48 protein-coding genes are annotated in these 54,248 nt (G+C 61.8%); 23 read left to right on the top strand and 25 right to left on the bottom strand.

Translation table 11 applies throughout. The features are described 5' to 3' along the window. Positions 1-665: 665 nt before the first annotated feature. From AC3WKX_RS25380 to AC3WKX_RS25370, 3 genes are all read right to left on the bottom strand, one after another. Positions 666-1,565, bottom strand: coding sequence for a hydroxymethylglutaryl-CoA lyase (locus AC3WKX_RS25380; RefSeq protein ID WP_003211808.1), 900 nt, complete (start codon positions 1,563-1,565; stop codon positions 666-668). Positions 1,566-1,577: 12 nt separating this feature from the next. Then, positions 1,578-1,976 (bottom strand): MerR family transcriptional regulator, encoded by a 399-nt coding sequence (locus AC3WKX_RS25375; protein WP_003211806.1) that lies wholly within the window; start codon positions 1,974-1,976, stop codon positions 1,578-1,580. Between the two features lie 67 nt (positions 1,977-2,043). Further along, on the bottom strand, positions 2,044-2,973 hold the full coding sequence (locus AC3WKX_RS25370; protein WP_003211805.1) for a LysR family transcriptional regulator: 930 nt from the start codon (positions 2,971-2,973) through the stop codon (positions 2,044-2,046). A gap of 150 nt (positions 2,974-3,123) precedes the next feature. Between AC3WKX_RS25370 and AC3WKX_RS25365 the strand changes: the two genes are divergently transcribed. Then, positions 3,124-4,353, top strand: a complete 1,230-nt coding sequence (locus tag AC3WKX_RS25365) for an acyl-CoA dehydrogenase (RefSeq protein ID WP_003211803.1) — start codon at positions 3,124-3,126, stop codon at positions 4,351-4,353. 139 nt (positions 4,354-4,492) lie between these two features. Here AC3WKX_RS25365 and AC3WKX_RS25360 read toward each other — a convergent pair whose 3' ends face one another. Continuing rightward, on the bottom strand, positions 4,493-5,833 hold the full coding sequence (locus AC3WKX_RS25360; protein ID WP_102605508.1) for a substrate-binding domain-containing protein: 1,341 nt from the start codon (positions 5,831-5,833) through the stop codon (positions 4,493-4,495). Between the two features lie 201 nt (positions 5,834-6,034). Then, positions 6,035-6,847, bottom strand: a complete 813-nt coding sequence (gene xthA / locus AC3WKX_RS25355) for an exodeoxyribonuclease III (protein ID WP_003211800.1) — start codon at positions 6,845-6,847, stop codon at positions 6,035-6,037. A 203-nt stretch (positions 6,848-7,050) separates the two neighbouring features. Here xthA and AC3WKX_RS25350 point away from each other — a divergent pair, with 203 nt between their 5' ends. From AC3WKX_RS25350 to AC3WKX_RS25320, 7 genes are all read left to right on the top strand, one after another. Next, on the top strand, positions 7,051-7,701 hold the full coding sequence (locus AC3WKX_RS25350) for a GNAT family N-acetyltransferase (protein ID WP_003211798.1): 651 nt from the start codon (positions 7,051-7,053) through the stop codon (positions 7,699-7,701). A gap of 64 nt (positions 7,702-7,765) precedes the next feature. After that, positions 7,766-9,493 (top strand): autotransporter assembly complex protein TamA, encoded by a 1,728-nt coding sequence (locus AC3WKX_RS25345; protein ID WP_102605509.1) that lies wholly within the window; start codon positions 7,766-7,768, stop codon positions 9,491-9,493. Further along, positions 9,493-13,176 (top strand): translocation/assembly module TamB domain-containing protein, encoded by a 3,684-nt coding sequence (locus AC3WKX_RS25340; protein WP_102605510.1) that lies wholly within the window; start codon positions 9,493-9,495, stop codon positions 13,174-13,176. Before AC3WKX_RS25345 ends, AC3WKX_RS25340 begins: the two co-directional genes overlap by 1 nt. Before the next feature lie 145 nt (positions 13,177-13,321). Further along, entirely contained in the window at positions 13,322-13,795 is a 474-nt protein-coding gene (locus AC3WKX_RS25335) for a MarR family winged helix-turn-helix transcriptional regulator (protein ID WP_003211792.1), read from the top strand. Next, on the top strand, positions 13,792-15,255 hold the full coding sequence (locus AC3WKX_RS25330) for an efflux transporter outer membrane subunit (protein WP_102605511.1): 1,464 nt from the start codon (positions 13,792-13,794) through the stop codon (positions 15,253-15,255). Before AC3WKX_RS25335 ends, AC3WKX_RS25330 begins: the two co-directional genes overlap by 4 nt. Positions 15,256-15,270: 15 nt before the next feature. Continuing rightward, on the top strand, positions 15,271-16,488 hold the full coding sequence (locus tag AC3WKX_RS25325) for an HlyD family secretion protein (RefSeq protein WP_102605512.1): 1,218 nt from the start codon (positions 15,271-15,273) through the stop codon (positions 16,486-16,488). 64 nt (positions 16,489-16,552) lie between these two features. Beyond that, entirely contained in the window at positions 16,553-18,085 is a 1,533-nt protein-coding gene (locus AC3WKX_RS25320; protein WP_003211786.1) for a DHA2 family efflux MFS transporter permease subunit, read from the top strand. 130 nt (positions 18,086-18,215) lie between these two features. Here AC3WKX_RS25320 and lpxH read toward each other — a convergent pair whose 3' ends face one another. Together lpxH and AC3WKX_RS25310 are read right to left on the bottom strand one after the other, a co-directional pair. Beyond that, positions 18,216-18,965 carry a UDP-2,3-diacylglucosamine diphosphatase gene (lpxH, locus tag AC3WKX_RS25315; protein ID WP_102605513.1) on the bottom strand — a complete coding sequence of 250 codons (750 nt, stop codon included), beginning with the start codon at positions 18,963-18,965 and terminating at the stop codon, positions 18,216-18,218. Continuing rightward, complete coding sequence (locus AC3WKX_RS25310; RefSeq protein ID WP_003211783.1) at positions 18,962-19,465, bottom strand: peptidylprolyl isomerase; 504 nt, start codon at positions 19,463-19,465, stop codon at positions 18,962-18,964. Before AC3WKX_RS25310 ends, lpxH begins: the two co-directional genes overlap by 4 nt. Positions 19,466-19,711: 246 nt before the next feature. On the opposite strand from AC3WKX_RS25310, the gene AC3WKX_RS25305 reads away from it, so the two are divergent. Both AC3WKX_RS25305 and cysS read left to right on the top strand, forming a co-directional pair. Further along, positions 19,712-21,412: a glutamine--tRNA ligase/YqeY domain fusion protein gene (locus AC3WKX_RS25305; RefSeq protein WP_008432425.1), complete on the top strand. Its 1,701-nt coding sequence runs from the start codon at positions 19,712-19,714 to the stop codon at positions 21,410-21,412. A 20-nt stretch (positions 21,413-21,432) separates the two neighbouring features. Then, positions 21,433-22,821 carry a cysteine--tRNA ligase gene (cysS, locus tag AC3WKX_RS25300; protein WP_008432427.1) on the top strand — a complete coding sequence of 463 codons (1,389 nt, stop codon included), beginning with the start codon at positions 21,433-21,435 and terminating at the stop codon, positions 22,819-22,821. Between the two features lie 256 nt (positions 22,822-23,077). Here the strand turns inward: cysS and AC3WKX_RS25295 are convergent, their stop codons facing one another. Further along, positions 23,078-23,629 carry a dihydrofolate reductase family protein gene (locus tag AC3WKX_RS25295; RefSeq protein WP_102605514.1) on the bottom strand — a complete coding sequence of 184 codons (552 nt, stop codon included), beginning with the start codon at positions 23,627-23,629 and terminating at the stop codon, positions 23,078-23,080. Positions 23,630-23,789: 160 nt separating this feature from the next. On the opposite strand from AC3WKX_RS25295, the gene lepB reads away from it, so the two are divergent. Then, positions 23,790-24,458 (top strand): signal peptidase I, encoded by a 669-nt coding sequence (gene lepB, locus AC3WKX_RS25290; protein WP_003211763.1) that lies wholly within the window; start codon positions 23,790-23,792, stop codon positions 24,456-24,458. A gap of 8 nt (positions 24,459-24,466) precedes the next feature. Here lepB and AC3WKX_RS25285 read toward each other — a convergent pair whose 3' ends face one another. The 10 genes from AC3WKX_RS25285 to AC3WKX_RS25240 form a co-directional block, all read right to left on the bottom strand. Then, entirely contained in the window at positions 24,467-25,054 is a 588-nt protein-coding gene (locus AC3WKX_RS25285) for a TetR/AcrR family transcriptional regulator (RefSeq protein ID WP_102369509.1), read from the bottom strand. 31 nt (positions 25,055-25,085) lie between these two features. Then, positions 25,086-25,838: a 3-oxoacyl-ACP reductase family protein gene (locus AC3WKX_RS25280; RefSeq protein ID WP_102605515.1), complete on the bottom strand. Its 753-nt coding sequence runs from the start codon at positions 25,836-25,838 to the stop codon at positions 25,086-25,088. Between the two features lie 134 nt (positions 25,839-25,972). After that, positions 25,973-26,902 (bottom strand): SEL1-like repeat protein, encoded by a 930-nt coding sequence (locus tag AC3WKX_RS25275; protein ID WP_173883042.1) that lies wholly within the window; start codon positions 26,900-26,902, stop codon positions 25,973-25,975. 115 nt (positions 26,903-27,017) lie between these two features. Beyond that, entirely contained in the window at positions 27,018-27,953 is a 936-nt protein-coding gene (locus tag AC3WKX_RS25270; protein WP_003211755.1) for an alpha/beta hydrolase, read from the bottom strand. A 106-nt stretch (positions 27,954-28,059) separates the two neighbouring features. Then, entirely contained in the window at positions 28,060-28,428 is a 369-nt protein-coding gene (locus AC3WKX_RS25265; protein ID WP_003211753.1) for a Na+/H+ antiporter subunit G, read from the bottom strand. Then, complete coding sequence (locus AC3WKX_RS25260; RefSeq protein ID WP_003211751.1) at positions 28,425-28,703, bottom strand: K+/H+ antiporter subunit F; 279 nt, start codon at positions 28,701-28,703, stop codon at positions 28,425-28,427. The genes AC3WKX_RS25265 and AC3WKX_RS25260 overlap by 4 nt, the downstream gene beginning before the upstream one ends. After that, a complete protein-coding gene (locus AC3WKX_RS25255) occupies positions 28,700-29,188 on the bottom strand; it encodes a Na+/H+ antiporter subunit E (protein ID WP_003211750.1) in 489 nt (162 codons plus the stop codon). The genes AC3WKX_RS25260 and AC3WKX_RS25255 overlap by 4 nt, the downstream gene beginning before the upstream one ends. Continuing rightward, positions 29,185-30,867, bottom strand: a complete 1,683-nt coding sequence (locus AC3WKX_RS25250; RefSeq protein WP_003211748.1) for a monovalent cation/H+ antiporter subunit D — start codon at positions 30,865-30,867, stop codon at positions 29,185-29,187. Before AC3WKX_RS25250 ends, AC3WKX_RS25255 begins: the two co-directional genes overlap by 4 nt. Then, on the bottom strand, positions 30,864-31,208 hold the full coding sequence (locus AC3WKX_RS25245) for a Na+/H+ antiporter subunit C (protein WP_003192163.1): 345 nt from the start codon (positions 31,206-31,208) through the stop codon (positions 30,864-30,866). Before AC3WKX_RS25245 ends, AC3WKX_RS25250 begins: the two co-directional genes overlap by 4 nt. Beyond that, complete coding sequence (locus tag AC3WKX_RS25240) at positions 31,208-34,129, bottom strand: monovalent cation/H+ antiporter subunit A (RefSeq protein ID WP_003211746.1); 2,922 nt, start codon at positions 34,127-34,129, stop codon at positions 31,208-31,210. The genes AC3WKX_RS25245 and AC3WKX_RS25240 overlap by 1 nt, the downstream gene beginning before the upstream one ends. Positions 34,130-34,315: 186 nt before the next feature. Between AC3WKX_RS25240 and AC3WKX_RS25235 the strand changes: the two genes are divergently transcribed. Beyond that, positions 34,316-35,893, top strand: a complete 1,578-nt coding sequence (locus AC3WKX_RS25235) for an ATP-binding cassette domain-containing protein (RefSeq protein ID WP_102605517.1) — start codon at positions 34,316-34,318, stop codon at positions 35,891-35,893. Between the two features lie 6 nt (positions 35,894-35,899). Here the strand turns inward: AC3WKX_RS25235 and AC3WKX_RS25230 are convergent, their stop codons facing one another. Next, positions 35,900-36,820 carry a DMT family transporter gene (locus tag AC3WKX_RS25230; RefSeq protein WP_008432448.1) on the bottom strand — a complete coding sequence of 307 codons (921 nt, stop codon included), beginning with the start codon at positions 36,818-36,820 and terminating at the stop codon, positions 35,900-35,902. A 92-nt stretch (positions 36,821-36,912) separates the two neighbouring features. On the opposite strand from AC3WKX_RS25230, the gene AC3WKX_RS25225 reads away from it, so the two are divergent. From AC3WKX_RS25225 to AC3WKX_RS25195, 7 genes are all read left to right on the top strand, one after another. Then, entirely contained in the window at positions 36,913-37,476 is a 564-nt protein-coding gene (locus tag AC3WKX_RS25225) for a helix-turn-helix domain-containing protein (RefSeq protein ID WP_003211741.1), read from the top strand. A 152-nt stretch (positions 37,477-37,628) separates the two neighbouring features. Next, entirely contained in the window at positions 37,629-37,994 is a 366-nt protein-coding gene (locus tag AC3WKX_RS25220) for a hypothetical protein (protein ID WP_102605518.1), read from the top strand. A 237-nt stretch (positions 37,995-38,231) separates the two neighbouring features. Next, positions 38,232-39,428, top strand: coding sequence for an SfnB family sulfur acquisition oxidoreductase (locus AC3WKX_RS25215; protein ID WP_102605519.1), 1,197 nt, complete (start codon positions 38,232-38,234; stop codon positions 39,426-39,428). Positions 39,429-39,440: 12 nt separating this feature from the next. Further along, positions 39,441-39,782 (top strand): acyl-CoA dehydrogenase, encoded by a 342-nt coding sequence (locus AC3WKX_RS25210; RefSeq protein ID WP_003211737.1) that lies wholly within the window; start codon positions 39,441-39,443, stop codon positions 39,780-39,782. After that, positions 39,782-41,197, top strand: a complete 1,416-nt coding sequence (locus tag AC3WKX_RS25205; RefSeq protein WP_102605520.1) for an LLM class flavin-dependent oxidoreductase — start codon at positions 39,782-39,784, stop codon at positions 41,195-41,197. Before AC3WKX_RS25210 ends, AC3WKX_RS25205 begins: the two co-directional genes overlap by 1 nt. Before the next feature lie 124 nt (positions 41,198-41,321). Then, positions 41,322-41,909, top strand: coding sequence for an AMP-binding protein (locus tag AC3WKX_RS25200; RefSeq protein WP_102605521.1), 588 nt, complete (start codon positions 41,322-41,324; stop codon positions 41,907-41,909). Positions 41,910-41,995: 86 nt separating this feature from the next. Next, a complete protein-coding gene (locus tag AC3WKX_RS25195) occupies positions 41,996-43,414 on the top strand; it encodes an FAD/NAD(P)-binding protein (RefSeq protein ID WP_102605522.1) in 1,419 nt (472 codons plus the stop codon). 103 nt (positions 43,415-43,517) lie between these two features. Here AC3WKX_RS25195 and AC3WKX_RS25190 read toward each other — a convergent pair whose 3' ends face one another. Genes AC3WKX_RS25190 through AC3WKX_RS25175 form a run of 4 tightly spaced genes read right to left on the bottom strand, consistent with a single transcriptional unit; the run spans position 43,518 to position 48,150 of the window. After that, positions 43,518-44,783 (bottom strand): efflux RND transporter periplasmic adaptor subunit, encoded by a 1,266-nt coding sequence (locus tag AC3WKX_RS25190; RefSeq protein ID WP_102605523.1) that lies wholly within the window; start codon positions 44,781-44,783, stop codon positions 43,518-43,520. Further along, complete coding sequence (locus AC3WKX_RS25185; RefSeq protein ID WP_102605524.1) at positions 44,773-46,254, bottom strand: TolC family protein; 1,482 nt, start codon at positions 46,252-46,254, stop codon at positions 44,773-44,775. Before AC3WKX_RS25185 ends, AC3WKX_RS25190 begins: the two co-directional genes overlap by 11 nt. Then, positions 46,247-47,446, bottom strand: coding sequence for an ABC transporter permease (locus AC3WKX_RS25180; protein ID WP_102605525.1), 1,200 nt, complete (start codon positions 47,444-47,446; stop codon positions 46,247-46,249). The genes AC3WKX_RS25185 and AC3WKX_RS25180 overlap by 8 nt, the downstream gene beginning before the upstream one ends. Further along, positions 47,443-48,150: an ABC transporter ATP-binding protein gene (locus tag AC3WKX_RS25175; RefSeq protein WP_023658970.1), complete on the bottom strand. Its 708-nt coding sequence runs from the start codon at positions 48,148-48,150 to the stop codon at positions 47,443-47,445. The genes AC3WKX_RS25180 and AC3WKX_RS25175 overlap by 4 nt, the downstream gene beginning before the upstream one ends. Positions 48,151-48,513: 363 nt before the next feature. Between AC3WKX_RS25175 and AC3WKX_RS25170 the strand changes: the two genes are divergently transcribed. The 3 genes from AC3WKX_RS25170 (at position 48,514) to AC3WKX_RS25160 (ending at position 50,264) form a co-directional block, all read left to right on the top strand. Beyond that, positions 48,514-49,266, top strand: a complete 753-nt coding sequence (locus AC3WKX_RS25170) for a TetR/AcrR family transcriptional regulator (RefSeq protein ID WP_003211721.1) — start codon at positions 48,514-48,516, stop codon at positions 49,264-49,266. Positions 49,267-49,711: 445 nt separating this feature from the next. After that, positions 49,712-50,110 carry a LysR substrate-binding domain-containing protein gene (locus tag AC3WKX_RS25165; RefSeq protein WP_256579821.1) on the top strand — a complete coding sequence of 133 codons (399 nt, stop codon included), beginning with the start codon at positions 49,712-49,714 and terminating at the stop codon, positions 50,108-50,110. Beyond that, a complete protein-coding gene (locus AC3WKX_RS25160) occupies positions 50,013-50,264 on the top strand; it encodes a LysR substrate-binding domain-containing protein (RefSeq protein ID WP_256579820.1) in 252 nt (83 codons plus the stop codon). The genes AC3WKX_RS25165 and AC3WKX_RS25160 overlap by 98 nt, the downstream gene beginning before the upstream one ends. Here AC3WKX_RS25160 and AC3WKX_RS25155 read toward each other — a convergent pair whose 3' ends face one another. After that, entirely contained in the window at positions 50,265-51,326 is a 1,062-nt protein-coding gene (locus AC3WKX_RS25155; RefSeq protein WP_003211716.1) for an FUSC family protein, read from the bottom strand. Positions 51,327-51,480: 154 nt separating this feature from the next. Continuing rightward, a complete protein-coding gene (locus AC3WKX_RS25150; protein WP_102369501.1) occupies positions 51,481-53,106 on the bottom strand; it encodes an NADP-dependent glyceraldehyde-3-phosphate dehydrogenase in 1,626 nt (541 codons plus the stop codon). Positions 53,107-53,265: 159 nt separating this feature from the next. On the opposite strand from AC3WKX_RS25150, the gene AC3WKX_RS25145 reads away from it, so the two are divergent. After that, entirely contained in the window at positions 53,266-54,126 is an 861-nt protein-coding gene (locus tag AC3WKX_RS25145; RefSeq protein WP_102605526.1) for a Dyp-type peroxidase, read from the top strand. Positions 54,127-54,248: the final 122 nt, after the last annotated feature.

The following is a 54,248-nucleotide window of genomic DNA, read 5'->3' as shown; positions in this document are numbered from 1 at the left end:
TGCCGAGTGGTGGGGCAAGAGCGTTTTGCTTACTTTTGCGCTGTTCAAAAGTGAGCCGCTGTAAGAGCGGAACCAATCTCAGCCATCACCCAAAAAACGGATATACACGCAAATCACCTTCCCCGAGAAAGCACAAAGGGGACCCGAAGGTCCCCTTTAATTTGTCGTTGCGTGCTCTTTTTTTATTATTGAGGGGCGGTCTATTGTTGTTTTTGGCAACCGTGGCCCTTTACCGCTGTTTTTGGCGACCCCCATCCGGGGTCAAGAGCAAACGTATTTTTTTGAGCGCTGATCTGCTTCTTCGCACGCGATCCAACCAGTGGGTAGCTACCTTGAGGTAGTTTTTTGTTCTTCTCTATCCGGTTGCGGGTTTCGGCAAGCCGTACCCTGCGAAGCACATCTTCTCCAAAAAAATCTGTTAGCTGCGTCTCTGCCGTGTTGTTTTTGTTATGTCAGAGTCGTTACGTCTTATTTTTATTAGGTTTGGTGCTTTTTATTCTTGTTATGCAATAGAGATAGCAGAAGCCGTGCCAACTTTATAAAGTCCTTTAAAATCAATGCCTTGATTTTTTGGTGAGAAATTTCCTTCAGGAAATGCGACAAAATATGTTCCCGTGTTACCCGGTGTGTAGCCGCGAGGTAACACATCGTCACAAGCGCACTACTCAACCGGCGCTGCGAGCCTTCGCCACGCGCGAACCGGTGGGGCGGCCGAGTACCGTACAAATCTGCTGACCCGCCAGAATCAGCTTGTCCATGTCGATACCCGTCTCGATGCCCAAGCCATTGAGCAGGTACAACACATCTTCAGTGGCAACGTTACCGCTGGCCCCTTTGGCATAGGGGCACCCGCCGAGGCCCGCAATAGAGCTGTCGAACACCTGGATACCTTCCTCAAGGCTGGCGTAGATATTGGCGATGGCCTGGCCATAGGTGTCATGGAAGTGCCCGGCCAGCTTGTCCCGTGGCACCTGCGCGCCGACCACCTCGAACATCCGGCGTGTTGCGCCTGCAGTGCCGGTGCCAATCGTGTCGCCCAGGGACACCTCATAGCAGCCCATGGCGAACAGCTCGCGAGCGACTGCCGCGACCTGTTCCGGCGCGACCTGACCTTCATAAGGGCAACCCAACACACACGACACATAACCCCGCACACTCACACCGTGCTGCCTGGCCGCGTCCATGATCGGCACGAAGCGTTCCAGGCTTTCGCTGATGGAGCAGTTGATATTGCGCTGGGAAAACGCCTCGGAAGCCGCCGCAAATACGGCCACTTCTTTTACGCCCGCCGCCAGTGCATCTTCAAAACCCCGCAGGTTTGGCGCCAGCGCGCCATAGGTCACGCCCGGCTTGCGCTGGATCTGCGCAAACACCTCGGCCGACCCGGCCATCTGCGGTACCCATTTGGGCGACACAAAACTGCCGACTTCGATGTAACCCAGGCCGGCGGCACTCAGGGCGTCCACCAATTGCACCTTGTCGGCGACGCTGATGGGTTGCGCTTCATTCTGCAGGCCGTCGCGGGGGCCCACTTCCACCAGGCGCACATGAGAGGGGAGGGACATGGCAGCTACCTTTTATGAATGGCCAACCTGGCCCTGAATGGTCTGTTCCAGCGCCTGGGTGCAACGCTCTTCGGCGGTGTCCAGTTCGAGCTTCATCTGTTCGATGTCGAGCAACTGTTGTTCCAGCTGCTCGCGGCGCTCGGCGATTTTCGCCAGCATGCTGTGCAGCTGTTTCTGGTTGCCGCTGGTAGGGTCGTAGAGTTCGATCAGTTCCCGGCACTCGGCCAGGGAAAAACCGATGCGCTTGCCCCGCAGGATCAGCTTCAGGCTGACCTTGTCGCGGGGCGAATAAATGCGCTCCTGGCCCCGGCGTTCCGGGGACAGCAGGCCTTGTTCTTCATAGAAGCGAATGGCGCGGGTGGTGATGTCGAGCTCGCGGGCGAGGTCGGAGATGCTGTAGGTCGTGCTCATGAGGGCGCTCAAGGAGTGTCTTGAGCGTTAAGCTAATGGCTGGTTGACGTTAACGTCAAGCTCGCTCCTACAGTTTGTCCAGCTTCTTCTCATGGGCCGTCACCTGCTGGCACAACTCGATCATCTGCTCGCGCATCCAGCGGTTGGCCGGATCCTGGTCGGTGCTTTCATGCCAGTACAGATGGGTTTCCACCATCGGCACATCATTCACCGGCAGGTTGAACCAGTGCAGTTCATGGCGCCGTGCAAAGCGCTCCGGAACGGTCATTACCATGTCGGTCTGTTGCAGCACCTGCGAGGCCATCAGGTAGTGCTGGGAGCGCAGGGCGATCTTGCGTTGCAGGCCCATCTTGCCCAGCGCCAGGTCGACATGGCCCAGGCCGTTGCGCCGGCTGGAGATATGAATGTGGGTCAGCGACAGGTAGTCATCCAGCGTCAGTTTGTCCTTGCCCGCCATCGGATGGCCCTTGCGCATGGCGCACACGTAGCGGTCTTCCATGAGCTTGACGTGGCGCACTTGCGGGTCGGTGTTGAGCGGCGCATCCACGGCAAAGTCCAGGCGACCGGCCGCCAGTTCCTTGGTGGTTTCCCGGCGCTTGGACAGGAAGCTCTCGATTACCACCGTCGGTGCCAGGCGGCGCAGGCGCTGGAACAGCGGCGGCAGAATCACCGCTTCGGTGAGGTCGGTCATGCTGATGCGGTAGGTCTTGGCCGCCTGTTGCGGGTTGAAGATCCGGCTTTCCTGTACCGACACCCGCAGCAGCGACAGCGCATTACGCACCGGGCCAATGATGTTCTGGGCCATGGGTGTGGGCACCATGCCTTGGGCTGTGCGCACGAACAGCGGGTCGTTGAAGGTCTCCCGCAGGCGGGCCAGAGCGTTCGACACCGCAGGTTGGGTAATCCCGACAATCTGCCCGGCGCGGGTCAGGTTGGCTTCGGTGTAGATCGCGTCAAAGACGATGAAGAGGTTGAGGTCGACCTTGCTCAGATTCATTTCGCTGCGCTCTTATTGTTAGGTGTCCATACGCCGATCATATATCGGTGATGAATGTTAATACACGCCGAGAATAGGCTAGGTAAATTATCAGCGCTGTTCTAGCATCGATTCATGACCTCAACAACCTCCATTGAGAAGGTGCTGCCCATGGATTTCGCCTATTCGCCCAAGGTTCAGGAACTGCGTGAACGCGTCACCGCGTTCATGGACGCCTACGTTTATCCGGCCGAGCCTGTGTTCGAACGCCAGGTTGCCGAAGGTGACCGCTGGCAGCCCACCGCCATCATGGAAGAGTTGAAGCTCAAGGCTAAAGCCGAAGGCCTGTGGAATCTGTTCCTGCCGGAATCCGAATTGGGCGCCGGCCTCACCAACCTGGAATACGCACCCCTGGCCGAAATCATGGGCCGCTCCTTGCTGGGGCCGGAGCCGTTCAACTGCTCGGCACCGGATACCGGCAACATGGAAGTGCTGGTGCGCTACGCCAACGAAGAGCAAAAACAGCGCTGGCTCGAACCGCTGCTGCGCGGCGAAATCCGCTCGGCATTTGCCATGACCGAGCCGGACGTGGCTTCCTCCGACGCCACCAACATGGCCGCCCGTGCAGAACGCGACGGCGACGAGTGGGTGATCAACGGTAAAAAATGGTGGACCTCCGGCGCCTGTGACCCGCGCTGCAAGATCCTGATCTTCATGGGCCTGAGCAACCCGGATGCGCCGCGTCACCAGCAGCACTCGATGATCCTGGTACCAGTGGATGCGCCCGGTGTGAAGATCGTGCGCCCGCTGCCGGTGTTCGGCTACGACGACGCACCCCATGGCCACGCCGAAGTGTTGTTTGAAAACGTCCGCGTGCCGTACGAAAACGTCCTGCTGGGCGAAGGCCGGGGCTTTGAAATTGCCCAGGGGCGCCTTGGTCCGGGCCGTATTCACCACTGCATGCGTTCCATCGGCATGGCCGAGCGCGCGCTGGAACTGATGTGCAAGCGTTCCGTCAGCCGTACTGCCTTCGGCAAGCCGCTGGCCCGCCTGGGTGGCAATATCGACAAGATCGCCGACTCGCGGATGGAAATCGACATGGCGCGCCTGCTGACCCTGAAAGCTGCCTACATGATGGACACCGTGGGCAACAAGGTCGCGAAAAGCGAAATCGCCCAGATCAAGGTGGTGGCGCCGAACGTGGCGTTGAGGGTGATCGATCGCGCCATCCAGATCCACGGTGGCGCCGGCGTATCCAATGACTTCCCGCTGGCCTATATGTACGCCATGCAGCGCACCCTGCGCCTGGCCGATGGCCCGGACGAAGTGCACCGCGCAGCAATCGGCAAGTTCGAGATCGGCAAGTATGTGCCGCGGGAAATGATGCGCAGCGGGCAGTAAAACCGAGGTGTCTTCATCGCAGGCAAGCCAGCTCCCACAGGGGAATGCAGCCAACTGTGGGAGCCGGGCTTGCCGCGATGAGGCCAGTTGATCGTTTCCACGCTCTGCGTGGGAATGCTGCCCCGGACGCTCCGCGTCCTCAATACACCCAGACCTCCACCCGCCGGTTCTTGATCCGTCCCTCATCCGCCGTATTTGCCGCCACCGGCATCTCGGCACCGAACCCCTGAATGTCCCTCAGCACCACGCCGCTTTTAACCAGTTCCCGGCGCACCGCCATCGCCCGCAACTTCGACAATAGCGCCGCCCGTTGCGCATCACTCTTGGCATCCCCAAACCCCACCAGCGTCACCTGCTTATCCAGCTTGCCGTGGCTCTTTATATAAGCCACTACCCGCATCAGGTCCTGGCGCGCCTTGTTGTCGAGGCTGGCACTGCCTTCCTCAAACCGGAAATTCACCGTCAGGCGCTGCGCTTGTCGGGCAATCGCCTGGTAATCCCCGGGCATCGGCGCCCGTGGTTCCACCGCCATGGCCTGCACCTGCTGTGCGATAAAACCGTTGGCGGCGACGATCGCCTGGCCCTTGCTGCTTTGTGCAAAGTCCACCAGGGCCTTGGCCCAGGGGTTTTGTGCAACAGGTGGCAGGTAGAAGAACAACCGGCGTGACAGTGGGTAGTCCTCGGTGGCGATCAAGCTGTTCAGCGGCAACATCGGCTGCGAGTCGCCATCGACGATGGCCACCGCCTTGGCCTGGCGCACATAGGGCAATCCGATAAAACCGATGCCCTGGGGGTCATGGCTGACAGCATCCGACAACTGCTCGCTGGATTCGAAGCGCTTGGCGCTGCCATCCAACGACTTGCCGCGCCGGCTGAGCACCAGTTCCTTGAAGGTGTCATAGGTGCCGGATTGATCATCCCGCGCGTACAGGTGAATCTGGCCACCGATGCCGCCCAGTTGTTCCCAGGTCGAGACTTCGCCGCTGAAGATCTGCGCCAGTTGCGCGGTATTCAACGTCCCCAGCGGGTTGCGTGGGTTGAGGATGATCGCCAGCCCGTCAATGGCGATGACCTGTTCGGCGTCGGGGCTTTTCAGGTCGCCGAGGGCTTCGAGGTCCACCAGTTCGCTGTCCTTGATCGGCCGGGAAGACGCCGCGAGGTCGGCGTTGGCGTTTTTCAGGGCTGCGAACCCGGTGCTGGAACCATGGGCCGCCACTTCCACCGTCACCTTCTGGCCCTGGCGAGTCTTGCCGACGATGTGCTGTTCGTTGGCCTGGTCAGATGGCTCGCTGTGCACCGCTTGCAACCCCTGTTGCTCCATCAGCCCCTTGACCAGCGCCGGGCCAAGTGCCGCGCCGATGGTATTGGAACCCTGGATGCGCAAGGCCGGGCCATGTTCGGGGAAGGGCAGAGGGGTGGAAAAAGCGGCGAGGGGAAATGCGCTGAGCAGGGCCAGCAGGGATAGAACGCGCAGCATCATGCCGGCACCTTCTCAAGCCAAAGGGAGTGCCGCGAGATTAAGTCAGAGAGGTTTCAGCAATATGACCGGCATCACGCCGTCAAAAAGTGTGGGAGCGGGCTTGCTCGCGAATACGGTGTGTCAGTCGACGTATCCGGTGACTGACACACCGTATTCGCGAGCAAGCCCGCTCCCACATTTAACGGCGCTGCTGTTAAGAAATCAGCTCAATTCCAGCCATATCGGTGCATGATCGGAGGGTTTTTCCATGCCGCGCAGGTCGTAGTCCACACCGGCATCCTTCACCCGGGGCAACAAGCCTTGGGAAGCCAGGATCACGTCGATTCGCAGCCCGCGCTTTGGCTCGTCTTCAAAACCACGGCTGCGGTAATCGAACCAGCTGAAGCGGTCTGCCACATCCGGGTTGAGGTGGCGGAAGCTGTCCACCAGGCCCCAGTTCTTCAGGCGGGCCATCCACTCGCGTTCTTCCGGCAGGAAGCTGCACTTGCCGGTCTTCAGCCAGCGCTTGGCGTTGTCGGCACCGATGCCGATGTCGCAGTCTTCCGGGGAAATATTCACATCCCCCATCACCACCACGGCCTGGTCATTGCTGAACTGCGACTCCAGGAGGGTTTGCAGGTCCTCGTAGAAGCGCTGTTTGGCCGGGAACTTGGTGGGGTGGTCGCGGCTTTCGCCCTGTGGGAAATAGCCGTTCATGATGGTAATCGGGTTGCCGTTGGCGTCGGCGAAGGTGCCCCAGATAAACCGGCGCTGGGCGTCTTCTTCGTCACTGGCAAAGCCTTTGTGCAGCGCCAGCGGTTCCTGGCGTGAGAGCAGGGCAACACCATAGTGGCCTTTCTGCCCGTGGTAATACACGTGATAGCCGAGGGCCTTGATCTCATCCAGCGGGAACTGGTCGTCGTGGACCTTGGTTTCCTGCAGGCCGATCACGTCCGGCTGGTGTTTCTCGATCAGTGCCGCCAGCTGATGAGGGCGGGCGCGCAGCCCGTTGATATTGAAAGACACGATTTTCATGGTCGGCGGTCCAGTCTGGCAAAAGGGCGATGCTAGCCGACAATGTAGGACGGGAGCCAGCCTTGTAGCAGCTGCCGAGGCACAAGGCTGCGTTGGGCTACGAAACGGCGTCCGGTGGCTACACTGAACGAAACAGTGCCGCAGACGTTCGTAATAACAAGAGCGCGACCTTTTGAGTCAGCGCCCAGGGGAGATTCACTGTTATGCCTGACACCTCGACTGCCATCGCCCAGATCCACATGCTCGACAGCGGCTACTCCCGCGAAGCCCGTTCGCTGTTGTACCAGGCCTATCGCCATGAGCCGACGTTCGCCTACATCTTCGAAGCCGAACGTCCCGGCTACGAACAGCGGGTGCGCGCCACGGTGCGTGAGCTGGTCAAGCAGCACTTCTTCCAGAAACTCCCGGCGATTGGCCTGTTGGTCAACGACCGGCTGATCGGCATCGCCCTGATCGCGCCACCGACCCGCCGCCTGGGCATCACCGAAAGCTGGGCCTGGCAGTTGCGCATGTGGCTGAGTACCGGTGTGCGCGGTACCCGGCGTTACCTGGAATACCATCAGGCAGTGCTGGCGTGCCTGCCCTCGGATTCGGTGCATGTGCTGCCGTTGCTGGGGATTCACCCGCAATTCCAGGGCAAGCACTACGGTGAGCAACTGCTGGAAGCGGTGCACAACTGGTGCGCCGAAGACCCGCATTCCTCGGGCGTGGTGCTGGACACGGGGAATTCTCGCTATCTGGAATTCTATAAGCGCCAGGGCTATGAAGAGATCGGCGAGGTCGCTGTAGGACCGGTACTGGAACACGTGTTCTTTCACGCAAATCCGCAGGTGTTACAGGCTGCAACGGTTTAAGACAGAATTATTCAGACAAATCCGGGTTCTAACTCGCTCCCAAGCTCGTGTAGCATCCCGGCCTATGAAGTTTCCAGGAAGATTTACCAGCGGCTTGATTCTGCTGTTCACGAGCTGCAGCGCCTTGGCGCAAAGCGAATTGGATGTGCGCATCAAGCCTTCAAACGACGCGTTGAAAGCCAACATCGAAGGCTATATCGGCGGGGTCGGCGATCGTGACGAAGAAGCCCTGCTGCGGTTCAGCCGTGGCGCCGAGGAGCAGGCCCGCAAGGCCGCCCAGGCGCTGGGCTACTACCAACCGCAGATTGCCAGCGATGTGAAGGGCGGCAAGAACCCGCGCCTGATCCTCACCATCGACCCCGGCGAACCGGTGCATTTGCGCAATGTGACCATTCGGGTCGACGGCCAGGCCGCCGACCTCAAGGCCTTTCGCGTGCCCGCCAGCGACCAACTCAAATCCGGCGCCGTGCTCAACCACGGCAACTACGAAGACGCCAAGCGCGTCATCCAGAACCAGGCGTCACGCTACGGCTTTTTCAGCGGGCGCTTTACCAGTCAGAAACTCTCGGTCGACCCCAAGGCGGGTGTGGCCGATATCGAACTGATTTATGACAGTGGCCCACGCTACACCTTGGGCAAGGTCAGCTTTGCCGGCGATACGCCGTTTGATGAAGACCTGCTGCAACGCATGGTGCCGTTCAAGAGCGGCGCGCCTTACGACTCCGAACTGATCGCCGAACTCAACCAGAACCTGCAATCCAGCGGCTTTTTCGAAGGCGTGCGCGTGGACGCCGCTCCGGCGGCCTCGACCAATGACGTGATCCCGGTGGCCGTGCAACTTGAAACCCGCAAGCCGCGCACCATGGGCCTGGGCCTCGGTTACTCGACCGACGTCGGCCCGCGGGGCAAGGCCAACTGGACGCGCCACTGGGTCAACCCCCAGGGCCACAGTTATGGCTGGGAAGCCGAGCTTTCCGCGCCTCGGCAGAACGTCGGGTTGTGGTACGACATTCCCATGGACCCGCCACTGACCGACAAACTTCGCTTTGCCGGCGGTTACCAGAATGAAGAAATCGCCAACACCGACACCCTGAGTAAACTGCTCACCCTCGGCCCCGAGTGGCACAGCAAGTTGCCCAGCGGCTGGACGCGGGTGATCTCGCTCAAATGGCAGCGCGAAGAATATCGCCTGGGCAACGACTCGGGCCTGAGTACGCTGCTGATGCCGGGCATCAGTTATTCCTACCTGCGCAGCGACAACCGCATCGACCCGCACAATGGCTATCGCCTGCTGTTCGACGCCAAGGTCGCCAAGGAAGGCCTGGGTTCCGACACCAACCTGCTTTACGGCACGGCGACCATCAAGGGCTTGACCACCCTGTGGGACAACCACCGCTTCCTGGCGAGGGCGCAGTTTGGTGGCAGTGCCACCAACGGCTACAAATCCGTGCCACCGTCGTTGCGCTTTTTTGCCGGTGGCGACCAGAGCGTGCGGGGTTACGAGTACCAGACCCTGTCCCCGGAAAATGATCGCGGCGACCGCATCGGTGGTCGCTACATGGTGGCCCTGAGCGCCGAGTATCAATATTCCATCGCCGAAAAATGGCGGATCGCGACCTTTATCGACCAAGGCAACTCGTTCAACACCCTGGAAATGCCGAGCCTGAAAACCGGCGTGGGTGTGGGTGTGCGCTGGGTGTCGCCGGTTGGCCCGATCCGCCTCGACCTGGCCCATGCCCTCGAAGATCCGGGCGGCATTCGTTTGCACTTTTCCATGGGGCCTGAGCTGTGATGCGTGGTTTGAAAATAGCGGGGCTGGCCATTCTGGCGGTCCTCGCGGTGATAGTGCTGGCACTGTGGACGGTGCTGGGTACCCAAGCCGGCAGCCGGTGGGTGCTGGGCCAGGTGCCGGGTTTGACCGTGGAGAATTTCCAGGGTCGCCTGGGCGGGCAGTGGAGTGCCGACCATCTGTTATGGCAGCAGGACAGCAGCCGCGTGGAGCTTCAGTCGCCAAAGTTCGACTGGTCGCCGGCCTGTTTGATGCGCATGACCTTGTGCATCAACCAACTGGATGTGGAGCAGGTGAGCCTGCAATTTCCACCCGGCACCGAAGAAAGCAGCGGCCCGATTACCCTGCCGGACCTGAAACTGCCGGTCGCCCTTCAGTTGGGTGACATCCGCGTTGGCAGCCTGCTGTTCAATGGCAGCGAAGAGCTCCAGGGCCTGCAGCTGGCGGCGCACTGGACTGCCGCCGGGATGCAGATCGATTCGGTGCACCTGCAACGGGACGGTTTGGTCCTTGACCTGTCCGGCCTGCTGCAACCCACCGGCAACTGGCCGCTGGCCGCCAGCGGCAACCTGAGCCTGCCTTACGCCCCGGGCGGCGCGCCCTGGACACTGGCGCTGAAGGTCGATGGCGATTTGCTCAAGACCCTCAAGCTCGACGCCGACAGCAGCGGCTACCTGCCGGCCAAGCTCAGCGGCGAACTGCAACCGCTGGTGGAAAACCTGCCGGCGCAACTGCGCATCACCGCCGACGGCTTCAAACCCAGCGCCGATTTGCCCGATACCCTGCAACTCAATCAGCTGGACCTGACCGCCAAGGGCGACCTGAGCAACGGTTACCAGTTGCTGGGCAAAGCCGTACTGCCCGCGGAAAAAGGCCCGGTGGACCTGCTGCTGCAAGGCAAGGTCGACGCCAAGGGCGCGCAGATCGCCGGGCTGGATTTGAATGCCGGTGACAAGCAAAGCCTCAAGCTCAGTGCCAACCTGGACTGGCAGCAAGGCTTCAGCGCCGACGCGAAAATCGACTGGCTGGATTTCCCGTGGCATCGCCTGTACCCCGTGATCGACGAACCCCAGGTGGCCTTGCGTACCTTCAATGGTGAAGTTTCCTACAAGGACGGCAACTATCTGGGCAACTTCAAGGCCGACCTCGACGGCCCTGCGGGCAAGTTCAGCCTGGCCAGCCCGTTCAGTGGCGACCTCAAGCAAGTGTTCCTCCCCGAGTTGAAACTCGCGGCTGGTCAGGGCAAGGCCGAAGGCCACCTGAACCTGCAATTTGCCGATGGCATCGCCTGGGACACGGCGCTGGACCTGTCGGCGATCAACCCGGCGTATTGGGTCGCGGAGTTGCCCGGCACCCTCGCGGGCCCTTTGCGCAGCAAGGGCGAAATGAAGAACGAGCAACTCAAGCTCAATGCCGACCTCGACCTCAAGGGCCGTCTGCGTGGCCAACCTGCCGTGCTCCAGGCCAAGGCCGAAGGCGCAGGCGAGCAATGGACCCTCGGCACCCTGGACATTCGCCTCGGCGACAACCGCATCTATGGCAGCGGCAGCCTGCAACAGCGCCTTGCCGGGCAGATCGACATCAAGCTGACGCGCCTCGCCCAGCTCTGGCCGCAACTGCGCGGGCAGATGAATGGTCGCCTCGACGTCGCCGGCACCCTGAAAGCGCCGCAAGGCAAGCTCAACCTGGTTGGCCAGCAACTGGCGTTTGAAGATAACCGCCTGCAAAACCTGACCCTGGACGCGAACCTGGATAATGCCCAGCGCGCCAAAGTCGACCTGAAAGGCAGTGGCATCCAGGCCGGTGAAACCCAGCTCGGCACCTTCAGTGCCAGCGCCCAGGGCGATATCAAAAGCCAGAAAGTCCAGCTCGACCTGGCCGGCCCGTTGCTCAAGCTGGCCCTGGCCCTGGACGGCAACCTCGACAAAGGCAACTGGCGCGGGCGCCTGGCCAGCGGCGATGTGCAAGCCGGTGGCCAGGACTGGAAGCTGCAAGCGCCGGCGAAGATCGAGCGCCTGGCCGATGGCAAGCTGACCTTTGCGGCGCACTGCTGGGTCTCCGGCCCGGCGAGCCTGTGCGGCGAAGACCAGCGCCTGATGCCCGAGCCGAAGCTGCGTTATCACCTCAAGCAGTTCCCAATCGACAGCCTGGCGCAGTGGTTGCCCAAGGATTTCGCCTGGCAGGGCAAGCTCAATGCCGACGTGCAGCTCGACCTGCCGGCCAGCGGCCCCAAAGGCGTGGTCTCGGTGGACGCCAGCGGCGGTACCCTGCGGGTCAAGGACAAGGACCAGTGGCTGGATTTCCCCTACGACACGCTGAAGCTGGAAACCACCCTCAACCCCACGCGCATCGACACCCAGCTCAATTTCCGTGGCGGCAAGCTCGGCGAGTTGCTGTTGCAGGCGCAGCTCAATCCGCTGGCAAAGAACAAGCCGATCACCGGCAACTTCACCCTGACCGGCCTCGACCTCGCGGTGGCCCGCCCCTTTGTACCCATGGTCGAGAAGCTCAACGGCAAGCTCAACGGTAACGGGCGAATTGGCGGCAGCCTGCTGGCGCCTCAGGTCAACGGCAGCATCAACCTGGTGGGGGGTGAAATCTCCGGCCCGGAACTGCCCACCAGCATTGAAGGCCTGAATATCCAGGCGTTGATTGCCGGCGAAAGCGTGCAGCTCAATGGCGGCTGGCGCAGCGGCAAGGCCGGGCAGGGCACTATCAAGGGGCAGATCGACTGGGGCCAGGCCCTGGCGGTGGATATCGCGCTGCAAGGCACGCAACTGCCGGTCACCGTGGAACCGTACGCGGCCCTGGAGGTGGCGCCCGACCTGAAGATCAGCATGAAGAACGACAAGCTGGCGATCTCCGGCAAGGTGCAGATTCCCAAGGGCGAGATCACCGTGCGGGAATTGCCCCCATCGACGGTCAAGGTCTCGGATGACACGGTGATCGTCGGCAGCCAGACCGAAGAGGGCAAGCCGCCGATGGCCATGGCGATGGACATCGATGTGGAGGTAGGCAAGGACAAGCTGAGCTTCGCCGGGTTTGGCCTTACCGCCAACCTGCAAGGCCATGTGCACATCGGCGACAACATGGACACCCGTGGTGAACTGTGGCTCAACGACGGCCGCTACCGGGCCTACGGCCAACGCCTGACTGTGCGCCGCGCGCGATTGTTGTTTGCCGGGCCGATTGACCAGCCGTTCCTGGATATCGAAGCGGTGCGGATCACCACCGAGCCGTCCCGGACCGTCACCGCCGGTATTCGTCTGAGCGGCAGTGCCGAGCAGCCGACTACGCAAATTTTCTCGGAGCCGGCCATGGCCCAAGAGGATGCATTGTCGTACCTGGTGTTGGGGCGTTCGCGCACCACCAACGGTGAGGACAACAACATGCTGGCCGAAGCGGCGCTGGGTCTTGGGTTGATGGGCAGTGCCGGGGTCACGTCGGACATCGCCAAGAACCTGGGCATCCAGGACTTTGAGCTGGACACCCAGGGCAGTGGCAACAACACCGCCGTGGTGGCCAGCGGCAAGATCTCCGAGAAGCTCAGCCTGCGTTATGGCGTGGGGGTGTTCGAGCCGGCCAACACCATCGCCTTGCGCTATTTGCTGAGCAAGAAGGTGTACCTGGAAGTGGCCAGCGGCGTGGCCAGCTCCCTGGATATTTTCTACAAGCGCGATTTCTGATCCGTCCACGGTAATGGTGGGAGCCTGGCTCCCACCATTTATCCGCTAATTAGCAAGCAACCTAACTATTCGTTTGACATTCGCTGCCTAGGCAGTAACATCGTGTCACACATTCACTGCTTAGGCAGTTAATAGGCTGGTCACGATGAAGCACTTCACCCCCGAAAACTTCCACAACTGCCACCTCGGCCTGCTGCTGGGCCGGGCTGCGCTGCTCAAAGACAAGATCATCGACACCCACATGGAACCCCACGGCATCACGGCCGCGCAGTTCAAGGTGTTGATCATCATGGCCCAGTACGGCGTCGACACCCCGGCCGAGCTGTGCCGCAACCTGTCGTTGGACAGCGGCTCCATGACCCGCATGCTCGACCGCCTGGAACAAAAGGACCTGCTGGCGCGCAAGCGTTCCGAGCAGGACCGGCGCCAGGTGCAGTTGGTGCTGACCGCCGAAGGCCAGCGCGTGGCCGACATGCTGCCGCACATCGGTGCCCAGGCCTTGAACCAGTTGGCGGGCGCGCTGGAGCCGGGTGAATTGCAAACCCTGGAAAAAATCCTGAAGAAAATTCTGATAGCTGCGGGTGACCCCATCACCATCCAGCGGGTAGGTAGTGCATGAACAATCGCTCCTTGCGTGCCGGCCTCAGCCTTGTGCTGGTGGCCATGACTATGGCCGGTTGTGCCAATTTCAGCGGCTTGAACACAGAAGGCAAACGCCTCGAAGCCAATAACCTGCAAACCGGCAAATCCCTCAGCGGCGTGACCCTGTCCACCGCCGCCTGGCCCACCGCCGACTGGTGGAAAGGCCTTGGCGATCCACAGCTCGACGGCCTGATCCAGGAAGCCCTGCAGAACAGCCCCGACATGCAAGTGGCCAGCGCCCGCGCCCACCAGGCCGAAGCCGCTGCCTATGCTGCCGACGCCGAGCGCATGCCAACCCTGGATGCCAGCGCCGGTGTCAGCCGTTCGCGCCTGGCCAAGGACCAGGACCCGTTGGGCCAGGGCGATGCCTACGCCACCGTGCGTAACATCGGTGCCAGCTTCAATTACAATTTCGACCTGTGGGGTGGCCAGCGCGCCGCCTGGGAAGCCGCACTGGGCCAGGCCCGCGCGGCCGAAGTCGACCAACAGGCCGCGCGCCTGACCCTGGCGGCCAACGTCGCCAAGGCCTACAGCGACCTGGGCCAGGCCCATATCGTGCGTGACCTGGCCAATGATGACCTCAAGCGCACCCGGCAGATGCTCGACCTGGGCCAGCGTCGCCTGAACTCCGGGATCGACAGCCAGTACCAGTACCAGCAAACCGAAAGCCTGGAAGCCAGCTCCCAGTCGCAACTGATCGATGCGGAAAAACAACTGCAGAGCGCCAAGATCGCCCTCGCGGTGTTGCTCGGCAAAGGCCCGGACCGTGGCAGCGAACTGGTACGCCCCAACGTGCTCAAGCCGAGCGCGGTTGCGGTGCCTTCGGTGTTGCCTGCCGAGCTGGTGGGCCGTCGCCCGGACCTGATCGCCGCACGCTGGCGGGTGGAGGCGGCGAGCAAGAACATCGCGGCCAGCAAGACCCGTTTCTACCCCAACCTCAACCTGAGCGCGAGCGCCGGGGCCGAGTCGTTGCTGGGGGATGCGATGTTTGGTTCGGCCAGCCGCTTCTTCAGCATTGCGCCGACCGTCTCGCTGCCGATCTTCGACGGCGGCCGCCTGCGCGCCGACCTCGACGCTCGCGACGCCGACTACGACCTGGCCGTGGCCCAGTACAACAAAACCCTGGTGCAAGCCTTGGGCGATATCGGCAACACACTCTCGCAATTGCGCGAGACCGGCCGGCAGATCCAGGCCCAGCAACACGCCGCTGACATTGCCCAGCAGTCCTACGACACCGGCGTCCAGCGTTACAGCTCAGGTATCGGCAATTACCTGGACGTGCTCAGCATCGAACAGCAACTGCTCCAGGCCCAGCGTCAGTTGGCCACCCTGAATGCCGAGCAAATCGATCTTTCGATTCAACTGATGCAGGCCCTGGGCGGCGGTTTCCACGCCGATAACGTGGCCTCGACCACCCCAGCCACGCGCACTGAATAATTCAAGGTACTTGTCATGGCCACTGCCGAAACCAGCAACAACGCTCCTGAAACAAACAAGGCTGAACAACCCAACACCAGCAACCCGCGCAAACGCAAAGTCATGCTGTTTGTGCTGGCGCTGATCGTCATCCTCGGCGCCTTGGGCGTGTGGGGTTGGTACGAATTGTATGGTCGCTTCAGCGAAAGCACCGACGACGCCTACGTCAATGGCAACGTGGTGGAAATCACCCCGCTGGTGACCGGCACCGTGGTGAGCATCGGCGCTGACGACGGCGACCTGGTGCATGAAGGCCAGGTGCTGATCAACTTCGACCCCAACGACGCGGCCGTCGGCCTGCAAAGTGCCCAGGCCAACCTGGCCCGCACCGTGCGCCAGGTGCGTGGCTTGTACAGCAACGTCGATGGCATGAAAGCCCAGGTGCTGGCGCAACAAGCCAACGTGCAAAAGGCCCAGGACAACTACAACCGACGCAAGAACCTCGCTGCCGGCGGGGCGATTTCCCAGGAAGAACTGTCCCACGCCCGTGACGACCTGACCTCGGCGCAAAACGCCTTGGCCAACGTGCAGCAACAGTTCAAGACCAGCAGCGCCCTGGTGGATGACACGGTGATTTCGTCCCACCCGGACGTGCAGGCTGCCGCCGCACAGTTGCGCCAGGCTTACCTGACCAACGCCCGCAGCACCCTGATCGCACCGGTGACCGGCTATGTGGCCAAGCGTACCGTGCAATTGGGCCAGCGGGTCCAGCCGGGTACTGCACTGATGGCGGTGATCCCGCTGGATCAACTGTGGATCGACGCCAACTTCAAGGAAACCCAGCTGCGCAATATGCGTATCGGCCAGCCGGTGGATATCGAATCCGATATCTACGGCAGCGACGTGAAATTCAGTGGCACCGTCGACAGCCTCGGCGCGGGCACGGGCAGCGCGTTTGCCTTGCTGCCGGCGCAGAACGCCACCGGTAACTGGATCAAGATCGTGCAACGGGTGCCAGTGCGTATCCATGTGAACGCCGATGAGTTGGCCAAGCACCCGCTGCGCGTGGGCCTGTCCACCGTGGTCGACGTCGACCTGCACGACCAGAGCGGCCCGGTACTGGCCCAGCAGACGCCGCAGAAGGCGTCGTTCACCACCAACGTTTACGACCGCCAGTTGGCCGAAGCCGACGCGATGATCACCCAATTGATCCATGACAACAGCGTCGCCGCTCCCAAGGCTGCCCAGCGCTGATTCGCCAATCCATCAGCTGCGGCCCCGGCGGCCGTAGCGCCAATCATGTTGCACAGGATTCGCGATGAGTAACGCTAACGCCTCCTTCACGCCGCCCAGCTTGCTGATGGCCACCATCGGCCTGTCCCTGGCGACCTTCATGCAGGTGCTCGACACCACCATCGCCAACGTGGCGCTGCCGACGATTTCCGGCAACCTCGGCGTGAGTTCGGAGCAGGGCACCTGGGTCATCACCTCGTTTGCCGTGAGCAACGCCATCGCGCTACCGCTCACCGGTTGGCTGAGCCGTCGCTTCGGCGAGGTGAAGCTGTTTCTGTGGGCCACCATCCTGTTTGTGCTGGCCTCGTTTCTCTGCGGTATTTCCACCTCGATGCCCGAGCTGATCGGCTTTCGGGTATTGCAAGGCCTGGTTGCCGGCCCGTTGTACCCGATGACCCAGACGCTGCTGATCGCGGTCTATCCCCCCGCCAGGCGTGGCATGGCCCTGGCGTTGCTGGCGATGGTCACGGTGGTGGCGCCGATTGCCGGGCCGATCCTCGGCGGCTGGATTACCGACAGCTACAGCTGGCCGTGGATCTTCTTTATCAACGTACCCATCGGCATCTTTGCCGTGATGGTGGTGCGCTCGCAACTGAAGAAACGCCCGGTGGTCACCAGCTACCAGCCGATGGACTACGTCGGCTTGCTCAGCCTGATCGTCGGCGTCGGCGCCTTGCAGATCATCCTCGACAAGGGCAACGACCTGGACTGGTTCGAGTCGAATTTCATCATCATCGGCGCGGTGATCTCGGCTGTCGCCCTGGCGGTGTTCGTGATCTGGGAAATGACCGACGAGCACCCGGTGGTCAACCTGCGGCTGTTCGCCTATCGCAACTTTCGCATCGGCACGATTGTGTTGGTACTCGGGTACGCGGGTTTCTTCGGGATCAACCTGATCCTGCCGCAATGGCTGCAAACCCAGATGGGCTACACCGCCACCTGGGCGGGCCTGGCGGTGGCGCCGATCGGGATTCTGCCGGTGTTGATGTCGCCGTTCGTGGGCAAATATGCGCACAAGTTCGACCTGCGCCTGCTGGCCGGGCTGGCGTTCCTGGCGATTGGCTTGAGTTGCTTCATGCGCGCCGGGTTTACCAATGAAGTGGACTTCACGCACATCGCCCTGGTGCAGTTGTTCATGGGGATCGGCGTAGCGCTGTTCTTCATGCCGACCTTGAGCATCCTGATGTCCGACCTGCCGCCGGCGCAAATCGCCGACGGCGCTGGCCTGGCGACCTTCCTGCGGACCCTGGGCGGCAGCTTTGCGGCCTCGTTGACCACCTGGATCTGGATTCGCCGGGCGGACCAGCACCATGCCTACATGAGCGAAAACATGACCACCTACGACTCGGCCACCCGGGACGCCTTGCAGGCGCTCGGCGGGGCAGGGCACAAGGCGTATGCGCAGTTGGACCAGATACTGACGAGCCAGGCGTACATGATGTCCACCGTGGATTACTTCACGTTGCTGGGGTGGATGTTCATGGCGTTGATCGTGATTGTATGGCTGGCGAAACCGCCGTTTGCAGCGAAGGCGGGGCCGGAGGCTTCGGGCCACTAAGCCTCAATCCATGATCGTTCCCACGCTCTGCGTGGGAATGCCGCTTTGGACGCTCTGCGTCCGCTTTTGAAGGTCGTGACGCAGAGCGTCACAGGATGCATTCCCGCGCAGAGCGTGGGAACGATCTGGGTCAAGCACCGGGCAAGGCCAACTGCGGGTTGACGAAGTCAAACGCCGCCAGTTGAAACCCTTGCTCATCCACCTGCAACGCCCACCCTTGCTTGTCCCAATCCCCCAGCACAATGCGCTTGGCCGCTTGCTCGCCAATCTGCAACTTGTGAATCGCCGGGCGGTGGGTGTGGCCATGCACCAACGTACGCACGCCGAACTGCTGCATCACCCTCGGCACTTCCTCGGGCGTTACATCGACAATGTCGTTGGTCTTCATTCGCGTCTGCGCGCGGCTTTCACTGCGCAGCTTGCGCGCCAGCTTGTGCCGCGTGCGCAAGGGCAGGTGGCGCAGGATGAACAGCGTGATGGGGTTACGCAGGATGCGCCGCAGCTTCATATAGCCAAGGTCGCGGGTACACAGGCTGTCGCCGTGCATCAACAGCACGGGCTCGCCTGCGAGTTGCACCACACTCGGGTCCTTGAGCAAGGTTGCGCCTGCGGCTTTGCAGAACGCCTTGCCGATCAGGAAATCCCGGTTGCCATGCATGATGAAAATCTGGGTGCCGCTGTCGCTCAGCTCGCGCAGGGCCAGGCAAATCGAACGCTGGAAGGGCGTCATCCCATCGTCGCCAATCCAGGCTTCGAAGAAGTCCCCCAGAATGTACAACGCCTGGGCGGAACGGGCGCGGCCGTTCAGTAAATCCAGAAACGCCCGGGTTATGTCCGGGCGCTCCTCTTCCAGATGCAAATCTGAAATCAGCAATATCACTCAACGATCTCGGCTTTCTCGACGATAACGTCTTCTACCGGAACGTCCTGGTGACCTGCCTTGCCGGTGGTTTGCACACCCTTGATCTTGTCGACAACGTCCTGGCCTTCGGTGACTTTACCGAATACCGCGTAGCCCCAGCCCTGCACGTTCTTGCCGCTGTGGTTCAGGAAGGTGTTGTCGGCGACGTTGATGAAGAACTGCGCGGAGGCCGAATGCGGCTCCATGGTACGGGCCATGGCGACGGTGTACTTGTCGTTGGAAAGGCCGTTGTCCGCTTCGTTCTGGATGCTTGGACGCTTGTCTTTCTTTTCTTTCATGCCAGGTTCGAAACCGCCGCCCTGGACCATGAAGTTGCCGATGACACGGTGGAAAACAGTGTTTTCGTAGTGGCCGGCTTTAACGTACTCGATGAAGTTGGCGACGGTGATCGGCGCTTTCTCGGCGTTCAGCTCGATGACGATGTCACCGTGGTTGGTGGTCAGTTTGACTTGAGTCATGTTCACTACTCTTTCAAGGAATTCGTGGGTTTGGGCGTTTTGCGCCTTACCTGCTTGGCAAAAACGGCAGCCAAGGCGCGCAGTTTAGCGTGACCTGCGGGAATTTCGAGGTGGTTTTTTACCGCCCATGCAATAAATGCAGCAGTTTTTGGCCACGCTCTGTCAGGGCCTTGACAGCATCGGCTATGATAAGCCCTTTGTTTGTCGGCCTCACCCGGCCAAGTACTTCGTCTGTTCAAGGATCCTATGAGCAAGCCCACTGTCGACCCTACCTCGAATTCCAAGGCCGGACCTGCCGTCCCGGTCAATTTCCTGCGCCCGATCATCCAGGCGGACCTGGATTCGGGCAAGCACACGCAGATCGTCACCCGCTTCCCGCCTGAGCCCAACGGTTACCTGCACATCGGCCACGCCAAGTCGATCTGTGTGAACTTCGGCCTGGCCCAGGAGTTCGGTGGCGTCACGCACCTGCGTTTCGACGACACCAACCCGGCCAAGGAAGACCAGGAATACATCGACGCCATCGAGAGCGACATCAAGTGGCTGGGCTTCGAATGGTCCGGTGAAGTGCGCTATGCCTCCAAGTATTTCGACCAGTTGTTCGACTGGGCCGTCGAGTTGATCAAGGCCGGCAAGGCCTACGTCGACGACCTGACCCCGGAGCAAGCCAAGGAATACCGTGGCACGCTGACCGAGCCGGGCAAGAACAGCCCGTTCCGCGACCGTTCGGTGGAAGAGAACCTGGACTGGTTCAACCGCATGCGCGCCGGTGAGTTCCCGGACGGCGCCCGTGTACTGCGTGCCAAGATCGACATGGCCTCGCCGAACATGAACCTGCGCGACCCGATCATGTACCGCATCCGCCACGCCCATCACCACCAGACCGGTGACAAGTGGTGCATCTACCCGAACTACGACTTCACCCACGGTCAGTCGGACGCCATCGAAGGCATCACCCACTCCATCTGCACCCTGGAGTTCGAAAGCCACCGTCCTCTGTACGAATGGTTCCTGGACAGCCTGCCGGTACCGGCGCACCCGCGTCAGTACGAGTTCAGCCGCCTGAACCTGAACTACACCATCACCAGCAAGCGCAAGCTCAAGCAACTGGTCGATGAAAAGCACGTGTTTGGCTGGGACGACCCGCGCATGTCGACGCTGTCGGGCTTCCGCCGCCGTGGCTACACCCCGGCATCGATCCGCAATTTCTGCGAGATGGTCGGCACCAACCGCTCCGACGGCGTGGTCGACTACGGCATGCTCGAATTCAGCATCCGTCAGGACCTCGACGCGAACGCCCCGCGCGCCATGTGCGTGCTGCGTCCGTTGAAGGTGGTGATCACCAACTACCCGGAAGGCCAGGTCGAAAACCTCGAACTGCCACGTCATCCGCAGAAAGAAGAACTCGGCGTGCGCAAGCTGCCGTTCGCCCGTGAAATCTACATCGACCGCGATGACTTCATGGAAGAGCCGCCAAAAGGCTACAAGCGCCTGGAGCCGAACGGCGAAGTGCGCCTGCGCGGCAGCTACGTGATCCGTGCCGACGAAGCGATCAAGGACGCCGATGGCAACATCGTCGAACTGCGTTGCTCCTACGACCCGGACACCCTGGGCAAGAACCCGGAAGGCCGCAAGGTCAAAGGTGTGGTGCACTGGGTGCCGGCGGCGGCCAGCGTCGAGTGCGAAGTGCGCCTGTACGATCGCCTGTTCCGCTCGCCGAATCCCGAGAAGGCCGAAGACAGTGCCAGTTTCCTGGACAACATCAACCCTGACTCGCTGCAAGTTCTCACGGGTTGTCGTGCCGAGCCATCGCTTGGCGACGCACAGCCGGAAGACCGTTTCCAGTTCGAGCGCGAAGGTTACTTCTGCGCGGATATCAAGGACTCGAAACCCGGTGCTCCGGTATTCAACCGTACCGTGACCTTGCGTGATTCGTGGGGCCAGTGATTCTGTTTTAAGGAACTGTCGTGCTAACGATCTACAACACACTCAGCAAGACCAAAGAAGTCTTCAAGCCGCTGGATGGCAACAAGGTGCGCATGTACGTGTGCGGCATGACCGTGTACGACTACTGCCACATCGGCCACGGCCGCAGCATGGTTGCCTTCGACCTGGTGACCCGCTGGTTGCGTTTCAGCGGTTATGACCTGACGTATGTGCGCAACATCACCGACATCGACGACAAGATCATCAATCGCGCCAACGAAAACGGCGAGTCGTTCGACGCGCTGACCGAGCGCATGATTGCTGCGATGCACGAGGACGAGGCACGCCTCAACATCCTCAAGCCGGACATGGAACCGCGCGCCACGGACCATATCCCGGGCATGCACGCGATGATCCAGACCCTGATCGACAAGGGTTACGCCTACGCCCCGGGCAATGGCGACGTGTACTACCGCGTCGCCAAGTTCATGGGCTACGGCAAGCTGTCGCGCAAGAAAATCGAAGACCTGCGCATCGGTGCGCGGATCGAAGTCGACGAAGCCAAGCAAGACCCGCTGGACTTCGTGCTGTGGAAAGGCACCAAGCCCGGCGAGCCGAGCTGGGAGTCGCCATGGGGCGCCGGGCGCCCGGGCTGGCACATCGAATGCTCGGTGATGTCCACCTGCTGCCTGGGCGAGACCTTCGACATTCATGGCGGCGGCAGCGACCTTGAGTTCCCGCACCACGAAAACGAAATCGCCCAGAGCGAAGCGGCCACCGGCAAGACCTACGCCAACGCGTGGATGCACTGCGGCATGATTCGCATCAATGGCGAGAAGATGTCCAAGTCCTTGAACAACTTCTTCACCATTCGCGACGTGCTGGAAAAGTACCATCCGGAAGTGGTGCGCTACCTGTTGGTGTCGAGCCATTACCGCAGCGCGATCAACTACTCGGAAGACAACCTCAAGGACGCCAAGGGCGCCCTGGAGCGTTTCTACCACGCGTTGAAAGGCCTGCCCTCCGTGGCGCCTGCGGGCGGCGAAGCGTTTGTCGCGCGGTTCACCGAAGTGATGAACGACGACTTCGGTACGCCTGAAGCCTGCGCGGTGCTGTTTGAAATGGTGCGCGAGATCAACCGCCTGCGCGAGAGCGATCTCGACGCAGCGGCGGGGCTTGCCGCACGTTTGAAAGAGCTGGCGAGCGTGCTGGGTGTATTGCAGATGGAAGCCGATGACTTCCTGCAGGCGGGCGCTGAAGGGCGTGTGGATGCCGCTGAAGTTGATGCGCTGATCCAGGCACGTTTGACTGCCCGGGCCAACAAGGACTGGGCGGAGTCTGACCGTATCCGTGACCAACTGACCGCGATGGGTGTGGTGTTGGAAGACGGGAAGGGCGGGACGACGTGGCGGTTGGCTGATCAGGCTTGATTGGTGATTGCTGAATGAAAAACGCCCCGACTGGTTCGGGGCGTTTTTTTTGGCCTGTCTATCCGTTATTCGGGTATTGGCGGCTATGGCGACCGCGCTTGCAGCGGACCACGGGCCGGACGCCTGTGCGGGGACATAGTTGACACATTCAAGGACAGATCAGGCCGGTTCAGGATCAAGCGCATAGCTGCTTAATGTGGGAGCTGGCTTGCCTGCGATACAGACACCTCGATTTAACCCAATTACTCAATGAGCATCAGCGCTTGCCACCGACCTCATACCGGCTTTGAACAAACCCATTATCCGACGCATACGTGCCGATATGCCGAAGCTCATGCTCGCCACCCAACTGGCTGAACAAGGGGATCCCCTGGCCCAGCACAACCGGAATACGCGTGATGATCATCTCGTCGATCAAACCCGCCTCAAGAAACTGCTGAATCGTCTGGCCGCCGTCGATATACAGGTGTTTCATCCCGCGCTCGGCTAACTCGGCCACGAGGGCGTTCACATCCTGGCTCACGACCTCAACCTTGCCCTTCAAATGTGCAGGTAGCTCAAGCGGCTGATGAGAGAGCGCAAACACCGGAAAACCCTCATAGGGCCACTCCGGAAAGGACAACACTTTTTCCAGGGTCTTGCGGCCCATCACTAGCGCATCCACGGTGGCGATGAAGTGTTCATAGGTCACGCCGTTCAATTCGGCGCCTTCGTACTCAGGGCGATGAAGCCACTCGATATCACCGTCTGGCCGGGCAATAAAGCCGTCGACGCTGGCTGCGATAAAGACCGAACATTTGCTATCCATGGTGCGTGAAACTCCTTTTCCGTGTGCTTGAAAATATCGACTGTCATGGGTCGGCAACGCTAATGTTAATTTAATCTTGCGATGCAATAAGCGAGCATTGCCAAAAATCACCGTGGGTACCCGGCGCAGGCCGGTGTGCCTTTTCGTATTGCGAGGATCTATGCGCCGTTGGTTAATCCGCTACCGTTACGCGATCATTTTCTGGCTGTGCTTCGGGGTTTTCCGCACCTCCCTGGCTGACTGGAATCCCATCCCGTCCGGTTCCATGCGCCCGACGTTGCTTGAGGGCGATGTGGTGCTGGTCAATCGCGTCGCGTACGACCTCAAATTGCCCCTCACCGATATTTCCCTGGCGAGACTGGATAACCCCCAGCGCGGAGATGTCGTCACGTTCTCCTCGCCCAAGGACGGCACGCGCTTGATCAAACGCATTGTCGGTATCCCCGGCGATACCCTGGAAATGCGCGACGAGGTGTTGTGGGTCAACGGTACGCCGGCCACCTACAGTAATGGGCAGGACATCAGCGAGCCCATCGCGCCTGGCCAAACAGTTCCGGGGATCAAGGTGACGGAGCGTGCGAACAGCAGCCAGCGCACGGTGCAGTTCATGCCGACAGTACGGGCGCTGCGCGATTTCGGCCCGGTGGTGGTGCCTGCCGACAGTTACTTCATGCTGGGCGACAATCGCGATAACAGCGATGACTCCCGCTATATCGGGTTTGTGCCGCGTCGGCTGTTGATCGGGCATGCGCACCATATCCTGGCGTCAGCGCAGATCCTGGACCACTGGATGCCACGACTGGACCGATTTGGCGCGCCGATCCTGTAGTGGGCTGATCACGCGTTTGCGCTCAGCGCCCGCAGTGCAAAACCCGCAATGCGCTCCAGCTGCTCAGTGGTGGCGCCGCCCTTGCTGGCGACTTTCATGCCGCTGAGGGTGGCCATCAGAAAATCACACGCGCCCGAGAGATCGGTGCCGACGGTCAATTCGCCTTGTTCCTGCGCACGCTCCAGCGTCTGTTCGAATGCATTGCGCAAGCGTTCGGCGCTGTGGGCGGTGAGTTGATTGATCTCATCATCTTCCAGGCCGAACTCGCAGATGGCATTGACGCCCATGCAACCCGCCGTCCCTTCCCGCAGGGCGCGGGTGGCGAAGGATTGCAGGGTGTCGTGCAGTGCCTGCAGCGGGGTCGGGCCCTGGTTCAGGCGCTCGATCAAGTCGTCGACGCCGGTGCGCTGATACTCGGCCATCGCCAGCAGGTACAACTGACGTTTGTCGCCAAAGGTGTTGTACATGCTCTGGCGGCTCAGTCCCATGGCCTGCATCAGTTCTTCAGTCGAGGCCGCGGCAAAACCCTTGTCGCAGAAAACCCGGATGGCCTCGCGCAGCACCTGGTCGCGGTCGAATGCTCTGGGTCTTGCCATGGTTACCTCGGGGGAAATTGCAGGTGAAGGCTCAGGCCAGGTAGCCGCCATCGATGGTCATGCTTGTGCCGGTGACAAATGCCGCTTCTTCGGACGCAAGATAAGCAACCATGCCGGCAACATCGTCGGCGGTACCTACGCGGCCCAAGGGGATCAGGCTTTTGATCATGTCCGCATGGGGCCCGTCTGCCGGGTTCATGTCGGTGCTGGTCGGGCCCGGCTGCACGTTGTTGACGGTGATGCCGCGCGGCGCGAAATCAATCGCCAGGCCGCGGATCATACCGGCGATCGCCGACTTCGTCATGCTATAGACGCTGGAGCCCGGGAAGCCCGAACGTTGGGCGACCACGCTGCCGACGGTGATTATTCGGTCACCCGTGTGCATCACCGCCGAGCTGGCCTTGGCCGCCGCAAACGTGGCCCGCACATTGACCGCAAACATTCGGTCGAAGTCTTCCAGGCTGAAGGTGTCGACGGTGCCCATCAGCAGGATCCCGGCGTTGTTGACCAGGATATTCAAGGCGCCGAAATGCTCGACAGTGGCCGCGATCGCCCGATCTATTGCCGCCACATCGGCGCTGTCGGCCTGAATCGCCAAGGCTTTTCCGCCCTTGCTTTCGATCAGGCCAACCAGCGCTTGCGCCTTGTCGGCAGAGGAGGAATAGGTAAACGCGACCGCTGCACCTTCAGCTGCAAGCCGGCGGACAATCGCTTCGCCGATACCGCGGGAACCGCCGGTGACCAGGGCGACTTTGTGGTTGAAGCGAGGGGTGTGAGCTGTCATGGGGGAGGCCTGAAGTTTAGTGGATTAAATAATCCACTAAACCGTACCAGCCTGGAAATACTTCGCCAAGCTGTTTTTGGATTAATTAATCCTTAACTGCCGGATGTGCTCTCGAATCCTTCATCAAACGCCGGTCATTTCAGGTCGCTGTAGGTCAACCTGAACTCCGACAGCGCCGGGTGCTCGGTTTTCCACTGGCGGCCATACGCCTTGGCTGTTTCCATTTCTTCGGCAGTCAGCGCGCTGGCCAGTTGTTGCAGGTAGCCTGCGGCATCGGCGTGCCGTGGGTTTTGCCGGGTACTGTCCATGACCAGCCAGTAGAGCCCATAGGCGTGGATTTTGTTCTCGGGGTAGTGATAGCGGTTGGTGCCACTTTCATCGATATCGAACCCGCCGAGCGCACCGGCATAGGTCATGACGCCATCAAGGTCATTCAGCGCCAGCCGTTTTTCCAGGTGTATGCGCTGGTAGGAGAGGTTGCGGTAGTAGGTCTGCATGTTGGCCAGCCACTTCATCGCTGGCGGGAAGCCCTTGAAGGCCGCATACCTGAGCATGGAGTCGCGGTTGTCACTGGCCTCCGGGTTTTTGTCGTACAACAGCGCCGCAATGTAATAGGCCTCGGCGCAGCCGGCATCACCTGCCTTTCTCAGCCACGAGCGATCGTGGGTCAGTTCATACAGCTGCAGCATCGCTGCGCCGTCGCTAGAATCGGCACCTGCCTGGGCGAGGGTCTTGGCCTTGGCCAGGTTGGTTTCGCCACCCAGGCGCATCAGGGCGTACACATGATCCTGGGCAGCGGCCAGGCGGTACCACGCCTGGGCCTCGGGGTCGACACTGCCGACCCGGCGCCGGATGGCTTCGCCCAGGGCGTATTGGGACGGCGCATCGCCGGCCGAGGCGGAGATGGTCAGGTGGATTTCGCACTCTTCGAATTCACCGAGTTGATACAACTCGAGACCCCGCTGCTTGGCTGCCTGTTGCTGGCTCGTCAAATGTGAAATCAGCGCATTCAGCGAGTTGAGCAAATCAAACAGCGTGGCCAGTGCATCGGAATGGGTATACATGATCATTACCTGTATCGGGATACGTTGTCCGATAAAGGTAGGTGGGGCGGTGGGGTCCCAGGTGACAGATAGTTATCGGCAGGAGCGCTGCCTTTCCCGCGCTCTGGGCAACCCCTCAAGCGCTACGGCTGCCACGTATTGCCTGGTCCAGAAACAACGCCGCATTCGCCACGGCCTGCATGCCTTCGGGCAAGATTGCCGCAAACAAATGCCAGACATGAAACATCCCGGGCCAAACCTCCAGCGACACGCGTACCCGGTTTTCCCCCAGGTGGGTGGCCAGGCGCATGGCGTCGCTGAGCATGACTTCGTTTTCGCCGATCTGCACCAGAATGGGCGGCAATCCCCGGACGTCCGCGAACACCGGCGACGCATCGGGATCATTCGGCAGCGCGCCATTGAGAAACGCTTTTGCAAGCAGCGTCAGCCCCAGTCGTGAGGCTTGCGGGTCGAGGCCGTCACGGTTGTCGATGGAGGCGCCGGTGTGTTCCAGGTTGGCCCACGGCGACAAGGCGGCGCCCCCGGCGGGCAGTGGCAGGCCTGCGTTGCGGGCCTTGACCATCACCGACACCACCATTGCGCCGCCGGCCGAATCGCCCGAGAACACGATGGACCTGGGGTCATTGCCCTGGTCGAGCAGCCAGCGATAAGCCTGCAACGTGTCATCAATAGGTACGGGGAACGGATGCTCGGGCGCCAGGCGGTAGTCGGGCAGGTAGACTTTTGCACCCAGCAGTTTTGCGAAGTGGCCGGCAAGGCCCAGGTAGCCCCGCGGGCTGCCGCCGACATAACCACCGCCGTGGATGTAAAGCAGCACCCGGTCACCCTCAAACCCATCCGGCACGACCATCATGCCCGGTACGCCACCCATATCGACGTCACAAAAGCTGACACCGGCGGGAATCGGATGGGAACAAAGCACCTGCTCATAAGCCTTGCGCTGCTCATTGAGGGTGAGGGTGGTTTCCTGGCCCGTGAGAAATGGGCCGAAGTCAGCGGCGCAGGCAACCCACGCGTCGAGATGGGCCTGGACAAGGGGAGTGAATGCCATGGGGGAGAACCTCATAAAGTGATCCCGATACCGGGATTAGCGATTGAGGTTCTATTTTATGGATTCTATTGGAGAACGAATTTCACCACTGCGGCGCCTGTGGGGATCAGCTGCCGCTGTCAGTGCGACGGCTGCTGACTTCAGCCGGCACATCATCCCCGGCCATGCGCTTGCGGAACAACGCGGTGCGTGCCAGCAGCAATGTGGTCACCGGCACTGTGATCGACAGCAGGATCGGGATCAACCAACCGTGCAACACCGGCCCGGACTTGAGCACCGAAAAGTAGATGATCGAGGCCAGCGCCACACACCAGGCGCCCAAGGTCGAGGCCAACGCCGGCGGGTGCATGCGCTGGAAGAAGTCTTTCATCCGCAACAACCCAATCGCCCCAATCAGCGCAAACAGGCTGCTAAGCACCAACAATACCGCGACGATCACTTCAACCCACAGCGGCAACACATCGACATTGATCATTCGATCACCTCCCCACGCAGCAGGAATTTCGCCAGGGCAAATGACCCCACAAAGCCAAACAGCGCAATCAACAGCGCCGCTTCAAAATACGTGTCACTGGCATACCGAATACCCAGCACCAGCATCATCAGCATGGCCAGGATGTACAGGTAATCCAGCGCCAGCACCCGGTCCTGGGCCGACGGGCCTTTGAACAGGCGCACCAGGGTCAGCACCATGGCCAGGGAGAACAGGAACAGGCTGAACAGGATCGCATTGGAGAGCAGGGCGCTCATTCGAAGATCTCCATCAGGGGCCGTTCGTAGGCGTGTTTGAAGTGCTCGATAAACTGCGCTTCGTCATCCAGGTCGAACACGTGGATCAGCAGGACGCTGCGGTCCAGGGCCAGTTCCGACCATACGGTGCCCGGCGTCACGCTGGTGATCATCGCCAGCACGGCCAGGCCGTTGGCATCCCGCAGGTCCAGGGGGATCTTGATAAAGCGCGAACGCGGTGGGCGCGAGCCGCAGGTCAGGATGCCCCAGGCCACGGCGAGGTTGGAGATGATCACGTCACGCCCCACCAGGAAGAACAAACGGATGATCACCCCCGGGCGGCGGATGCGGATCGGCAGCGGGCGCAACGGCGCCATCATCAGCGGTGCCGCAAAGCCGAGGATCGCCCCCAGCAGCAGGTTGCCGGGGCTGACGGACAGGTTCAGCACCAGCCACAACAACCACAATGCCAATGACAGCCACGGGGCAGGGAACAGGCGCTTCATGGCTGCACCTCCAGGGCGGCGGCCTTGGCTTCAGGGCTCGGCACCGGACGCGTCGCCATGACCGCCATCACATAGTGTTCCGGGTTGTTCAGGCTCTCGGCGGCCGCCTGGGTATAGCGCATCAGCGGCTCGGCCTTGAACGTCAGGGCGATGCTCAGGCCCAGCAGGAAGAAAATCGGCACGCATTCGAAGCGGCGCAGCAGCGGCGATGGACGTTCTTCCGGGGTCCAGAAACGCTGGATGCCGAGGCGGGCGAAGGCGATCAGCGAAGCCAGGCCGGAGAAGATCAGCAGTGCCACCAGGCCCCAGGCGGCCGGACGCACCGGTTCGTCGATGGCATTGCCCAGGCCCATCGGGTTGATCAAGGCGCTGAGTAGGCTGAGCTTGCCGATAAACCCGGACAGCGGCGGCATGCCGATGATCAGCAGGGCGCAGGCGATAAAACTCAGGCCGAGGAACGCCACCGTCCAGGGAATCACCTGGCCGACCACGGCTTTCTGTTCGTCGTCGAGGTTGGTGCCGGGCGGTGGATGCAGGGATTCCATGGCCTTGGGCAGGGCTTCGATTTCGTCGTCCAGGGGCATGTCGTTGGCCGAGCGCGAACGCTCGATCAATTCGGCCAGCAGGAACAGCGCACTCAGCGCCAGGGTGGAGCTGACCAGATAAAACAGCGCCCCGGCGGTCAGGCTTGGCTGGGCAAAACCCACCGCCGACAGCAGGATCCCGGCGGACACCAGAATGCTCAGGCTGGCCATGCGTTCCAGGCGTTGCGCGGCAATCATCGCCAGCGCCGCGCAGACGATGGTTGCCATGCCGCCGTAGATCAGCCAGTCGCCGCCAAACAGTGCCGAGGCACCCGCCTGGCCGGAGAACAGCAGGTTCCACAGACGCAGCACGGTGTACACGCCGACCTTGGTCATGATCGCAAACATCGCCGCCACTGGCGCACTGGCCGAGGAGTAGGCAGGCGCCAGCCAGAAGTTCAGCGGCCACATTCCGGCCTTGGCCAGGAAGGCGACGGCGAGGATGCCCGCACCGGCATGCAGCAGGCCGCGATCGGCTTCCGGCACCAGGGGGATTTTCAGTGCCAGATCGGCAAAGTTCAAGGTACCGGTGACGCCATAGATCAGCGCCGCGCCAATCAGGAACAAGGTCGAGGCCAGCAGGTTGATCGAGATGTAATGCAGCCCCGCCGACACCCGCGCCCGGCCGGAACCGTGGAGCATCAGGCCGTAGGACGCCGCCAGCAGCACTTCGAAAAACACGAACAGGTTGAACAGGTCGGCGGTCAGAAAGGCGCCATACAGGCCCATCAACTGAATCTGGAACAGTGCATGGAAGCTGGTGCCGGCGCGGTCCCAACGGGCCATGGCAAACAACAGCGCGCTGACGCCGATGATCCCGGTGAGCACCAGCATCATCGCCGAGAGTTGGTCCACCACCAGCACGATGCCGAACGGCACCTGCCAGTTGCCCGGCAGGTACACACCGATGGAGCCGGGGCCGCCTTTCTGGGTCCAGTACAGCAACAGCACGGCGATACCCAGGCCCACCATGCTGGAGAACAGGTTGATCCGCGCCTTGAGCGGGCGGTGCTTCTCGCCGAGCATCAGCATCAGCGCGGCGGTCAGCAACGGCAGCAGGATCGGCGCGATGATCAGTTGATTCATCCAGGTCATTCCTTGGGCTCCCGGCCGTCCACATGGTCAGTGCCGGTCAGGCCCCGGGATGCCAGCAGCACCACCAGGAACAGTGCGGTCATGGCGAAGCTGATCACGATTGCCGTCAGCACCAGGGCCTGGGGCAGCGGATCGGTGTAGTTGAGCAAGTCTTGCGGCACGCCGTCCTTGATGATCGGCTCTTTACCGATAAACAGGCTGCCCATGCTGAAGATGAACAGGTTGACCCCGTAGGAGAGCAGGCACAGGCCCATCACCACCTGGAACGTCCGTGGCCGCAGGATCAGCCAGACGCCGGAGGCCGCCAGGACCCCAATGGCAATTGCGATGACTTCTTCCATCAGGCGGCTCCTCCTGGGCTGGCAACGGCTTTCGCCTGGTTGCTGGGTTTATGGGCGCGCACCGATTGGTGGCCGAGGGCGGTGAGCATCAGCAAGGTCGAGCCGACCACCATGGCGTACACACCGACGTCGAAGAACAGCGCGCTGGCGACGTGGATGTCGCCCAGCACCGGCAGGCTGAAGTGCCAGGTGTGCGTGGTGAGGAACGGGTAGCCGGCGAGCAGTGCGCCCAGCCCGGTCAACGTTGCCGACAGCAAGCCAAAGCCCATCCAGCGCATCGGCCGCAGGCTCATCTGCGCCTCGACCCACTGGGTACCAGCGACCATGTATTGCAGGATGAACGCGACGGACATCACCAGACCGGCGACAAACCCGCCGCCCGGTTGGTTGTGCCCACGCATGAACAGGTAGAACGAGACAACCAGGGCAATCGGCAGCAGCAGGCGCACCAGCACCGCCGGCACCATCATGAAGCCCAGGGCGGTGTCGCTGGCCTGGCGCGGGTTGATCAGGTCGGTGGCCACGTCGGGTGCCAGTTGGCGCTGTTGCGCGGGCAGTTCCATGCTTTCCTTCGACGGGCGGAAGCGGCGCAGCAGGGCGTAGACGGTCAGCGCCACGGCGCCGAGCACGGTGATTTCTCCCAGGGTGTCGAAGCCCCGGAAGTCCACCAGCATCACGTTCACCACATTGCTGCCACCGCCTTCTGGCAGGGCACGGCTGAGGTAGAAGGAGGAGATGTCGTTGGGCGTCTGGCGGGTCAGCATCGCGTAGGAGAGCAGCGCCATGCCGCCACCGACCACGGTGGACAGCAGGAAGTCCCGCAGGCGGCGGATGCGTGCCTTGCGCAGCGAGCTGGGCAGTGGGGAAACTTCTTCGATCCGCCGTGGCAGCCAGCGCAGGCCCAGCAGGATCAGCACGGTGGTGACCACTTCCACCACCAGTTGCGTCAGCGCCAGGTCTGGCGCCGAGAACCAGACGAAGGTCACGCAGGTCACCATCCCGCACACGCTGACCATGGTCAGGGCTGCCAGCCGGTGGTACTTGGCTTGCCAGGCGGCGCCCAGGGCGCAGGCGATTGCCAGCAGCCACAGGGTGACGAACACGATGGAGCCCGGGATCTTCGGCCGGTCGCCCCAACTGATGCCGCTGTAGAGCATCGGGATCAACCCGGCGATCACCGCCGCCAGCACCAGCAGGAACAGCTGGGTTTGCAGGCGTTTGGTGCTGATGCGTTTTTCGATCTTGCGCACCCCGCGCATCATCACCACCAGGCAGCGCTCGAAGCCGCGCTTGCCATTGAAGTAGCTGATGATCGGCGGGTATTTGAAGCGGCCCAACTTGAGTTGCTTGCGCAGCAGCAGATAGAGCACCACGCCGCCGGACATGGCCACCAGGCTCATGATCATTGGCGCGTTCCAGCCGTGCCAGATGGCGAGGCTGTATTCCGGCAGTTCGCCGCCGACCACCGGCAGGGCCGCTGCGGCGAGGATCGAACCGACCACCTGGGCCGGGAAAATCCCCACCAGCAGGCAGGTAAACACCAGCAACTCCACCGGCGCACGCATCCAGCGTGGCGGCTCGTGCGGGGTGTGGGGCAGGTTGGTGGCCTTGGGGCCGAAGAACACATCCACGGTAAAGCGCAGGGCATAGGCCACGCTGAAGGTACCGGCGATGGTGGCGATGACCGGCAGGGCGATTTCCACCCAGGCGGTGGCGGAGATAAATACGGTCTCGGCGAAGAACATTTCCTTGGACAGGAAACCGTTGAGCAGCGGCACGCCGGCCATGGACGCACTGGCGACCATCGCCAGGGTGGCGGTAAACGGAATCAGCTTGAACAGGCCGCTGAGCTTGCGGATGTCACGGGTGCCGCTTTCGTGGTCGATGATCCCCGCCGCCATGAACAGCGACGCCTTGAAAGTGGCGTGGTTAAGGATATGGAATACGGCGGCGACAGCGGCCAGCGGGCTGTTGAGGCCCAGCAGCAAGGTGATCAGCCCGAGGTGGCTGATGGTGGAGTAGGCCAGCAGGCCCTTGAGATCGTTCTGGAACATGGCGCAATAAGCGCCGAGCAGCAGGGTAATGGCGCCGGCACCGCCGACAATCCAGAACCACTCTTCGCTGCCGGACAGCGACGGCCACAGGCGGGCCAGCAGGAACACGCCGGCCTTCACCATCGTTGCCGAGTGCAGGTAGGCCGACACCGGCGTCGGTGCAGCCATGGCGTGGGGCAGCCAGAAGTGGAAGGGGAATTGCGCGCTTTTGCTCAGGGCGCCGATCAGCACCAGGGCGAGCATGATCGGGTACAACGAATGGGCACGGATCTGATCACCGGCAGCCAGGACCTGGTCCAGGTCGTAGCTGCCGACGATATGCCCGAGCAGCATCACCCCCGCCAGCAGGCACAAGCCGCCCGCGCCGGTGACCATCAGCGCCATATAGGCGCCACGCCGGGCATCGGCGCGGTGGTGCCAGTAGCCGATCAGCAGGAACGAGAACAGGCTGGTGAGCTCCCAGAAAAACACGATCTGGATCAGGTTGCCGGAGATCACCAGGCCGAGCATCGCACCCATGAAGGCCAGGAAAAACGCGAAGAAGCGCGGCACCGGGTCTTCCGGCGACATGTAATACCGGGCGTACAGCGACACCAGGGTCCCGATGCCCAGCACCAGCATCGAGAACAACCAGGCAAAACCGTCCATGCGCAATACGAAGTTCAGCCCGAGGCTGGGCAACCACATGAATTCTTCACGTATCACGCCACCATGGGCGATCTGGGGGTAGAGCAGGGCGACTTGAACCGTCCCGACCAGGGCCACAAGGCCGGCCAGCAGGGACTCTGTGTTGCGTGCGTTGTGCGGCAGCAAGGCCGCCAGACAGCTGCCGATAAAAGGCAGAAGCAGTAGAACTATCAGGGACATAGGCTTCTAATCTGCGGGAGTTTGGGATGCATCATACGTGCCGGAATCTTGATCACCAAACGGCAAGATGTGGCAGGATCCTACAAGGTAGGCTGAAAAAGGCTGTTTGGCATTGTTTCAATGCCCGTATCCAGGACAGGTATGCTGTTCAAAGGTTTTTTTCAGCCTGTTGCATAAGGACGTGTGATGACCCAGCGATTGCTCCACCTTGACCATGTCGCCTGCAGCCTGCCGGATGGACGCAGCCTGTTCGACAACCTGAACCATGCCTTCAGCGCCCGGGCGACCGGCCTCGTGGGGGCCAACGGGACTGGCAAGTCCTTACTGGGCGCAATGCTCGCCGGCACCCTGCAGCCCACCCGCGGGCATGTGCGCCGTGAGGGCAGTGTGTACGCGGTGACGCAACTGCTGGAGCCCGAACGCTATCCCAGCGTGGCGGCGCTGGCAGGTGTCGACCAAGTGCTGGCAGCGTTGGCGCGCATCGCCGAGGGCAGCGTGGACGAACAGGACCATGCACTGGCTGTTGATCAATGGGATTGCGCGCCTCGACTGGCGGCGGCCCTGGAGCAAATCGGCCTGGGGCACTTGACTGCCGACTCGCCAACCGCGGCCCTCAGTGGCGGCGAACGCCAGCGCGTCGCTTTGCTGGGCGCCTGGTTGTCGAGGGCAGACTGGTTGATCCTCGATGAGCCCAGCAACCACCTGGACATCGATCAGCAGCACAAGCTTGCCCAGCAGATTGATCGCTGGTCCGGCGGCCTGGTGCTGATCAGCCATGATCGCGGGCTGCTGGAGCACATGGATGAGATTGTCGAACTGTCGCCCAAGGGCTTGGCGGTGTACGGCGATAATTACAGCCACTATGCGGCGACACGAGAGCAGGAGCAGCAGGCGTTCCAGTCGGCGTTGCAGGGGGAGCGCGCGCACGCCAAACGTGAACAACGTGAAGCGGTCATCCAAATGGAGCGTCAGCAACGCCGCAATGCCCGGGGCGACCGCCAGGCCCGGGATGGCAACCAGACCAAACTGATCACCAACGCCCAGAAAGAGCGCAGTGAAAACAGCCAGGGCAAGTTGCGCCTCAACCAGCAGCTGGCGCGTGAGCAGCAACAGCAACGGATCGCCGAGGCGCGTGCGCGGTGTGCGCCCGAGATCCAGCGCATGATGCTGTCGCCGGAAAGCGTGGTGCCCCAGGGCAAGCTGGTGTTGCAACTCAACGAGGTGGTGCTGCCGTTTGGCAGCCCGGCACCGATCAATCTGACCCTGACCGGCCCGATGCGCATGGCGATCCTGGGAGCCAATGGCAGTGGTAAGTCGACCCTGTTGCGGGTGATTGCCGGCCAGTTGCCGGTGGCTGCCGGCGAGCTGGTGCGCAGTTGCCACATCGGCTGGCTGGATCAACACGCCGGGCTGGAGCACCCCGAACGCACGGCGGTGCAATGGCTCTACGAAAGTAATCCGCTACTGCCGCAAAGCGAAGCGCGTACACGGCTGGCGCAAATGGGCATCGATGCCGACCGGGCGGTCCTCGATACGCGCCAACTGAGCGGTGGCGAGCGCCTGAAAATTGCCCTGGCCGCACAGCTCTACGCCGAGCATCCGCCGCAATTGTTGTTGCTGGACGAACCCGACAACCATCTGGATTTGCCCAGCCGGATTGCCCTGGAGCAAATGCTCAATCAGTACCAGGGCGCGCTGATCGTGGTGTCCCATGACGAGGCGTTCCTGCAGGCCATCAACCTGGACGGTGAGTTGCGCCTCTGAGGCCGTTCAACCCTGGTTTTCATGTTCCAGTTCGGCCTGGGGCTCGGCGAGCCGCTGCCGGCGGGTTTTCATCTCACTGACAATCACCGCCGCCACGATCAACGCCGCGCCCACCATGGCAATCGGCGGGAAGCGCTCCCCGGCAATCCGCCCGACTACGCCGGCCCACACCGGCTCCCCGGCATAAATCAGCGTGGCGCGAGTCGGCGAGACGCTTTTCTGCGCCCAGTTCATCGCCACCTGAATCACCGCGCTGGTCAGCCCCAGGCCCACCGCGCTGAACAGCAGCAACCAGGAAAACCCCGGCAGCGCCTCGCCCATCGGCACCACCATCAGGAACGACAGCACCGACGCCGTGGCCAGTTGCACCACCGTTACCCGGCGTACATCCACCTGCCCGGCAAAGGCGCTGATCAGGATGATCTCGGCGGCAATCGCTACCGCACCGATCAACGTGGCGATTTCACCGGGGCTGAAATTCAATGATGCCCCGGCCGGGCCGGTCAGCAGCATCAGCCCGGTAAACGCGAGCATGATGCCGATGCTCGGCATCAACCCCGGCCGCCGTCCCAGTACCAGCCATTGCAGCAGCGGCACGAATGGCACATACAGCGCAGTAATAAATGCCGACTGGCTGCTCAGGATCGTCTGCAAGCCAATGGTCTGCAAACCGTAGCCGAACATGATCGCCACACCGATAAAGCAGCCAGCCTTCAATTCAAACAGCGTCAGGTTCCGCAGGCTGCGGAATGAGAACGCCCCGACGATGAGCGCCGCTGCAGCAAAACGCAGGCCGACGAAAAACATCGGGCCGCTGACCGCCATGGCGTGCTGCACCAGCAAAAAGGTGCCGCCCCAAAACATGGTGATCACCACCAATACACATTCGGCTTTGCTGAAACGGGAAAACAATGGGGAGGTGGTCATGGCGGCTCGGTCTTGCACAGGAAGGGCGCGGACCGCACAATGCGCCGCAAGCTGGGCAGTATACTGCGCAACCCCACCCTGTGAGCAATATAGTGCACAAAGAAAATCCGCAACGGGCCTCGGTCCTGCAACACGTCAGCCAGAACGTTCGGCGCCTGCGCCATGCGGCTGAGTTGAGCCAGACGGCGCTGTCCGAAAAATCCGGCGTCAGCCGGCGCATGCTGGTGGCAATCGAGGCGGGGGAGAAAAACGTCAGCCTGTCGACCCTCGACCGGGTGGCCGAAGCCCTGGACGTGGCCTTCAGCGACTTGATCCAGGCCCCGGATGCCGCTGATCACAGCCGTATCAACGAACTGGCCTGGGCCGGTGACATCCCCGGCAGCAAAGCCGTGCTGCTGGCCAAGGCCACCGCGCGTCGCGAGGTGGAACTATGGGAGATGCGCCTGGAGCCCGGCGATCGCTACATGCCTGAACCGGACCCCGAGGGTTGGAGCGTGCAGTTGTTTGTGTTCGAAGGCACCCTGACGCTGGTGCTGGGGGATGAGGAAAAAAACGTCGCCACCGGTGAGTTCCTGATGTTCGCCAGCCGCTACCTTCACGCCTATCGCAATGACGGCGACGTGGCGGTGCGGTTTGTGCGCAACGTGGTGATTTAAGACTCTTGGCTTTGAGTGTTGTCAACTGTCAGATTTCACAGCTTACATCAGCGTTGGATTGAATCTAGTGTGGGAGTTACTGCTCAGAGAACTGGCTCAATCGGAGCGCGGGCGGAAGGGGCAGTTGGCTTCACTAAATGGAGAGCACACTGATGACAGCGCAAGACTCAAAGCACATCAAGAGTAGTGACTTGCTTCCCCGTCCACGCATTAATCCCTCTCACGGGAACCATGTGAATTATCCCGAGATGCAGGGTGGGCAAGCCTCGATCATTATTCCCGCGTATCCGGGACTGGCCATTGGGCAAACAATCAGGTGGACGGTCAGGGGGAACGGCTTGCTGTTTGGTCACATCGAGGTAAAGTCGCTGGAGCACCAATACAAAGATGTTGTGAACGGTATTGTCTTCCGCCGTGAGGTGGTGGAGGCAAAATATAGCGTGCGTCAAGATGGACATGACGAGCGCCGTTCTGACCATAGTTTTTATATCGTGGACGACCGTCCTGCCGACGCCTGAGTGGTAGTGAGTTGGCTTTCAATACCGAAGTCAGTGTCGCCGGTATTGAAAGCCACCACGGGGCCTTGCTCCCGGATGATCAACTGTTGGCAGCGCAACAGTGGTTGGACACTTTGCTGTTTTGAACCGCCAACGACTTCCCTGATATACCGGCAACCCGCTGATTTCATTGCACATTGCATTCGGGCACGACTCCTGCAATCACTCCAGTATCTCTCTGGAGCCTGGAGTCGGCCCATGTCAGCCCAACCCCTACAACCTGCTCACATCATCCGTTCGGACGCCGAGGCCATTGCGGTTGCCACCGAGTTGGCCAAGCGTTTTGCCGTGGACGCCGGCGTGCGCGACCGCGAGCGACGCCTGCCGGTGGCCGAGCTGGACGAATTCTCTGCCAGTGGCCTGTGGGGCATCACCATTCCCAAGACCTACGGCGGCGCGGGAGTGTCCTATGTGACGGTGGCCGAGGTGATCAAGCTGATCTCCGCCGCCGACCCGTCCCTGGGGCAGATTCCGCAGAACCACCTGGGCGTCGTCGACATCCTCCTGCAAACCGCCAGCGAGGAGCAAAAGCAGCACTACTTCGCCAAGGTCCTGCTGGGCTATCGGTTCGGCAATGCCTTCTCCGAAGCCAAGAGCAAGAACGCCGGCACGTTTGACACACAAGTGCGCTTTGACGGCGACAGTGCGTACATCAACGGCGAGAAGTTCTACTGCACCGGCGCACTGTTCGCCCATATCGTGCCGACGGTGGGCGTCAACGAAAAAGACCAGGCGTTCATCGCCTTTGTCGAACGGGACGCGCCGGGCCTGCAAGTGATCGACAGCTGGGACGGCTTCGGCCAGCGCACCACCGCCAGCGGCGGCGTGACCCTCGACGGTGTGAAGGTGCCGCTGAGTGCGGTGATCCCCGCCCACCAGGCCTTCGACCAGCCCACCGCCAACGGCCCGATTTCGCAGATCATCCAGGCGGCCGTCGACACCGGCATCGCCCTCGGGGCCCTGGAACAAGCCAAGATTCATGCACGCCAGGCCCGGCCCTGGATCGACAGCCAGCAGGATCACGGCTGGCAAGACCCGTTCACCATCGCCGCCATCGGCGACCTGGAATGGCGGGTCCACGGCACCGAAGCGATCCTCGCCAAGGCCGGCATTGCCGTCGACCAGGCCCTGGCCAACCCCAACGAAGACACCGTGGCCAATGCCTCGTTGGTCGTCGCCCAGGCCAAAGTGCTGTCGGCGGAAACCGCCTTGCTCGCCAGCAGCAAACTCTTCGAACTGGCCGGCACCCGCTCGGTGTCCGGCAAGCACAACCTCGACCGCTTCTGGCGCAACGCACGTACCCACACCCTGCACGACCCGGCCCGCTGGAAATACCACCTGATCGGCAACTTCGTGCTCAACGGCGTCAAGCCCGCACGCCATGCCTGGAACTGAGGAGCTGCATCCATGACCGCACTGAATCAGGCGCGCCAACTGCTGGAAAGCACCCGGCGCTTTGTCGAGAAAAGTGATGACCCCTACGTGATCAGCCGCTTTGGCGATTTGCAGATTCGCGTGGAGGTAGCGGCTGCTTTGTTTGAGCGTGCCGAAACCCACCCAGGCCCGGTGGCCCTCACAGAAGCCCAGATAGCGGCTGCCGAGGCCCTCATCGCTGTCAGCAACGCCGAATTCGAACTCACCGGCCAGCGTACTGCGCTGCCGCCGACCCTTGATGATCCCCTGCGCTGGAAATACCAGATTGTCGGCAACTACCACCTCAACGGTGTCGCCCCCCGGAGTAACGTTTAATGCCTCGTGAAATCCGTTTGAATGCCTTCGACATGAACTGTGTCGGCCACCAGTCGCCGGGCCTGTGGGCCCACCCGCGTGACCGCTCATGGCAGTACAAGGACCTGGAATATTGGACCGACCTGGCAAAAATTCTCGAGCGCGGCAAGTTCGACGGCCTGTTCATCGCCGACGTGCTGGGCATCTACGACGTCTATAACGGCAACGGTGACGCAGCGATTCGCCAGGCGACCCAGGTGCCGGTCAACGACCCGCTGGCGCTGATCGCACCCATGGCGCTGGTCACCGAACACCTGGGTTTTGGCCTCACCGCTTCACTGTCCTTCGAACACCCGTACCCGTTCGCCCGGCGCCTTTCCACCCTCGACCACCTGACCAAGGGCCGCGTCGGCTGGAACATCGTCACCTCGTACCTGGAAAGCGGCGCGAAGAACCTCGGCCAGAAAGCCCAGACCGAACACGATGCGCGCTACGACTACGCCGAGGAATACCTGGAGGTTTGCTACAAGCTCTGGGAAGGCAGCTGGGAAGAGGGCGCGGTGTTACGCGACCGCGAACGGCGGATCTTCAGCGACCCGAGCAAGATCCACGAGATCCGCCACGTCGGCAAACACTTCCAGGTGCCCGGCATTCACCTGTGCGAACCGTCGCCACAACGCACGCCGGTGCTGTACCAGGCCGGGGCGTCGAGCCGTGGCAAACAGTTCGCCGCCGAACAGGCCGAATGCGTGTTCGTTGCCGCACCGTCGAAAGTGCTGCTGAAGAAAACCGTTGCCGATATCCGCCGCCGTGCGGCCGAGGCGGGGCGTGACCCGAAGAAAATCCTGATCTTCAACTTGCAGACCGTGATCGTTGGCGAGACCGATGCCAAGGCCAAGGCCAAATTCGACGAATACAAATCCTATGTCAGCTACGAAGGCGCGATGGCCCTGATCTCCGGCTGGACCGGCATCGACTTCAGCCAGTTCAAGCCCGATGAACCCCTCAAGCATGTGCATACCAACGCCATTCAATCGGCGGTGGAAGCCTTCTCCACTGCCGACCCGAACAAGGTCTGGACCCCGAATGAACTGGCAGACTGGGTCGGCATCGGCGGCTTCGGCCCGTTGTTCGTCGGCGGCCCGGAAACCGTGGCCGATCTGTTGCAGGAATGGGTTGAAGAGACCGATGTGGACGGCTTCAACCTGGCCTATGCACTGACCCACGAGACTTTTATCGACGCGGTCGAGTTGCTGGTGCCCGAGTTGCAGAAGCGCGGCGTGTACAAGACCGAATATGCCCAGGGCACCCTGCGGGAGAAATTGTTTGGGGACGGCGCGCGGTTGGCGGACAACCATCCGGGGGCCAGCTATCGTGATTTGTCGGGTGTACATAAAACAAATGTGGGAGCGGGCTTGCTCGCGAATGCGGACTGACATTCAGCATTGATGTTGCCTGACGCACCGTTTTCGCGAGCGAGTCGAGCCGTCCCACCGCCGCCCACATAAATCCGGCCAGCGGACCACCGCATGCTTGTTTCACCAATAGGAGCATCACCCTATGAGCGTGCATGAACTTGAACTGGCGCTGGATGTGGAATGGCCCGCCGAACGGGTTACGGTGTTGCCCGAGGCGTTGGCGCAGTTGCGCCATTGGGCACAAGTGACCCCGTTGCACAGCGCCCTGCGCCACAAGCGTGACGGCCAGTGGTATGCCTGGCGCTGGATCGATGCGTTGCGGGATGTCGAGCGCCTGGCTGATGGCTTGCGTCAGCAGGGCTTTACCGAGCAGTCGCGGCTGGCCCTCAGCGGTGCCTTCGAACCCGGCCTATTGCTGCTGGCCCTGGCCGCCCAGGTGATCGGTGGCCAGATCCTGACCCTGGCGGATGACCTCGAGCCCGCTGCCCTGCAGCAACAAGTGTGGCGCATCCGGCCTACCCACGCGTATGTCCCTGGGTTCCAGACGTTGGCGATGGTGCGACGGATCGACCCTGTGGACACCTCACAACGGCTCTGTCGCTGGTGGCAGCCTTCGGGCAAGACCGAATTGTGGAGCGGGGAAAGCACCCATTGGCAAGGCGGCCTGGCGACGGTGCTGGAGCAATGGCTGATTAGCGGCCAGAGCCTGGGCTTCCCGCAGTCGGGCTGAACTAGGCGTCCCGGGTCGATGTGCTGGATACTGCACGGGGCGATTTTTACCACAACCATTCAGGCAGACAGTAAGGGCGCAATTTCATGAGTGAAACCGAACGCGGACAGGCGACGAGCGCCATTCGCAACGCCGATGTGCTGATTGTCGGCGGCGGCCTGAGCGGGACGATGCTGGCGGTGCAGTTGCTGCGCCTGCCGGGCACGCGGCAGATCCTGGTGATCGAGCCGCGCCAGGAACTGGGGCGCGGCGAGGCCTACAGTGCGGTAGAGCTTGGGCACACCTTGAACGGCAACGCCGCGCGCATGAGCGTCGACCCGGACAACGCCGATGACCTGACCCAGTGGCTGACCGCCTACATCGCCGGCGGCGGCTGGCCCGAGTCGGACCAGCAGCACGTGCCCATCAGCGAACTGTTTCCGCCCCGCGGGATTTTTGGCCTGTACGCGCAGCAGCGGCTGGCCGAGGCCAAGGCGATTTCCGCGTCGACCGTCGAGCACATTCGCGCCGAGGTGACAGACCTTGAGGTGGATGAACACGCCACACGGCTGACCTTGAGCGACGGCCAGCAACTGCGCGGTGCCTGTGCGGTATTGGCCACCGGCATGTTCCCGGCGGCACGCACGCCACAGACCGAATCCAGCGGCTTGAATGCCGCTGCCGTCGACCCGTGGGATGTATCGGCCATGACCCAACTGGACCCGCAATCCACCGTGCTGATCATCGGTTCCGGGCTGACCATGGTGGACGCCGTGGTGTCCCTGGAACAGGCCGGCCATCGCGGGCCCATCGAGATTTTTTCGCGCCACGGCCTGTTGCCCCATGTCCGTCGGCAGCCGCCGGCCTGGGTCGACTTCCTGGGAGAAGACCACAGCCTGCGCAGCCCCCGGCAATTGCTGCGGGAGGTGCGGCGCCAATGCCGGCTCGCGCTGGAGCAGGGGATTGACTGGCAAGCGCCGCTGGACACCGTGCGTGCCAACATCGGGCGGTTGTGGAGCCAGGCCAGCGAGGGTGAGAAACGTCAGTTCGTGCGGCATGTGCGGCCCTGGTGGGAAAGCCACCACCACCGTTCGCCGCCGTTGAGTGCCGAGTTGGTGGCGCGGTTGCATGGGGAAGGGCGGCTGCGGATCCGGGCGGCTTCGTACAAGGGGCTGGTGCCTTCGCAAGGTGAGGTGACGATCCGCCTGCGTCATCGTGGAGAGCAGGATGTGGTGCAGGTGTCGGGGGCAGCGCTGATCAACTCCAGCGGGATTGAATATGACTGGCGGCGCGTGGCCCGGCCGTTGCCCAGGCAGTTGCTCAAGCGCGGGCTGATTCAGCCCGGGCCGTTGGCGTTGGGGATTGCGGCGGATGTGTCGGGGGCGGTGCTGGATGCCCACGGGAATGTCAGCCGGCGGCTGTTTGCCATGGGCCCGCCGTTGCGCGGGATGTGGTGGGAAAGTACCGCAGTGACGGATGTCGCGATTCAGGCCAAGGCGCTGGCCGCGAGGTTGGCACACCTCTAAATCTTATGTGGGAGCTGGCTTGCCTGCGATAGCGGTGGGTCCGCTGCATCTTTATCAACTGAGAGATTGCTATCTCGGGCAAGCCAGCTCCTACAGGTCGGGTTCATGGACCGACCTTCACAAACCCAGGCTTCAACCCAAACACTTCAACCCCCTGGGCCGTCGACTGCCCGGTGGTCACCGTCACCCGCTCCACCGGTTTATCCATCGCTGCCCGATATTCCACCGTCATCACCCCATCCCCGCGACTGATCGCCTGGGCCGGTACGACAATCGCCTGGTCATTGTTGTAGGTCACAATGGTCAACCGCGCACTCATCCCCAACCTTACCCGTTGCAACTGTTGCGGGGTCAGCTTGGGAATCGACAGGGTCACCGGAAACTGCGCGCTGCCCTGGCTGTCGCTGGCAATCGCCAGGCCACTGACCACGCTGACCGACCCCGTCAGCCGTTCCCCATCAAACCCGTCGCCCATCACCTCCACCGCCTGCCCTTGGTGCAACTGGTTGATGTCCAGCTCCGACACCTTGGCGACGATTTTCAGTTTCTCGATATTCGCCAGTCCAAACAGCACCTGGCCCTGGCTGACCTTGCTCCCGGCCTGCACCGGCGCGTTATTGCCCCCGCCGCCCTGGGTCGATGAATTACTGCCCGGCGCCGGCACCACAATGCCGGAGAACGGGGCCTTGACTTCCTTGCCGTCGAGCAGGGTATGCAGGGCGTCATATTTCACGGTGGCGTTGGTCAGCTCCATATCGGCGATCTGCCGGTATTCGCCCTTGCCTTGTTCAACGGTCTGTTGCAGCTCAGCGCGGGCGGCCGTCAGGTCGAGTTGTTGCTGGGTGGCCTGCTGTTTCAGGTCGTCGAGTTCGTTGCGCGGGATGATGCCGCGCTTGAACAGGTTTTCGCTTTCGGTGAGTTTGCGCTGGGTGTTGCTGGCGGTCATTTCGGCAGTGCGCAGGGTGCGGCGGGCACGCCCGACTTGCTGGCCGCTGTCCCAGTCCTGCATTTCCTGCACCGTGCGCCGGGCCTTGAGCTGGGCGGAGAGGGCGTCGCGCAGTTGCACTTCGAGGGTGGCCGGGTCCATGCGCAGCAGCACCTGCCCGGCCTCGACCCGCTGGCCCTGTTCCACCAGGTTGGCCTGCACATTACCGTCGAACGGCGCGGTGAGGGTGATGGTGGTGTCAGGCTCGATCTTGCCCACCAGGCCGATCTGATGCACCAGCGGGTCGACCTTCACCGCCAGCCACTGCTCGGCGTTGCCGGGCTGGTTGGCGGCCGGGCTTTGACGGCTGAGCAGCGAGACGCCGACGCCGGCCACCAGCACAATCAACACGACGCCCAACAGGCGCTTCTTATTAGTAGTCATTGAGGGCGATTTCCCAACTTTCCAGCGTCATGCCCAAGGTCAAGTCGAGCTGAGTCTGGGCGTTCAAATAGGCAATCAGCGCATTGAGCCGCGAGTTCTCGGCGTTGCGCAGGTCGGTTTCGAAACTCAATACCTGGAAGTTCGTGGAGCGCCCGGCGCTGAGTTTTTCCCGTTCGATTTCGATCTTGCGCTTGGACAACTCTACCGCCCGCTGGGAAATTTCATACTGGCGCCAGCGAGTGCCCAGGTCGCGCACCACATCGTTGACGTCGCGCTCCAGTTGCTGGCGGGCGTCGGCGATGATGATCTCCTGGTTTTCCACATCGACCCGCGCGTGCACCTCGGCCTGGCGAGTGCTGATGTCGCCGATGGGAATCTGCACCTGCACGCCCGCGTAGCTGTCCCAGCGCCGGTTGCTGTTGTAGCCGTTATCGTCATTGGTGGCGGCCCGAATCTGGTTGGCACCGGCCACCAGGTCCACTTGCCAGCGGCCGGAGTCCTTGGCGATCACCAGGTTGAGGTCGGCCTGCTGGCTGCCGAGCAGGGTGGCGAGGTATTCCGGCTGCTGGTTCTGCGCCAGCACGAAAGCCTGGCGTTTATCGATGTCCATGGGCCTGGCTTCAAGGGCCTCGGTGGCGCGGATCGGTGTCGACAGGTCGAGGGCCAGCAGGCGCAGCAGGGCCAGGCGGCTGGTGTCCAGTTGGTTCTGGGCTTCTTCCACCCCCAGTTGCTGGGTGGCGATATCGGCTTCGGTCTGCACAATCTCGAACTCGGCCATACGCCCGGCGCTGATCAGCGCCTTGTTCACTTCAAGCAAGGTGCCGGAGCGCTTGAGGGCGTCCTGCACGATGCTCAGTTGTTCCTGGGCTCGCAGCAACTCGCGGTAGGTGGCGATGATGTTGCTGATGGTCTGCGCCACGTTGGCCTTGAGGTTCAGGCGGTTGGCCTGTTCCGACAGGCGTGACAGGCGCAGCGGGGCGGTGGTGGCGTCCCAGCCGGCACCGCGCATCAGTGGCTGGATCACTGACAGGTCGAGGCCGTCGCTGCGGTAGCGTCCGGCGCGATCGGCGTTGTTCAGTTGCTGGGTCCAGTTCATGCTCAGGCGCGTGCCGTACTCACCGAGCAAGGTGGCATTAGGCGCGAGGTTAGCGTTGCGGGAGCTGTCTTCAGTGCCTTTAGTCGTGCGGTAGTAGCTGTTCAGGGTCAGCTTGGGGTTGAACGTGTCTTCAGCTACCCGCAGGTCGAATTTCTGCGCCACCCGTTGCAGGTACGCGCTGCGAATCGCCGGGTTGTTGCGCAGGCCCAGGTACACCGCATCCCCCAGGGTCAGGGTGGTGGACTGGGCATTCAGCGACACGCTGCGTTCATAGCCACTGCGGGTGGTACTGGGTGCGGAGGGGCGAATCACCACGTCGGCGGCCACGCTGTGCAGGCTTACCAAGGTGGTCAACAACAGCAGGCGTTTATTCATCGCGCAGGGCCTCCACCGGCTGCAGCCGCGAGGCCGACACCGCCGGATAGATCCCGAAAAACAGCCCCACCAGCAACGTGCTGCCGACCCCGAGCGGCAGCGCGGCCACCGCCAGGGAAAACTGCCAGCCGGACAGCCTGGCATACAGGTACGCGGCGGTCATGCCCAGTACCGCGCCGCATACCGCACCCACGGCGGTCAGGGTCACGGCTTCCAGCAGGAACAGGTTGCGAATGTCGCGCTGGCGCGCCCCGAGGGCCATGCGAATCCCGATTTCCCGGCGCCGCTCCGAGACGTTCATCAGCATCACGTTCATCACGCCGACGCCGCCGCCCACCAGGGAGATCGCGCCCAGGGCCAGCAGCAGGTAGGCGAAGGTCCGGCTTTGGCGGGTCATGCCATCGATCATTTGCTGGGGCACCTGAATGTCGACATCGTGGTCGGAGAGCTGGGCTCGCAGTGCCACGGCTGAGTCCTGGGCGAGGCGTTCCATATCCTGGCCGGGGGTGGCACGGATGATCACGTTGCCGATTTGCGGGCTGGCGTAGATCCGGCGCATGCCCGGGGCGGGGACGAACAGCGATTCGTTGGCCTGTACGGGAATCAGCATTGCCCGGGGCTGGCTGTGCAGAATGCCCACGATCAGGAACAGGTAATCGTTGATACGTACCCGGTCGCCCAGTTGCAGCGGGTCGCCGGGCACGCTCAAGGCCTGGACGACCTGGTCACCGACGACCGCATAGGTTTCCCCAGCATCGAAACTCGACAGGAAGCGCCCGTCGCGCACCGACAGGCGCATGGCATCCTTGAGGTCCGGCGTACTGCCGACGAGGCTTGCGTTCCAGGTACGGCCATGGAACACCACTGGCCCGCTGAACAGCGAGACCGCACCGATATGGGCAATGCCGGGAACGCTGCGGCGCACGGCTTCCAGGTCCAGGCTGGCGGGCATTTGCGCAGTGCTGGCACCCCTGGGCGGGAATTGCGCCACCAGGGTGTCGGTGCCCATGTCCTTGAAAATCATCGCCGCGTCTTCGGCGGCGTTGTGCCCGATATTGATCAGCGCCACCACCGAGGAACTGCCGATGACGATGCCCAGCAAGGCCAGGATCGAGCGCTTGCCCAGGGTGCGCAGGCTGACAAACGCCTCGTGCAGCAATTGGCTCAGGCTTTGTTCGACCCGCAGGCTCATAGGCGCCCGGCCTCTTGCACCACGCCATTGCGCACCAGGATCTTGCGATTCAGGCGTTCGGCAATGTGCGGGTCGTGGGTGACGATGATCAGCGTCACCTGCTGCTCGCGGTTGAGCGCCAGCAACAGGTCCATGATCTCCTGGGCGGTGGTGCTGTCGAGGTTGCCGGTGGGTTCGTCGGCGAGGATCACCGACGGGTTGCCGACCAATGCCCGGGCGATGGCGACCCGTTGGCGCTGGCCGCCGGAAAGGTCGGCCGGGCGATGGTGGGCGCGCTCGGCCAGGCCCACCTGGTCGAGCATGCGCAGGGCCTGTTCCACCGAGTCGTGGCGTGACACGCCGCGGTAGCTCAGGGGCAGGGCGACGTTGTCCAGGGCACTGAGGCGTGGCAGCAGGTTGAAACTCTGGAAGACGAAACCGATCTGCTGATTGCGGATCGCCGCCAGTTGATCGGGGCTGGCGCTGAAGATGTCATGGCCGGCAAAGCGGTACTGGCCGCAGTCGGGCAAATCCAGCAGGCCGAGAATATTGAGCAGGGTACTTTTGCCGGAGCCGGAGGCGCCGAGGATGCCGCAGCTGTCACCGGTTTCGATGGCCAGGCATACATCATTGAGAATCGACAGGTGTTGACCGGCCAGCTGATAGCTTTTGCCGATGCCTTGCAAGGAGATAAAGCCTGGGTGCGCGGGGGTATCTGTCATCATGACTACGCCTGCAGCCTCGACAGCGCCGTGCTTCCCCCGAAAATCCTTGTAACAAGTTCAGGAGCTGCCTGGTACACGTCACGGACTGGTTTTATTTCTTGTTTTTAAAATATTGTTTGAATACTAACCGCGATCCAGCCGTTCCGCCAGCCATGGATATAGAGCGGTTTTACCCTTTGAAACGATTCTTCAAAGGGACGTTTCCGGCACTGCAAAAATCCATCAGCTACCCTCAATGAGCCCGTTGCTGTTGGCTTTGAATAGTATGGCGCTGTGTCACTACTTGCTTTCAGGCAGCGGCCCCGGTATAAAAAATCAAATTAATTTTTAAAACAATATTTCCGCAGTGGAACCCCAATCCCTATGGTCGCGAAGAAACTCAGCGCTCCAAACGTTACCAAGACCCGATTGCTGGATGCGACAGAGGCTCTTTTCATCAAATACGGCTATGACGCTGTTTTGTTGCGGCAGATAACCGAGAGGGCCCAGGTCAATCTCGCTGCGGTGAATTACCACTTCGGGGACAAGGACTCCCTGATGAAAACCCTGCTGATGCAGCGCCTGGAGCCGCTCAACGAGCAGCGCCTGGAGTTGCTCGCCCGGTGCGAAGCCGAATCCGACGGCCCGCTGGATTGCGACACCTTGCTCGGGGTGCTGTTCGCCCCGGCCATGGGCCTGGAACGCAGCGACCCGGCCAGCGGGGAAGGGCGTTCATTCATCCGGTTCCTGGGGCGGGTGTACAGCGACACGTCGCCGTTTATCCAGGAATACCTCAAGGTGCATTACCAGCCGGTGTTCCAGCGCTTCTTCGAAGCCTTCGCCCTGGCGCTTCCGGACTTGCCGCGCAACGAGCTGGGGGTGCGCCTGCAATTTGCCCTCAAGGCGATCTCCGGGGTGATGGCCGGTACCGAGCTGCGTTTGCTGATGAACTCCATGAGCCTGGGACGCCCGGCCACGGATGCCGAGGTCATGGCCAAGCTGATTACCCTGGTGTCGGCGGCGATTCGTGTGCCGCAGCAAAGTCCTGAAGCCGAAACGGCCCTGGCGCGGGTGCTCGATACCCAGCGCGCGATACGTGAGCAAGCGGCGTCGCCTGTCAACAAGGTGGCTCGTTGACCCATCAAGACCGGCTCGCAATGAGCCGGTTTGCTTCGACTCCTCTCTCCAGAAACCGTGTGGCCACTCAAATCCCGGGCAAAAAAAACCCGCTGGGGCGGCGGGTTTTTAACTACAACGTTTGTAACGGATGAGGCTTTACCCTACGTCTCTGGATGTGAATAAAACGTGAAAAATATGTAAGAGAAAGTGTGAAATCTATTGGCTTGTGTAATCCCGACAAATGGCAGTCAGCGTTTACTGTGAACCTGGCCGATAAAGTCTACAAGGTACTCACTCACCCGTTCCGGCGCATCCTCCATCAGAAAGTGCCCGGCGTTTTCCACCACCTGCAGCACGGCCCCACGGATGTCGTTGCGCAGGCGCCCACGACGCGGCGCTGACGCATTTCAATCCGGTGCAGTTACAAGGTTCCATCCGCCTGGGCGCCACCGAACAGGTGCCGATGGCCGAGTTGTCGAACTTGCTCGGCCAGTTTTCCCGGCAACACCGCCAACTGGATGTGCGAATTGTGGTGGAGCAGAGCCACGTGCTTCGCCAGGCCCTGGTGGACCGTGAGCTGGACCTGGCGCTGCACCAGGATTTCATCCCGCGTATCGAAGCGCGGGACCAATTGCTGTGGACCGAACAGGTGCACTGGTGCGCCCGGCCCGGCTGGCAGCCTGCGCCTGACGAATGCGTGCGGCTGATCGCCTTCGGCCCCGGCTGTTTTTTACCGGCAACTGGCCCAGGAACGCCTGAGCGCCTTGGGCATTCGCTGGCAGGTGGTGGTGGAATGTGGGTCGGTGGAGGGTGTGGTATCGGCCATCGCCGCCGGGTTGGGCATCGGCCTGCTCAGCAGTGACCATCTCGACAAGCGCGTGGAAGTGTATCGCCCCTTCGACCAGCGGATGCCGCTGCCCGAAGTGGCGAACGTGTTGCGCTTTGCCGAGGACAGCCCCGCGCCTCGGTTACAGGCGTTGCAGCAGCTGTTGATACAGGCGCTGCACCGGGGCTGATCAGATTTTCCAGTGGCTGGCGCTCTTGGCCAGGCGCTGGCGCATGGCGTCAATATTGGCTGCCAGTTGCAGGGTCAATAACCGGTAACCGTCCAACGCGTTGACCACCGGCACTTCAAAGGTCTGTTCGTGGGTCGGCGTGGTGCTCGGACGTTCCAGCCGGTCGGTGGCCCCGGATTGCAACGCCCGCGCCATCCCGATCAACTGCACCCGAATCTGCCGGTGCTCGGCTTTCAACGCCACCTGCATGCGCGCCAGGGCTTCCTTGTCCCGTGGGTCGGGGCGGGTGTTGCCGAGGATCTCCAGGGTGCTGATGCACATCCGCAAATGCCGCTGCAGGGTGTCCAGCTCGGTCATGGAAATCCGCACTTCCTTGGACACCGATGGCATCAGCGAGCGTAGTTGCAGCATCGCGGCGTTCAGGCGATTCAGCAGCTTGAGGTGTTCATCATCGGTGACCGATTGGCCGCTGATGATCCGGCTATAAATCGCCGCGCAATCGCGCAAGGCACTGGCCAGGTTGTAGCGCCAGGAATACACCGCATACAGCGGCAGGGCGAAGGAAAACGCCAGGGCCAGGACGATGCCGATCAGGATGTCGACCGTGCGCCACAACCCGTCCGATATCGGATTATCGCCATGGCCCGCAACGATAAATACGGTGATGGCCGACAGCAACGCGATGTATCCGCCCTTGCCGATGGCGTGATAGGAAAAGAACCCGCACACCACCGACATCAGCAAATACGTCAACAGCGGTTGCCCCAGATACGCCTGTTGCAGCACCAGCAGCAAACCGACGCTGGCGCCGATCAACGTGCCGTAGGCGCGCTCGACGGCTTTCTTGCCGATATTGCCGTGGTGCTGCAAACCGCCGATCACGATCAGCATCGTCACCGAGGCCCACTCACCATGGGGCAGGTTGATGCCGGTGGTGAGCAGGATCGTTGCGAGCAACCCAATGGAAACCCGCACCGCGTGGATCAACTTGGCGTGACGGTAGCGCCGGTACGGGTCCAGCAACGGACGCAGCAAGCGGCGGGCGAAGAGAGGGAGATTCATTGGTATCAGGGTAACCTCGTTGTTCAGGCTTCACTCAGTTCCAATGTGGGAGCGGGCTTGCTCGCGAAGGCGGCGTGTCAGTCAATACATCCGGTGACTGAACCACCGCTTTCGCGAGCAAGCCCGCTCCCACATTTTTAGATCGGTGTCGGGCTCAGAAAATATAGTCAGTGGTCAGAAAGCTCGACGTGCGTTCCTGCAGGATGTCACTGACCAGTTCCTTGTTGCTCGCCTGGAACTTGGTCGCCACCAGGGTACGGATCGAAAACACCCGCAACGCATCATGTACCGACAGCGTGCCCTCGGCCGAGTTCTTGCGCCCGTTGAACGGGAAACTGTCCGGCCCGCGCTGGCACTGGGCATTGATGTTGATCCGGCCCACCTGGTTGGCGAACGCGTCCACCAGGCGCCCGACTTCCCTCGGGCTGGTGCCGAAGATACTCAGTTGCTGGCCGAAGTCCGACTCCAGCACGTAGTCGATCACCGTCTCCAGGTCGCGGTAAGGCACGATCGGCACCACCGGGCCGAACTGCTCCTCGTGGTACACGCGCATCTGCGGGTTCACCGGGTACAGCACCGCCGGGTAGAAAAACGAGCCACGGCTGGCGCCGCCATTCTCGTTCACCACCTTGGCGCCATGGGCCAGTGCGTCGGTCACCAGGCCGCCGAGGTAATCCACCTTGCCCTGCTCGGGCAGTGGCGTCAGCGACACACCGTCTTCCCACGGCATGCCAGGCTTGAGGGTCGCCAGCTTGCGGTTGAATTTCTCGATAAAGCTGTCGACCACGTCCTCATGCACAAACAGGATCTTCAACGCGGTGCAACGCTGGCCGTTGAACGAGAGCGAACCGGTGACAGCTTCGTTGACCGCATTGTCCAGGTCGACCTGCGGCAGCACGATCCCGGGATTCTTTGCATCCAGGCCCAACGCCGCGCGTAGCCGGTGCGGTTTCGGGTGCAGTTTCTTCAAATCGCTGGCGGCCTTGTTGGTGCCGATAAACGCAAAGATATCGATCTTGCCGCTGGCCATCAGCGCGCTGACGGTTTCGCGGCCGCTGCCGTAGATCACGTTGATCACGCCGGCCGGGAAGCTGTCGCGGAACGCCTCCAGCAACGGGCGAATCAGCAGCACGCCGAGCTTGGCCGGCTTGAACACCACGGTGTTGCCCATGATCAGCGCCGGGATCAGCGTGGTGAAGGTCTCGTTCAGCGGGTAGTTGTAGGGGCCCATGCACAGCGCCACGCCCAGTGGCACCCGGCGGATCTGCCCCAGGGTGTCCTGTTCCAGCTCGAAGCGGCTGGAGCGGCGGTCGAGTTCCTTGAGGGCGTTGATGGTGTCGGTGATGTAGTCGCAAGTGCGGTCGAACTCTTTCTGCGAGTCCTTGAGGTTCTTGCCAATCTCCCACATCAGCAGCTTGACCACTGCATCACGCTGTTCGCGCATACGCCGCAAAAACGCTTCGACATGCTGGATGCGATCCACCACGCGCATGGTCGGCCACGCGCCCTGGCCACGGTCGTAGGCGGCCACGGCAGCGTCGAGGGCGGTCAAGGCGGTGTCGGCGTCTAGCAGCGGGGTGCTGCCGATGATCACCGGCGTGTCACCGTCGGTGCCGCGCAACTGCACCGGGCTGCGCACTTCGGCCAAAGGGCCGTTCCACACATGCAACTGGCCGCCGACCAGGTAATCACGTTGTTCGATGGGCGCCGCGAGCCGGAATTGCTCGGGAATCTCGGCGGCAGTGGGAAACAGCTGGGCGAGCAGGTTGTCGGTGGTCATGTCGCTACCCCTGGAATGGTTGCAAAACGTGACTAGAGATTCACCCATCAACGGCCCGTGTGGCAAGGGCTAGACGCATTAACCCGCGAACCTTGGAAAACCTTGAGCACAACCGTGAGCTCGCCGGGTAAACTGCGCGGCTTTCTTGAAGGAGTTCACATGCGTCAGTACCAGCCGGGCATTCTTGCCGCACCGGTGCCGTTGCAGGCACGCCATCTGTTTTTTGCCATTGAGTCGCTGGATGCCGTGCCTGCCGCACTGGATGCGCTGGTGCAGTTGGTGGACGCCAGTGCGGTGGTCGGTTTTGGTGAGCCGCTGGTCAATGCCCTTGGCGCCCGGATTGACGGGTTGCGGGCGTTCCCTCATGTGAGCGGGCCGGGGGCGGAGAATCCGTCGACCCAGCAGGCGCTGTGGGTCTGGTTGCACGGTGTGGATCGCGGTGAGTTGCTGTTGCGCAGCCGGGCGTTCGAGAAGGCCCTGGCGCCGGGGTTTGGTCTGGTGCAGATGACCGAGGGGTTTCGCTACAAGACCGGGTTTGACCTGACCGACTATGAGGACGGCACTGAGAATCCGCATGATGATGCGGCGGTGGAGGCAGCGGTGGCGCAGGGTGGTGCGAGTTTTGCGGCGATCCAGCAGTGGCAGCATGATCTGGATGGGTTTGCGGCGTTGCCAGCTCTGGAGCGGGACCACATTATTGGTCGGCGCCATGGTGATAACGAGGAGCTGGAGGACGCGCCGGAGTCGGCGCACACCAAGCGTACGGCTCAGGAGAGTTTTACCCCGGAGGCGTTTGTGGTGCGGCGGTCGATGCCATGGGCCGAGAATGGTCAGGCGGGGTTGATGTTCCTGGCGTTTGGGCATTCGTTTGATGCGTTTGAAGCGCAACTGCGGCGGATGAGTGGGCTTGAGGATGGGATTGTTGATGGGTTGTATCGCATTAGCAAGCCGTTGACTGGGGGGTATTACTGGTGTCCGCCGGTGCGTGATGGGCGGGTGGATTTGAGCTTGGTGCGCTGAGGGTTTTGTTTTGGGGGCATATCCGTTATTTAGGTAACGGCCACCTATGGTTTCGCTCTTACAGCGAGTCACTTTGCAAAAGCGGCAAAGTAACCAAAACGCTCTGCCCCGCCTGTCGGCAC

The sequence above is a fragment of the Pseudomonas sp. GP01-A4 genome, assembly GCF_058780865.1.
The sequence above is the reverse complement of the archived record's forward strand: the minus strand, read 5'-3'. Positions and strand labels throughout refer to the sequence as shown.

What these genes read in the sequence shown, in the direction of transcription:
- AC3WKX_RS25380 (WP_003211808.1), bottom strand. Translation starts at nt 1,565, where the DNA reads ATGTCCCTCCCCTCTCATGTGCGCCTGGTGGAAGTGGGCCCCCGCGAC.
- AC3WKX_RS25375 (WP_003211806.1), bottom strand. Translation starts at nt 1,976, where the DNA reads ATGAGCACGACCTACAGCATCTCCGACCTCGCCCGCGAGCTCGACATC.
- AC3WKX_RS25370 (WP_003211805.1), bottom strand. Translation starts at nt 2,973, where the DNA reads ATGAATCTGAGCAAGGTCGACCTCAACCTCTTCATCGTCTTTGACGCG.
- AC3WKX_RS25365 (WP_003211803.1), top strand. Translation starts at nt 3,124, where the DNA reads ATGGATTTCGCCTATTCGCCCAAGGTTCAGGAACTGCGTGAACGCGTC.
- AC3WKX_RS25360 (WP_102605508.1), bottom strand. Translation starts at nt 5,833, where the DNA reads ATGATGCTGCGCGTTCTATCCCTGCTGGCCCTGCTCAGCGCATTTCCC.
- xthA (WP_003211800.1), bottom strand. Translation starts at nt 6,847, where the DNA reads ATGAAAATCGTGTCTTTCAATATCAACGGGCTGCGCGCCCGCCCTCAT.
- AC3WKX_RS25350 (WP_003211798.1), top strand. Translation starts at nt 7,051, where the DNA reads ATGCCTGACACCTCGACTGCCATCGCCCAGATCCACATGCTCGACAGC.
- AC3WKX_RS25345 (WP_102605509.1), top strand. Translation starts at nt 7,766, where the DNA reads ATGAAGTTTCCAGGAAGATTTACCAGCGGCTTGATTCTGCTGTTCACG.
- AC3WKX_RS25340 (WP_102605510.1), top strand. Translation starts at nt 9,493, where the DNA reads ATGCGTGGTTTGAAAATAGCGGGGCTGGCCATTCTGGCGGTCCTCGCG.
- AC3WKX_RS25335 (WP_003211792.1), top strand. Translation starts at nt 13,322, where the DNA reads ATGAAGCACTTCACCCCCGAAAACTTCCACAACTGCCACCTCGGCCTG.
- AC3WKX_RS25330 (WP_102605511.1), top strand. Translation starts at nt 13,792, where the DNA reads ATGAACAATCGCTCCTTGCGTGCCGGCCTCAGCCTTGTGCTGGTGGCC.
- AC3WKX_RS25325 (WP_102605512.1), top strand. Translation starts at nt 15,271, where the DNA reads ATGGCCACTGCCGAAACCAGCAACAACGCTCCTGAAACAAACAAGGCT.
- AC3WKX_RS25320 (WP_003211786.1), top strand. Translation starts at nt 16,553, where the DNA reads ATGAGTAACGCTAACGCCTCCTTCACGCCGCCCAGCTTGCTGATGGCC.
- AC3WKX_RS25310 (WP_003211783.1), bottom strand. Translation starts at nt 19,465, where the DNA reads ATGACTCAAGTCAAACTGACCACCAACCACGGTGACATCGTCATCGAG.
- AC3WKX_RS25305 (WP_008432425.1), top strand. Translation starts at nt 19,712, where the DNA reads ATGAGCAAGCCCACTGTCGACCCTACCTCGAATTCCAAGGCCGGACCT.
- AC3WKX_RS25295 (WP_102605514.1), bottom strand. Translation starts at nt 23,629, where the DNA reads ATGGATAGCAAATGTTCGGTCTTTATCGCAGCCAGCGTCGACGGCTTT.
- lepB (WP_003211763.1), top strand. Translation starts at nt 23,790, where the DNA reads ATGCGCCGTTGGTTAATCCGCTACCGTTACGCGATCATTTTCTGGCTG.
- AC3WKX_RS25285 (WP_102369509.1), bottom strand. Translation starts at nt 25,054, where the DNA reads ATGGCAAGACCCAGAGCATTCGACCGCGACCAGGTGCTGCGCGAGGCC.
- AC3WKX_RS25280 (WP_102605515.1), bottom strand. Translation starts at nt 25,838, where the DNA reads ATGACAGCTCACACCCCTCGCTTCAACCACAAAGTCGCCCTGGTCACC.
- AC3WKX_RS25275 (WP_173883042.1), bottom strand. Translation starts at nt 26,902, where the DNA reads ATGTATACCCATTCCGATGCACTGGCCACGCTGTTTGATTTGCTCAAC.
- AC3WKX_RS25270 (WP_003211755.1), bottom strand. Translation starts at nt 27,953, where the DNA reads ATGGCATTCACTCCCCTTGTCCAGGCCCATCTCGACGCGTGGGTTGCC.
- AC3WKX_RS25265 (WP_003211753.1), bottom strand. Translation starts at nt 28,428, where the DNA reads ATGATCAATGTCGATGTGTTGCCGCTGTGGGTTGAAGTGATCGTCGCG.
- AC3WKX_RS25260 (WP_003211751.1), bottom strand. Translation starts at nt 28,703, where the DNA reads ATGAGCGCCCTGCTCTCCAATGCGATCCTGTTCAGCCTGTTCCTGTTC.
- AC3WKX_RS25255 (WP_003211750.1), bottom strand. Translation starts at nt 29,188, where the DNA reads ATGAAGCGCCTGTTCCCTGCCCCGTGGCTGTCATTGGCATTGTGGTTG.
- AC3WKX_RS25250 (WP_003211748.1), bottom strand. Translation starts at nt 30,867, where the DNA reads ATGACCTGGATGAATCAACTGATCATCGCGCCGATCCTGCTGCCGTTG.
- AC3WKX_RS25245 (WP_003192163.1), bottom strand. Translation starts at nt 31,208, where the DNA reads ATGGAAGAAGTCATCGCAATTGCCATTGGGGTCCTGGCGGCCTCCGGC.
- AC3WKX_RS25240 (WP_003211746.1), bottom strand. Translation starts at nt 34,129, where the DNA reads ATGTCCCTGATAGTTCTACTGCTTCTGCCTTTTATCGGCAGCTGTCTG.
- AC3WKX_RS25235 (WP_102605517.1), top strand. Translation starts at nt 34,316, where the DNA reads ATGACCCAGCGATTGCTCCACCTTGACCATGTCGCCTGCAGCCTGCCG.
- AC3WKX_RS25230 (WP_008432448.1), bottom strand. Translation starts at nt 36,820, where the DNA reads ATGACCACCTCCCCATTGTTTTCCCGTTTCAGCAAAGCCGAATGTGTA.
- AC3WKX_RS25220 (WP_102605518.1), top strand. Translation starts at nt 37,629, where the DNA reads ATGACAGCGCAAGACTCAAAGCACATCAAGAGTAGTGACTTGCTTCCC.
- AC3WKX_RS25215 (WP_102605519.1), top strand. Translation starts at nt 38,232, where the DNA reads ATGTCAGCCCAACCCCTACAACCTGCTCACATCATCCGTTCGGACGCC.
- AC3WKX_RS25210 (WP_003211737.1), top strand. Translation starts at nt 39,441, where the DNA reads ATGACCGCACTGAATCAGGCGCGCCAACTGCTGGAAAGCACCCGGCGC.
- AC3WKX_RS25205 (WP_102605520.1), top strand. Translation starts at nt 39,782, where the DNA reads ATGCCTCGTGAAATCCGTTTGAATGCCTTCGACATGAACTGTGTCGGC.
- AC3WKX_RS25200 (WP_102605521.1), top strand. Translation starts at nt 41,322, where the DNA reads ATGAGCGTGCATGAACTTGAACTGGCGCTGGATGTGGAATGGCCCGCC.
- AC3WKX_RS25195 (WP_102605522.1), top strand. Translation starts at nt 41,996, where the DNA reads ATGAGTGAAACCGAACGCGGACAGGCGACGAGCGCCATTCGCAACGCC.
- AC3WKX_RS25190 (WP_102605523.1), bottom strand. Translation starts at nt 44,783, where the DNA reads ATGACTACTAATAAGAAGCGCCTGTTGGGCGTCGTGTTGATTGTGCTG.
- AC3WKX_RS25185 (WP_102605524.1), bottom strand. Translation starts at nt 46,254, where the DNA reads ATGAATAAACGCCTGCTGTTGTTGACCACCTTGGTAAGCCTGCACAGC.
- AC3WKX_RS25180 (WP_102605525.1), bottom strand. Translation starts at nt 47,446, where the DNA reads ATGAGCCTGCGGGTCGAACAAAGCCTGAGCCAATTGCTGCACGAGGCG.
- AC3WKX_RS25175 (WP_023658970.1), bottom strand. Translation starts at nt 48,150, where the DNA reads ATGATGACAGATACCCCCGCGCACCCAGGCTTTATCTCCTTGCAAGGC.
- AC3WKX_RS25170 (WP_003211721.1), top strand. Translation starts at nt 48,514, where the DNA reads ATGGTCGCGAAGAAACTCAGCGCTCCAAACGTTACCAAGACCCGATTG.
- AC3WKX_RS25165 (WP_256579821.1), top strand. Translation starts at nt 49,712, where the DNA reads ATGGCCGAGTTGTCGAACTTGCTCGGCCAGTTTTCCCGGCAACACCGC.
- AC3WKX_RS25155 (WP_003211716.1), bottom strand. Translation starts at nt 51,326, where the DNA reads ATGAATCTCCCTCTCTTCGCCCGCCGCTTGCTGCGTCCGTTGCTGGAC.
- AC3WKX_RS25150 (WP_102369501.1), bottom strand. Translation starts at nt 53,106, where the DNA reads ATGACCACCGACAACCTGCTCGCCCAGCTGTTTCCCACTGCCGCCGAG.
- AC3WKX_RS25145 (WP_102605526.1), top strand. Translation starts at nt 53,266, where the DNA reads ATGCGTCAGTACCAGCCGGGCATTCTTGCCGCACCGGTGCCGTTGCAG.